This is a genomic window from Kitasatospora sp. NPDC001132 (genome assembly GCF_053598415.1).
In genome coordinates this window covers 1-41693 of record NZ_JBSFKF010000052.1, presented here as the reverse complement: position 1 = coordinate 41693, position 41693 = coordinate 1, and the positions used below count along the sequence as shown (strand labels likewise).

The 41693-nt window shown below is 74.9% G+C and carries 8 protein-coding genes; 5 read left to right on the top strand and 3 right to left on the bottom strand.

Going from position 1 to position 41693, the window contains the following annotated elements:
- The first annotated feature begins 199 nt into the window (after window positions 1-199).
- Entirely contained in the window at window positions 200-1102 is a 903-nt protein-coding gene (locus ACWDBE_RS37220) for a UbiA prenyltransferase family protein (RefSeq protein ID WP_449810188.1), read from the top strand.
- Between the two features lie 14 nt (window positions 1103-1116).
- Here the strand turns inward: ACWDBE_RS37220 and ACWDBE_RS37215 are convergent, their stop codons facing one another.
- From ACWDBE_RS37215 to ACWDBE_RS37205, 3 genes are all read right to left on the bottom strand, one after another.
- The gene (locus ACWDBE_RS37215; RefSeq protein WP_449793512.1) at window positions 1117-1761 is read right to left on the bottom strand and encodes a response regulator; all 645 of its coding nucleotides are present in this window, start codon (window positions 1759-1761) and stop codon (window positions 1117-1119) included.
- The gene (locus tag ACWDBE_RS37210; RefSeq protein ID WP_449793511.1) at window positions 1758-2852 is read right to left on the bottom strand and encodes a sensor histidine kinase; all 1095 of its coding nucleotides are present in this window, start codon (window positions 2850-2852) and stop codon (window positions 1758-1760) included. The genes ACWDBE_RS37215 and ACWDBE_RS37210 overlap by 4 nt, the downstream gene beginning before the upstream one ends.
- Before the next feature lie 233 nt (window positions 2853-3085).
- A complete protein-coding gene (locus ACWDBE_RS37205; protein ID WP_449793510.1) occupies window positions 3086-4009 on the bottom strand; it encodes an MBL fold metallo-hydrolase in 924 nt (307 codons plus the stop codon).
- 811 nt (window positions 4010-4820) lie between these two features.
- Between ACWDBE_RS37205 and ACWDBE_RS37200 the strand changes: the two genes are divergently transcribed.
- The 4 genes from ACWDBE_RS37200 to ACWDBE_RS37185 all read left to right on the top strand — a co-directional run.
- Window positions 4821-13289, top strand: coding sequence for an SDR family NAD(P)-dependent oxidoreductase (locus ACWDBE_RS37200; protein ID WP_449810187.1), 8469 nt, complete (start codon window positions 4821-4823; stop codon window positions 13287-13289).
- Between the two features lie 47 nt (window positions 13290-13336).
- Complete coding sequence (locus ACWDBE_RS37195; protein WP_449810186.1) at window positions 13337-22876, top strand: type I polyketide synthase; 9540 nt, start codon at window positions 13337-13339, stop codon at window positions 22874-22876.
- 48 nt (window positions 22877-22924) lie between these two features.
- The gene (locus ACWDBE_RS37190; RefSeq protein WP_449810185.1) at window positions 22925-27829 is read left to right on the top strand and encodes a type I polyketide synthase; all 4905 of its coding nucleotides are present in this window, start codon (window positions 22925-22927) and stop codon (window positions 27827-27829) included.
- On the top strand, window positions 27826-41693 hold a 13868-nt coding region (locus ACWDBE_RS37185), incomplete at its 3' end, for a type I polyketide synthase (RefSeq protein ID WP_449810184.1). The genes ACWDBE_RS37190 and ACWDBE_RS37185, both read left to right, overlap by 4 nt.

The following is a 41693-nucleotide window of genomic DNA, read 5'->3' as shown; positions in this document are numbered from 1 at the left end:
ACGAGTTGATGGCCGAGCAGCTGGCCACCGCCACCGCCCGGGGCGGCCCCGGCGACCTGGCCACACTCCTCACCGGCAACGACACCTGGACGGTGCAGGCTTCCTGATGAGACAAGCGACCAGGACGTACGAGCCGGTGACCGGCGCGGGTGAGGGCTCGGCCCCGAGCCCTCACCCCCACGACGCCGGGGTCGGTGTCATGACCGCGGGACCGCTCACGGCGGCTCCCCCCACCCGGTCCCCCCTGTCGGCGGCCCGGCACTGCCTGGTCGAGTCCCGACCGGTGGTGCAGATCGTCTTCCTGATGCGGTTCCTGGTGGGCGCCGTCTGCGGGGCGGTCGGCGGCGACGGCTGGTCGGCCGGCGGGGTGCTGCTCGGCGGGCTGGCCATGACCTGCGCGGTCATGGCGGCCTACCTGCTGAACGGCGTGATGGACATCGCCGAGGACCGGGCGAACGGCTCGCGGCGCCCGATCGCCCGCGGCGCCCTGCGCCTGCGGACGGCGGCCGCCGGGGTGCGGTTCCTGTCCGGTGCCGCCCTGGTGCTGTCGGTGTTCGTGCCGGGAGAGTTCTGGTTCATCGTGCTCTCCCTCTTCCTGGGCTACGCCTACTCGGTGCCGCCGCTGGCCGCCAAGCGGCGCACCGCGACCAGTGCCGCCGCGGTGATCGCGATGGGGGCCTCCAGCTACCTGGCCGGCGCGGTCTCCGCCGGCGGCGGCGGGATCTCGGAGGGGCCCCTGCTGTTCTGCGGGCTGCTGGCCCTGTGGATGGGCTTCGTGGGCGCCGTCACCAAGGACCTCGGCGACATCGCCGGCGACCGGGAGGCGGGCCGCCGCACCCTCGCGGTGGTGTACGGCGAGCGGACGGCCAGGCTGTTCGCCGCGGTCTCGGCCATCGCCCTGGGGGCGGCCGGGCTGCTGCTCGGACTCCGCACCGAACTGCTGCTGGCGGGCGCGGTGCCGCTGGCCTCCGGGGCCGGCTGGGTCGCGGTGCGCTGCCTGTGGCCGGACAAGGAGCGGGCCCGCGGCCCGTACCGGGCGTTCATGGTCACCCAGTACGCGGCGAACGCGGGCCTGGCCCTCGGTCTGCTCGTCGGGAAGTGATCGCGATCCGCTGCTCACCGACCGATCAGTCGCGCGGACTGGGCCTTGTTGACGGCGTCGAGCCGGGTGGTCGCTTCCAGCTTGGTGAAGATGTTCCGCAGGTGCCGCTTGACCGTGCCCTCGGTGATGCCGAGCCGGCGCCCGATCTGCCGGTTGCTCATGGCCTCGGCCACGCAGGTGAGCACCTCCAGCTCGCGCGAGGTGAGGACGTTCTGCGGCTCGGGCCGCTCCGCCGGGCGCGGTGGTCGGGCGGTGGGCCGCTGCGGGGTGAACAGGATGGTGCCCCCGGCGACGGCGCTGCGCACCGCGGCGAGCAGCACCTCCCGGGTGGCCGACTTGTGGAGGTAGCCGAAGGCTCCCTCGGAGAGCAGGGAGTGGACGAGCTCGTCGTCGTCGTGCATGGTCAGGACGACGATGCGGGAGTCCGGGACGGCGGTCTTGAGCTGCCGTACGGTCTCGATCGGGCCCGGCCCGGGCATCTCCAGGTCGAGCAGGATGACGTCCGGCTGCAGTTGGACCGCCTGGTGGACGGCCATCGGGCCGTCGCCCGCCTCGCCGACCACGGTGATGTCGGGCTCCCTGGTCAGCAGGTTGCACAGGGCGGTGCGGAGCAGGACGTGGTCGTCGGCCGCGAGGACGCGGACCTGGGAATCGCTCATGAGACGTATTCACCGGAGCAGTCGACCGCCGGCAACGGTATTCGGAACTGGATCCGGGTGCCCTTTCCGTTGATGTTGGCGACCGACAGGGTGCCGCCCATGGCGGTGGTCCGCTCGCGCATGGAGACCATGCCGTTGCCGCTCTGGAACTTGGACGCGGACAGGTCGATGCCCTTGCCGTTGTCGGTGACCCGGGTCTCGAGCACGCCGTCGCCGAGGTTCACCTCGACCTGGATGCTGGTGGCCCCCGAGTGCTGGTAGGCGTTGCGCAGGCACTCCCGGATGATCAGGAAGACCTCGTCGTGTTGGAGCGCGGTCATCTCCGTGGTGCCGCCCTCGACGTGGATGTCCACCACGGTGTCGGCCGGGCAGGACAGTTCGACGTAGTCGAGCAGCCGCTTGTGGAAGCTGGTGCGGCTGCGCGGTGCGCGCAGGCCGTTCACCAGCTCCCGGACGAACCCGAAGGTGTCCTGGAGCGCGGTCTTGGCCTCCTCGATCCGGGCGGAACCCGGTCCGGGACCGCCGGCCTCGGCCTCGGCCTCATGGAGTTCGAGCAGGCGCATGGCCAGGCCGAGGCTGCTGCCGATCCGGTCGTGGATCTCCCGGGCGAGCCGGGCCCGTTCGGCGGAGTTGATCCGGTTGACCCCGCGCATAAGGAAGGCGTCGTAGCCGATCAGCGCCGCCTGCACCCGGCTGTGGACGCTCTGGTGCAGGGCTCTCACCGCACGCCGCATCCGGACGAGTGCCACGTCGTCCGGCAGGCAGGCCATCATGTCCGGTAGCGCGTCGAGGACGATGTCGGTGAGGATCTGGGCGGCCCGGAGTGACTCCATGGCGGGGATGTGCTGGAGCGCCCGACGGGCGCCGAGCTCCAACGAGGAGAACTCCGCGTCGAATTGCTCGGGGAGTTCGGCACGGGGGCCGTGGATGGCTCTGATGCAGTCGGCCATGATCTCGCGGGCCTGCTGCTCGCACTCCGGCCACACCGTCTCCTCGAGGACCAGGAGACTGCCCGCGGAGCGCAGCGCCTCCGCGTAGGCCGCGATGGCCGAATCGACGACCTTCTCCAGCCCGCAGGGATCGGGTGTCAATACTTTGGCAACCACTCTGTTTCCCCCCATTCATCCATGGCCGACGTTCCCAGTGGCCCGGTCACGACCGTCCATGCAGCGTCGATCATATGCACAATGACGTCGCTGTCTGTCAACTGGATGTTACGGATAAGGGCAACGGCGAACCGGGGGCGTCCGGCTGGATCGTAGACGAACCACATCTGAGAACGGGCGCTTCCAGAGAGTGGTGTCATGGTGGCATTCCGTAGCCGTCACCCCTCGAGGTCGAGTGCCTCCCAGTGCCGGCGCGAACCGTCCGTGACCACCCGGCCGAACAGGACGTCGGCGAAGTGACCGCCGAAGCCCAGCGTGTCCGGGGTGGACAGCTCCCGGAGGATCCGCAGCCGGGAGTCCACCGAGACGTCCCGTGCGGAGTCCACCAGCACCCGCCACTCCGGCCGCTCCACCTGCACGGCACTGTGCAGGGCGTCACCGATGACGACGAGCCGCCGCCCGCCGGACGAGATGATGTACGAGGTGTGGCCGAGCGTGTGGCCGGGGGTGTTCCAGGCCGTGACGCCCGGGAAGATCTCCTGGCCGTCCGTCGCGCCGACCGCGTTCTCCTGGAGGTGCCGCGCGGCGGCGGCCGACGGCGCGCCGTGCCAGCCGCGCCACTCCGTCAACGAGGTGACGAACCGGGCGGAGCCGAAGAGCAGCCCCGAACCGTTGGCGTTCGGGGCGAAGGCCCAGCCCACGTGGTCCTCGTGGAGATGGGTGAAGGCCACGGTGTCGACGGCCTCGGGCGCCAGACCGTGCGCGGCCAGGCCCGCCGGCAGCCGCCCGCCCTCCTCCGCGCCGAGGAAGGGGTAGCTGTCGGCCGGTGACGTGCGGCGCGGCCCGTAGCCGGTGTCGATCAGCAGCGCCCGGCCCCGGTGCTCGACCAGCAGGCTGCCGACGGATGCGACCAGGTAGCCGCCCTCGTCGAGGTGGTCGGAGTGTCGCTGCCAGTCGCCGCCGCCGGTCTCGGGGAACCAGGCGCGCGGAATCAACTGGACGAATCCGTCCGGAAGGTAGGTCAGCCGGTGATCACCGAATTCCAGCGTACGGGTGGGGGAGATTCGGCGGAGCCGCTCGCCCCTCTCCGCTGCCGTCGGGGATTGGGCTGGCTGCTGCGGGTACGGCACGTCTTCGACCACGTGGATCACGGTAGACGGGTTGCTCCCCATCTTTCAACGTTCGCCGACTGCGGCGACGGTCACATGCCGATGGTGAACTGTCGACCGTCCGACGGCTTTTGGCCATTCGGTGGGGGAAATGGGCGGCTACGGTCGGTTCGTGCGGCTGATTCGACGGGTGTTCAATCCCGGTTGAGGACGGTGCGGATGACGTCGAGGCGGCTCCTGGATTTCCACAAAAAGCGTTCAACTGACATTAGTTGATGGACGGTCGGATCGAGAAGGATTGCCCGGTGGCACGCGTCGGCAGGGCCGGCGACGGGCTTGACCAGCGATTGACCCGAAGCCGTGGAGCGTCAGGAGGCGATGCCCGGACTTTACCGGGGCCCCGCCGGACCTTACCGGGGACGGCGCGGCGCCGCAGGCCGGTCCGAGGGGCGGGCGGGGCGAGCAGGGGGCGAACAGGGGTCGATGGCGGGCCGCACCGGTCACCGCCGGGGTCGCGGAGCGGCCCGCGCCGCGCCGGGCGAGGGACCCCGGGGTCGGGGCCGCGGCTGGGGACGCGGCCGGTCGGGGTCGCGGTCGGGGTGGGGGACGTAGGGGGACTGCTAGGGGTTGGTGCGGATTCGGGGCGGCCGTAGCGTGCCGGTGATCGCGTGTGCCGGGGCTCGGGGCCGGCCGGCGGTCGAACCGGTGGCCCGCGGGCGCCGCAATCCTTCACCGAACCAGGAGGTCCGGCGCGATGACAACCGCAGCAGGTGTGAGTCGCGTGGTACCCGGCCGCGGGGCTCGCCCGGCCGGCGGTCCGGCGACCGGTGAAACGGGTGCGCCGGTGGAGGATGCCGTCGCCGTCGTCGGGGTGGCCTGCCGGCTCCCCGGGGCGGACGGACCCGACGCGTTCTGGGCGATGCTGAGGGAGGGCCGCAGCGCCGTCGCCGAGGCGACGGTCGAGCGCTGGGGCCGCGACCTCGGCGAGCACGCCGCCCGGCACGGAGCGTTCCTGGACCGGGTCGACCTCTTCGACGCCGGCCTGTTCGGCGTCTCGCCGCGCGAGGCCGCCGCCATGGACCCGCAGCAGCGGCTCGCCCTGGAACTCGGCTGGGAGGCCCTGGAGGACGCCGGCACCGCCCCCGACCGGCTGTCCGGCACGGCCACCGGCGTCTTCCTCGGCACCATGAACGCCGACTACGCGCTGCTCGCCGACCGCCTCGGCCCGGACGCCATCGGCCGGCACACCCTGACCGGCTCGCAGCGCTCCATCATGGCCAACCGGCTGTCCTACACCCTCGGCCTGCGGGGCCCCAGCCTGTGCGTGGACACCGGCCAGTCCTCCTCACTGGTGGCCGTGCACCTGGCCGCGGAGAGCCTGCGCCGGGGCGAGAGCGAGCTCGCGCTGGCCGGCGGCGTACAGCTCAACCTGGTGCCCGAGACGGCCCTGGTGGCCGAGGGCTTCGGCGGGCTCTCCCCGGACGGCCGCTGCTTCACCCTCGACGCCCGCGCCAACGGCTACGTCCGCGGCGAGGGCGGCGCCCTGGTCGTGCTCAAGCCGCTCGACCGCGCGCTGGCCGACGGCGACCGCGTCTACGCCGTCATCCGCGGCGGCGCCGTCAACAACGACGGCGCCACGCCCGGGCTGACCACGCCCGACCCGGCCTCGCAGCGCGAGGTCGTCGAACTGGCCTGGCGGCGGGCGGGGATCCCCACCGACGGCGTCCAGTACGTCGAACTCCACGGCACCGGCACCAGCGTCGGCGACCCCGTCGAGGCCGCCGCGCTCGGCGCGGCACTGGCCGCCGGGCGCGTCGACCGGCCGCTGCAGGTCGGCTCGGCCAAGACCAACGTCGGACACCTGGAGGGCGCCGCCGGAGCCGTCGGCCTGCTCAAGGCCGTCCTCAGCATCCACCACCGGGAACTGGTCGCCGGCCTCAACCACGAAACCCCCAACCCGGCCCTCGACCTGGCCGCCCTCGGCCTGAGCGTGCGGCGGCACACAGGCCCGTGGCCCGAGGCCGACCGCCCGCTGCTGGCCGGCGTGAGCTCCTTCGGCGTGGGCGGCACCAACTGCCACCTGGCGCTGTCCGAGACGCCCCGGCCGACCACCCCGGGCGGCGAGCACCCCGCGCCGGCCGGGCGGCAGTTCGCCTGGCCGGTGCACGGCCACGGCGAACCGGGCCTTCGGGCCCAGGCGCGGCGCCTGCACACCCACCTGACGGAGCACCCGGACCTCGACCCGGCCGACGTCGCGCACACCCTCGCGGTCGGGCGGGCGGCGCTGCGCCACCGCGCCGTCGTGGTGGGCGCCGACCGGACCGGGCTGCTGGCCGGGCTGGCGGCGGTGGCCGCCGGCGAGGAGGCCGGCGGGGTCGTCCGGGGTGCGGCCGAGGCCGGGAAGCTGGCGTTCCTGTTCACCGGACAGGGAGACCAGCGGCTCGGCATGGGCCGGGAGCTGTACGAGGCCTTCCCGGTGTTCGCGGACGCCTTCGACGCGGTCTGCGCGCGGGTCGAACTGCCGCTGCGCGAAGCGGTGTTCGGGTCGGACGCGGAGCTGCTGGGGCGGACCGAGTACGGGCAGCCCGCGCTGTTCGCGCTCCAGGTGGCGCTGTTCCGGCTGTACGAGAGCTGGGGCGTGCGGCCGGACTTCCTGGCCGGGCACTCGCTCGGCGAGCTGGCGGCCGCGCACGTCGCGGGCGTGCTGTCGCTGGACGCCGCCACCACCCTGGCGGCGGCGCGCGGACGGCTGACCCAGGAGCTGGCGGCGGGCGGTGCGATGGTGGCGGTCAAGGCCGCCGAGGCGGACGTCCTGCCATTGCTGACCGACAACGTCAGCGTCGCCGTGATCAACGGCCCGACGTCGGTGGTGATCTCCGGCGACGAGTCCGAAGCCCTGGCCCTCGCCGGGAAGTTCGAGAAGTGGAAGCGGCTCAACATCCCGTTCTCGTCCCACTCGCCGCTGGTGGAAGGGATGTTGGAGGAATACCGCCGAGTCGCCCAGGGGCTGACGTACACCGCGCCGCGGATCCCGGTGGTGTCCACCGTGACGGGAACGGTCGTGACGGCCGAGGAACTGTGCTCTCCCGAGTACTGGGTGCGGAACGTCCGCCAGTCCGTGCGCTTCCTCGACGCGATGCGCACCCTGGAGGCCCAGGGTGCCACCGCCTACCTGGAGTTGGGACCCGACGGCGTGCTGTCCGCCGCCGGCCCCGACTGCCTGACCGGCGCGGGCGGCGTGTTCGCGCCCTCTCTGCGGGAGGGGCGGGACGAGCTCCGCACGGCGATGGGCGCCGCGGCGACCGCGTACGTCAACGGGGCTCCGGTGGACTGGGCGGCCCTCGGCGGCGGCCGCCGGGTGCCGCTGCCGACGTACGCCTTCCAGCGGGAGAGCTACTGGCTGTCCGGGGCGCAGGCCGCTCCGGGCGCGCTCGGCCAGGCCGTTCCGGGGGCGCCCGGCCAGACCGGCCCGGCGGAGGCCCGGCAGGAGACGGCGGGCACGGAGGGCCGCCTGAGAATCTGGCGGGACCGCGTCGCGGGCACCTCCGAGTCCGAACGCGAGCGGCTGCTGGCCGAGTTGGTGCAGTACCAGGTGGCCGTGGTGCTCGACTACCCGGGCGCCGGGGCGGTCGACGTCACCGCGTCCTTCAAGCAGCTCGGCTTCGACTCGCTGACCGCCGTGGAGCTGCGCACCCGACTGGCCGCCGCCACCGGGCTCGACCTGCCCGCCAGCCTGCTCTTCGACTACCCGCGGCCCGCCGTCCTGGCGCGTGAGCTGGTGGACCGGCTCCTCGGCACCACGGAGGGGACGGCGGCCGACGAGACCCCGGCCGGCGGACCGGAGCCGATCGCGATCGTCGGCATGGCCTGCCGCTACCCGGGCGGGGTCGCCTCGCCCGAGGACCTGTGGCGCCTGGTGACGGACGGCGCGGACGCCGTCGGCGGCTTCCCGGCCGACCGCGGCTGGGACCTCGCCTCGCTCTACGACCCCGATCCGGCCAACCCCGGCACCTCCTACACCCGCCAGGGCGGATTCCTGGACGGCGTCGGCGAGTTCGACGCCGGGTTCTTCGGGATCTCGCCGCGTGAGGCCCTCGCGATGGACCCCCAGCAGCGGCTGCTGCTGGAGACCTCCTGGGAGGCCTGCGAGCGCGCGGGCATCGACCCGTCGACGCTCCGGGGCAGCCGGACCGGCGTCTACGTCGGCGCGATGTCGCACGACTACGGGCCGCGGCTGCACGAGGGCGCCGACGGCCTCGACGGATACCTGCTGACCGGCACCACGGCGAGCGTGATGTCGGGCCGCGTCTCCTACACCCTCGGGCTTGAGGGCCCCGCGGTCACCGTGGACACCGCGTGCTCCTCCTCGCTCGTCGCCCTCCACCTGGCCGTCCGGGCGCTGCAGCGCGGCGAGTGCGGCACGGCGCTGGCCGGCGGCGTGGCGGTGATGTCCACCCCGGGCATGTTCGTGGAGTTCAGCCGCCAGCGCGGGCTCTCGGCGGACGGCCGCTGCAAGCCGTTCGCGGCCGCGGCGGACGGCACGGGTTGGGGCGAGGGCGCGGGCATGCTCGTCCTGGAGCGCCTGTCGGACGCCGAGCGCCTCGGGCACCCGGTGCTCGCGGTGGTGCGCGGCAGTGCGATCAACCAGGACGGTGCCAGCAACGGCCTGACCGCCCCCAACGGGCCGTCGCAGCAGCGGGTGATCCGCGCGGCGCTGGCCGACGCCCGACTGTCGGCCGGTGAGGTCGACGTCGTGGAGGCGCACGGGACGGGTACCCGGTTGGGTGACCCGATCGAGGCGCAGGCGCTGCTGGCGACGTACGGGCAGGAGCGCGGCGGGGACCCGCTGTGGCTCGGGTCGCTGAAGTCGAACATCGGTCACACTCAGGCGGCGGCCGGTGTCGGTGGCGTGATCAAGATGGTCATGGCGATGCGGGCGGGCGTGCTGCCCAAGACCCTGCACGTGGACGAGCCCTCGCCGTTCGTGGACTGGTCGGCGGGGGCGGTCGAGCTGCTGACCGAGGCGCGGGGCTGGCCGGCGGGCGGACGGCCCCGTCGGGCCGCCGTGTCCTCCTTCGGGGTCAGCGGGACCAACGCCCATGTGGTGCTGGAGCAGGCGCCGGAGTCCGAGGCTTCCGCGGCGCCGACGGCCGGTGGTGTGGTGCCGTGGGTGCTGTCGGCCCGGAGTGAGGCCGCGCTGCGGGAGCAGGCGCGGCGGCTCCGCGGGTGGATGTCCACGACGGAGGCCGACCCGGCCGACATCGGGTACTCCCTCGCCGCCACCCGGACCGCGTTCGAGCACCGGGCCGTGGTGATCGGCGACGGGCGGGATGAGCTGCTGACGGCGCTCGACGCCGTCGCCCGGGGCGAGGCCGCCGCCGGTGCGGTGTCCGGGCGGGTGCGTTCGGGGCGTCCGGTGTTCGTGTTCCCGGGTCAGGGTTCGCAGTGGCTGGGCATGGCGCAGGGGTTGCTGGCGGATGAGCCGGTGTTCCGTTCCCGGATGGAGGAGTGCGCCAAGGCGCTTGTTCCGTATGTGGATTGGGATCTGCTGGAGGTCGTCTCGGGTGGGGACGGCGGGTGGATGGAGCGGGTGGACGTGGTCCAGCCGGTGCTGTTCGCCGTGATGGTCTCGCTGGCTGCCCTCTGGCGTGCGAACGGTGTGGAGCCGTCGGCGGTGGTGGGGCACTCGCAGGGCGAGATCGCCGCCGCTGCCGTCTCCGGCGCGCTCTCCCTGGAGGACGCGGCGCTGGTGGTGGCGCTGCGCAGCCAGGCGATCATCGAGCTCTCCGGGCTGGGCGGCATGGTGTCCGTTCCGCTGCCCGTGGAGAGTGTCCGCGAGCTGCTGTCCGGCCGGGATGGAATCTCGATCGCGGCGGTCAACGGCCCCGGCTCGGTGGTGGTTTCGGGCGATGCCGGTGCCCTGGACGAGCTGATGGAGCACTGCGCCGGGCAGGAGATCCGGGCGCGTCGGATCGCGGTGGACTACGCGTCGCACTCGGCGCATGTCGAGCGCATCGAGGCCCGTCTCGCGGAGCTGCTGGCCCCGGTCACGCCCCGGGTTCCGGAGGTGCCGTTCCACTCCACCGTCACCGGTGAACTGATCGACTCGGCGGCGCTGGACGCCGGGTACTGGTACCGCAACCTCCGCCAGACGGTGGAGTTCGCGTCGACCGTCGACGCCCTGCTGGCCTCGGGCCACTCGCAGTTCATCGAGGTGAGCGCCCACCCGGTGCTGACCGTCGGTATCCAGGAGGCCATCGACGCCGCCCTCGCCGAGGCCACGGTCCAGGGCACCCTGCGCCGTGACCAGGGCGGCCGGGAGCGTTTCCTGACCGCCCTCGCCGAGGCCTGGTCCAACGGCGCCACCGTCGACTGGGCCGCCCAGTTCGAGGACACCGCAAGCCGCGTCGACCTGCCGACCTACGCCTTCCAGCGCGACCGCTACTGGCTCGCCCCCGCCAAGCCGGGCGCCGGAGCCGTGAGCGAAGCGGGCCTGGGCGCGGCCGACCACCCGCTGCTGGGTGCTGTGGTGGCGCTGGCCGACCGCGACGGGCACGTCTTCACGGGCCGCCTGTCGGTGCAGACCCAGCCGTGGCTGGCGGACCACGCGGTGGCCGGCACGGTGATCCTGCCGGGTACGGCGTTCGTCGAGCTGGCCGTCCGCGCGGGTGACCAGGCGGGCTGTGACGTGCTGGAGGAGCTGACCCTGGAGGCGCCGCTGGTGCTGCCCGTCCAGGGTGGCGTGGCGGTGCAGGTGGTGGTCGGTTCGCCCGACGCCGACGGCCGCCGCGAGGTGGAGGTCTACTCCCGCGCCGAGGACGCGGCGCCTGACGAGCCGTGGACCCGCCACGCCACCGGCACCCTCGGTCGGGCCCGCGACGCCGCGGCCGGATTCGCGGAGGCCGAGTGGCCGCCCCGCGACGGCGTCGCGATCGACGTGGACGCCCTCTACGAGCGGCTGGACGCCGCCGGGTTCACCTACGGTCCGGCGTTCCGGGGCCTGCGGGCCGCCTGGCAGCGCGGGGACGAGATCTTCGCCGAGGTCGCCCTCGCATCGGAACAGCAGTCCGAGGCGGGCAGGTTCGGGCTGCACCCCGCGCTGCTCGACGCGGCCCTGCACGCCGCCGGGTTCGCGGTGCTGATCCAGGACGACGGCCCGGGCCGGCTGCCGTTCTCCTGGCGCGGTGTCCGGCTGCACTCGGTCGGCGCGTCCGTGCTGCGGGTGCGGCTGACCCTGACCGGGCCCGAGGAACTGTCGCTGGCCGTCGCCGACGCGGCCGGGGCCCCGGTGCTCGACGCCCGGTCGCTGATGCTCCGTCAGATGCGCCCTGTGACAGGGGAGAGCGAGGCCGGAAGCCTGTATCGGGTGGAGTGGTCGGCCCTCCCGTCCGGCTCCCCGGCCGAGCCCGCCTCCGCCGGCTGTGCCGTGCTCGGCGCCGACGGGCTCGGCGTCCGCAGCGCGCTGGAAGCCGCGGGCCTGTCCGTGGCGCACTACCCGGAGCTTTCGGCGCTCACCGCCGAGGCGGGGGCCGGCCGCGCCGTGCCCGCCACGCTGTACGTGCCGATGACGGCCGGCAGCGAGGGCGGGGACGACCTGGCCGACGAGACCCACCGTGCCACGCTGCGGGCACTGGACGTCCTCCAACACGTACTGGCGAACGGGGAGTTCGAGCGGACCACCATCGTCGTGGTGACCCGCGGCGCGATCGCGGCGGGTGCCGGCGAGACGGTGTCGGACCTCTCGCACGCGCCGGTCTGGGGCCTGCTGCGCACCGCGCAGTCGGAGAGCCCCGGCCGCTTCGTCCTGGTGGACCTCGACGACGCCGACCGCTCGCGGCTGCTGCTGGCCGCCGCGGTGGCCACCGGTGAGGCCCAACTCGCCCTGCGGTCCGGGGAGATCCGCGTGCCCCGGCTCGCCCGCGCGCTGCCCGCCGGCGAGGCCGAGGCGTACGCCGCAGCAGTCCCGCGCCTCGACCCGAACGGCACCGTCCTGATCACCGGCGCGACCGGCGCCCTCGGCGGGCTGCTCGCCCGCCACCTGGTCACCGCGCACGGCGCCCGCCACCTGCTGCTGCTCAGCCGCAGCGGCCGGGCGGCGGCGGGCGCGGCCGAGCTGGAGGCCGGGCTCCGGGAGCTGGGCGCCGAGGTGGAGCTGGTGGCCTGCGACGCGGCCGACCGCGCCGCGCTCGCCGCCCTGCTGGACACCGTCCCTGCCGACCACCCGCTCACCGCCGTCGTCCACACCGCCGGTGTGCTCGACGACGGCGTGATCCCCGCGCTCACGCCGCAGCGGGTCGCGGCCGTCCTGCGGCCCAAGGTCGACGCGGCGCTGGCCCTGCACGAGCTGACCGCCCACCTCGACCTGGACGCCTTCGTCCTCTTCTCCTCCGTCGCCGCCACCCTCGGCAACGGCGGCCAGGGCAGCTACGCCGCGGCCAACGCCCTGCTGGACGCCCTGGCCCACCGGCGGCAGGCGGACGGTCTGGCCGCCACCTCGCTGGCCTGGGGATTCTGGGCGCTCCGCAGCGGCATGACCGGCCACCTCGAAGGCGTCGACGTGGCCCGGATGGAGCGGTTCGGCCTGGGGGCCCTGCCCTCGGAGGCCGGGCTCGCCCTGTTCGACGCCGCGCTCGCCAGCGGGGCGGCGGCGTACGTCCCGGCCCGGCTGGAACTCGCCCCGATCCGCGGCAGGGCCCGCGCGCTCGGTGAGGTGCCGACGATGTTCCGCGGCCTGGTCCGGGTGCCGGAGCGCCGTGCCGCGGCCGCCGCCGACGGCGCGTCCGACGTCCGGTCCTTCGCCGACCGCCTGGCGGCGGCCCCGGCCGATGAGCGGGCCGGGCTGGTGCTGGACCTGGTCCGGGCGCAGACCGCCGCCGTCCTCGGCCACGCCTCCCGCGAGGCCGTCGACGGGGGCAACGCGTTCAAGGAGCTCGGCTTCGACTCGCTGACCGCGGTCGAGCTGCGCAACCGGCTCAACGCCGCGACCGGGCTGCGGATGCCGGCCACCCTGATCTTCGACTACCCGACACCCACGGCCCTGGCCGGCTTCGTCCGGCGCGAACTCGCCCCCCGGGACGAGCCGGAGGAGGACCGCTCACTGCTCGCAGAGCTCGACCGGCTGCGGTTCGCGATGTCCACGGCCGAACCGGACGAGCTCGAACGGGACCGGGTGACCGCGCGGTTGGAGTCGCTGCTGGCCGAGTGGACCGGCGGCGGGCGAGACGAGCGCGGCGGTTCCGACGAGGTCGACCTCGGGGCGGCCAGCGACGACGAGATGTTCGCCCTCCTCGACAACGAGCTCGGGCTTTCCTGAAGTGATCACGACCAGTTCCCGGCCTGATACGGCGGAGGTGATGGGCCATGTCCACTGAGGATCGGCTTCGCGACTATCTCAAGCGCGCCACGAACGACCTGATGAAGGCCAAGCAGCGGCTGCGCGAGGTGGAGGAGCGGGACAACGAGCCCGTGGCGATCGTCGGCATGGCCTGCCGCTACCCGGGTGGGGTCGCCTCGCCCGAGGACCTGTGGCGCCTGGTGGTCGACGGCGCGGACGCCGTCGGCGCCTTCCCCACCGACCGCGGCTGGGACCTCGACGCGCTCTACCACCCGGACCCGGACCACCCCGGCACCTTCTACGCGCGGGAAGCCGGATTCCTGCGCGACGCCACCGAGTTCGACGCGGGCTTCTTCGGTATCTCCCCGCGGGAGGCGTCGGCGACGGACCCGCAGCAGCGGCTGCTGCTGGAGACCTCCTGGGAGGCCTTCGAGCGGGCGGGCATCGACCCGGCGACGGTGCGCGGTACCAAGGTGGGCGTGTTCACCGGCGTCATGTACCACGACTACGGCTCGCGCCTGTCACAGGTGCCCGCCGACGTCGAGGGCTACCTGGGCAACGGCAGCGCCGGCAGCGTGGCGTCCGGCCGCGTCGCCTTCTCCCTCGGGCTGGAGGGCCCGGCCGTCTCCGTCGACACCGCCTGCTCGTCCTCCCTGGTCGCCCTGCACCTCGCGGTGCAGTCGCTGCGGCAGGGCGAGTGCTCGCTGGCCCTCGCCGGCGGTGTGGCCGTCATGTCGACCCCGGCGACGTTCATCGAGTTCAGCCGCCAGCGCGGGCTCTCAGCGGACGGCCGCTGCAAGTCCTTCGCGGCCGCCGCCGACGGCACCGGGTGGGCCGAGGGCGCGGGCGTGCTGCTGGTGGAGAAGCTGTCGGACGCCCGGCGCCTCGGGCACCCGGTGCTCGCGGTGGTGCGCGGCAGCGCGATCAACCAGGACGGTGCCAGCAACGGCCTGACCGCCCCCAACGGCCCCGCGCAGCAGCGCGTCATCCGCCAGGCCCTGGAGAACGCCCGACTGTCGGCCGGTGAGGTCGACGTCGTGGAGGCGCACGGGACGGGTACCCGGTTGGGTGACCCGATCGAGGCGCAGGCGCTGCTGGCGACGTACGGGCAGGAGCGCGGCGGGGACCCGCTGTGGCTCGGGTCGCTGAAGTCGAACATCGGTCACACCCAGGCGGCGGCCGGTGTCGGTGGCGTGATCAAGATGGTCATGGCGATGCGGGCGGGCGTGCTGCCCAAGACCCTGCACGTGGACGAGCCCTCGCCGTTCGTGGACTGGTCGGCGGGGGCGGTCGAGCTGCTGACCGAGGCGCGGGGCTGGCCGGCGGGCGAGCGCCCGCGCCGGGCCGCCGTGTCCTCCTTCGGGGTCAGCGGGACCAACGCCCATGTGGTGCTGGAGCAGGCGCCGGAGTCCGAGGCTTCCGCGGCGCCGACGGCCGGTGGTGTGGTGCCGTGGGTGCTGTCGGCCCGGAGTGAGGCGGCGCTGCGGGAGCAGGCGCGGCGGCTGCTGGCGGCGGTCGCGGAGGAGCGGCCGGCGGATGTCGGTTTCTCGCTGGTGTCCTCGCGGGCGGTGTTCGAGCACCGGGCCGTGGTGGTCGGCGAGGGCCGGGAGGCGCTGCTGGTGGGCCTGGGCGCGCTGGCGGACGGCCTGCCGGGCGCGGGCGTGGTGTCCGGGCGGGTGCGTGCGGGGCGTCCGGTGTTCGTGTTCCCGGGTCAGGGTTCGCAGTGGCTGGGCATGGCGCAGGGGCTGCTGGCGGATGAGCCGGTGTTCCGTTCCCGGATGGAGGAGTGCGCCAAGGCGCTGTCCCTGTATGTGGATTGGGATCTGCTGGAGGTCGTCTCGGGTGGGGACGGCGGGTGGATGGAGCGGGTGGACGTGGTCCAGCCGGTGCTGTTCGCCGTGATGGTCTCGCTGGCTGCCCTGTGGCGTTCGTGCGGTGTGGAGCCGTCGGCGGTGGTGGGGCACTCGCAGGGCGAGATCGCCGCCGCTGCGGTGTCGGGCGCTCTGTCGCTGGAGGACGCGGCGCTGGTGGTGGCGCTGCGAAGCCAGGCGATCACCGAGCTCTCCGGGCTGGGCGGCATGGTGTCCGTCCCGCTGCCCGCCGAGCAGGTGCGTGAACTCCTTTCGGGCCGTGAGGGCTTGTCCGTCGCGGCCGTCAACGGCCCCAGCTCGGTGGTCGTTTCCGGCGATGCCGGTGCCCTGGACGAGCTGATGGAGCACTGCGCCGCGCAGGAGGTCCGGGCGCGTCGGATCGCGGTGGACTACGCCTCGCACTCGGCGCACGTCGAGCGCATCGAGACCCGCCTGGCCGAGCTGCTGGCCCCGGTCACGCCCCGGGTTCCGGAGATCCCGTTCCATTCGACGGTCACCGGCGAGGTCATCGACTCGGCCGCGCTGGACGCCGGCTACTGGTACCGAAACCTGCGTCAGACGGTGGAGTTCGCGTCGACCATCGACGCCCTGCTGGCCTCGGGCCACTCGCAGTTCATCGAGGTCAGTGCCCACCCGGTGCTGACCGTCGGTATCCAGGAGGCCATCGACGCCGCCAACGCCGAGGCGAGCGTCCAGGGCACCCTGCGCCGTGACCAGGGCGGCCGGGAGCGCTTCCTGACCGCCCTCGCCGAGGCCTGGTCCAACGGCGCCACCGTCGACTGGGCCGCCCAGTTCGAGGACACCGCAAGCCGCGTCGACCTGCCGACCTACGCCTTCCAGCGCGACCGCTACTGGCTGGAGCCCGAGGCTGCCGCCGACGCGCCGGCCGCCGTGGTCGACGCCGTCGAGGCCGGCTTCTGGGAGACCGTCGAGCGCGAGAGCCTCGACGAGCTGACCGCCACCCTTGCCCTGGACGCGCACGCCCCGCTGAGCACCGTGCTGCCCGCACTGGCCTCGTGGCGGCGCCGTCAGCGCGAGCGTTCGGCGCTGGATGCCTGGCGCTACCGGATCACCTGGCGCCCGGTCGGCCACTCCCCGGCCGGTCCCGCCGCCGCGACGCTCGCGGGCACCTGGCTGGTCGCCGTCCCGGAGACGGCCGACGAGGTTCTGGTCCGGGCTGTCGAGGAGGCGCTCACCGCGTGCGGCGCCGAGGTGGTCGCCCTGCCGTGGCGGGCGGCCGAGGACCGGGGTTCGCTGGCGTCGCGGCTGCGGGTCGTCGCCCACGAACACGCTGATGTGGCGGGCGTGTTGGCGCTGCCCTTCGCCTCCGCTGCGGCAGCGGACGCGGAGGACGTTCCGGCGGCCGTGGTCGCGGCCACCGTCCTGGTCCAGGCGCTGGGCGACGCCGAGCTGGCCGCCCCGCTGTGGCTGGCCACCCGGGGCGCCGTCACCGTCGGCCGGGCGGATGCCGTCGAGGCTCCCGAGCAGGCGCTGCTCTGGGGTCTGGGACGGGTGGTCGCCCTGGAGCACCCGGACCGCTGGGGCGGCTTGGTGGACCTGCCCGCCGCGCCGGACGGGCGGGCGCTGGCCCGACTGGCCGGCGTGCTGGCCGGTGCGCCCGGGGAGGACCAGGTGGCGCTGCGTCCGGAGGGCGTGTTCGCCCGCCGGCTGGTGCGTCCGCGCTCCGACGCGGCCTCCGCCGAGCCCTGGCAGCCGCGCGGAACGGTTCTGGTCACCGGCGGTACCGGGGCCCTCGGCGGGCACGTCGCCCGCTGGCTGGCCGCGAACGGCGCCGAGCGTCTGGTGCTGGCCGGCCGTCGGGGCCTGGAGGCGCCCGGTGCGGCCGAACTGGCCGCCGAACTGGCCGAGTCGGGCGTGGCGGTCGACCTCGCGGCCTGCGACGTGGCCGACGCCGAGGCGCTCGCCGCCCTGCTGGACACCGTCCCCGCCGACCAGCCGCTCACCGCCGTCGTGCACACCGCCGGCGTGCTGGAGGACGGGGTGGCGGACGCGCTGACGCCCGAGCGGTTCGCGGCCGTGCTGCGGCCCAAGCTCACCGCCGCGCGCCGGCTGCACGAGCTGACCGCCCACCTCGACCTGGACGCCTTCGTCCTCTTCTCCTCCTTCGCCGGCACCGTCGGCAACCCCGGTCAGGCCAACTACGCCGCCGCCAACGCCTACCTGGACGCGCTCGCCGAGCAGCGCCGGGCCGCCGGCCTGCCGGCCACCGCCGTCGCCTGGGGCCACTGGGCCGGCGGCGGGCTGGCCGACTCGGCCGCCCGGGACGCCCGGCTGCGCCGGGACGGGCTGGTCGCGATGGCGCCGGAGGCCGCCGTCGCCGCGATGGCCGCCGCGGTGGGACGGCCGGACGCGCTCACCGTGATCGCCGACGTGGAGTGGGAGCGCTTCGCCCGCAACTTCTGCGCCACCCGCCCGAGTCCGCTGCTGGCCGAACTGCCCGAGGCCCAGCGGGCGGTGGCCCCCGCCGACCGGCCGGCGGACGGCGGAGAACGGACGGGCCTGGCCGAGCGGTTGGCCGCCCTGCCGGCCGCCGACCGGGAGCGCCACCTGCTGACGCTGGTGCGCGGCCAGGTCGCCGGGGTGCTCGGCCACGCCTCGCCGGAGGCCGTCGACCCGGTGCGCGCCTTCCGCGAGCTGGGCTTCGACTCGCTGACCGCCGTCGAGCTGCGCAACCGGCTCGCCGCCGTCACCGGCCTCACGCTGCCCGCCACCCTGGTGTTCGACCACCCGACGCCGTCCGCGCTGACCTCCCTGCTGCTCGGCCTGCTGGTCGGCGACCGGGAGGCCGGCGCGGCCCCGGTGGCCGTACGGGCGGGTGCGACCACCCGGGCCGCCGACGAGGAGCCGATCGCGATCGTCGCGATGAGCTGCCGCTTCCCCGGCGGGGTCAGCAGCCCCGAGGAGCTGTGGGAGCTGCTCGCCGGCGGACGGGACGCGATGACGGGCTTCCCGGCCAACCGCGGCTGGGACCTCGACGCGCTCTACCACCCGGACCCGGACCACAAGGGCACCTGCTACGCCCGTGAGGGCGGATTCCTGCACGAGGCGGGCGAGTTCGATGCCGGCTTCTTCGGGATCTCCCCGCGTGAGGCGCTGGCGATGGACCCGCAGCAGCGCCTGCTGCTGGAGACCTCCTGGGAGTTGTTCGAGCGCGCCGGCATCGACCCGGCCGCACTCAGGGGCAGCCAGGCGGGCGTGTTCGTCGGCACCAACGGCCAGGACTACGTGCCGCGCCTGCACGAGGGCCCGCAGGGCGTCGAGGGCTACCTGCTGACCGGCAGCGCCGCCGCCGTGGTCTGCGGGCGGATCGCCTACACCTTCGGCCTTGAGGGCCCGGCCGTCACCGTCGACACGGCCTGCTCGGCCTCCCTGGTCGCCCTGCACCTGGCCGCCCAGGCGCTGCGCAACGGCGAGTGCACGATGGCGCTGGCCGGCGGTGCCACCGTGATGTCCCAGCCGGGTTCCTTCATCGAGTTCAGCCGCCAGCGCGGCCTGGCCGCCGACGGCCGCTGCAAGGCGTTCGCCGCCGCGGCCGACGGGACGGGCTGGGGCGAGGGCGTCGGCCTGGTGCTGCTGGAGCGCCTCTCCGACGCCGAGCGCAACGGACACCGGGTCCTGGCCGTGGTGCGCGGCAGCGCCGTCAACCAGGACGGTGCCAGCAACGGCCTGACCGCCCCCAACGGTCCTTCCCAGCAGCGCGTCATCCGCCAGGCCCTGGCGGCCGCCCGACTGTCGGCCGACGAGGTCGACGCCGTCGAGGCGCACGGCACCGGCACCACCCTCGGCGACCCGATCGAGGCCCAGGCCCTGCTCGCCACCTATGGCCAGGAGCGCACCGGCGAGCCGCTGTGGCTCGGCTCGGTGAAGTCCAATCTCGGCCACACCCAGGCCGCCGCCGGCATCGCGGGCGTCATCAAGATGGTCATGGCGATGCGGGAGGGCGTCCTGCCCAAGACCCTGCACGTGGACGAGCCGACCCCGCACGTCGACTGGACCTCCGGCGCCGTCGAACTGGTCACCGAGACCCGCGCCTGGCCCGAGACCGGGCGCCCGCGCCGCTCGGGCGTCTCCTCCTTCGGCATCGGCGGCACCAACGCCCACGTCATCCTGGAGGCCGCGCCGCCCGTCGAGGAACAGCCGGTCGCACCGGTGACCGGACCGGTGCCGCTGGTGCTGTCCGGCCACTCGGGACCGGCCCTGCGCGACCAGGCCCGCCGCCTGCGGACCTGGCTCTCCCGCGAGTCCGACCCGGACCTCACCGCGCTGGCCACCGCGCTGGCCGGCGAGCGCGCGGCCCTGGGCCACCGCGCCGTGCTGACGGCCTCGGACGCGACGGAGCTGGCGGCCGGGCTGGAGGCCCTCGCCGACCGGGAGGGCGCGGCCGGCCTGGCCATCGGCGCCGTGCGCGAACCCGGCCGCACCGCCTTCCTGTTCACCGGACAGGGCAGCCAACGGCCGGGCATGGGCCGCGGGTTGTACGAGGCCCACCCGGTCTTCGCGGACGCCTTCGACGCGGTCTGCGCACGGGTCGAACTGCCGCTGCGCGACGCCGTGTTCGGCGATGGCGCGGAGCTGCTGGACCGCACCGAGTACGCCCAGCCGGCGCTGTTCGCCGTCGAGGTGGCGCTGTTCCGCCTGTTCGAGAGCTGGGGGCTGCGCCCGGACGTCCTGGTCGGCCACTCGATCGGCGAGATCGCCGCCGCCCACGTCGCGGGCGTCCTGTCGCTGGACGACGCCGTCACCCTGGTCGCGGCCCGCGGCCGGCTGATGCAGGCGCTGCCCGAGGGCGGCGCGATGGTCGCGGTGGAGGCCACCGAGGAGGAGGTCCTGCCGCTGCTCACCGAGAACGTGAGCATCGCGGCGATCAACGGCCCGACCTCCGTGGTGGTCTCCGGCGATGAGTCCGGCGTCCTCGCGGTGGCCGGCCGGTTCGCCGGGCAGGGCCGCCGGACCAAGCGGCTGAACGTCAGCCACGCGTTCCACTCCCCGCTGATGGACGGCATGCTGGACGACTTCCGCCGGGTGGCGGAGGGCCTGACGTACGCGGCGCCGCGGATCACCGTGGTCTCCGACGTCACCGGTGCGGTCGCCACCGCCGAGGAGCTGTGCTCGCCCGACTACTGGGTGCGCCACGTCCGCGAGGCCGTCCGCTTCCTCGACGGCATGCGCACCCTGGAAGCCGACGGCGTCACCACCTTCGTCGAACTCGGCCCCGACGCCGTGCTCACCGCCCTGGGCCGCGACTGCCTCGACGAGCGGACCGACGCCCTGCTGGTGCCGGCGCTGCGCCGGGACCGCGACGAGGCCGGCGCGGTGCTGTCCGCCCTCGCCGAACTCCACGTGCACGGGCACACGCCGCACTGGCAGGCCGTGCTCGGCGCCCCGCCCGTCCGCCGCCTCGACCTGCCCACCTACGCCTTCCAGCACGACTGGTACTGGCTCGACACCGACCCGGCGACCGCCCCCGCCGCCCCGGCCGCCGACGACCGGCGCCCGGCCGGGACCGCCCGGGAGGCCGGCTTCTGGGCCGCCGTCGAGGACCAGGACCTGACCGCCCTCGCGGAGACCCTGCGGCTGCCCGACCCGGCGCCGCTCGGCGCGATCCTCCCGGAGCTCTCCTCCTGGCGGCGCCGCACCCGGGAGCTGTCCGCCGTCGACGCCTGGTGCCACCGCTTCACCTGGCAGCAGCTGCCCGAGCCCGCCCCGGCCGGTGCCGTCGGCGGCTGGCTGCTCGCCGTCCCCGAGCCGCAGGCCGACCACGCGCTCGTCACCGGGGCCGTCGACGCCCTCACCGAGGCCGGCGCCGACGTGCTCACCCTCGAACTCGACACGGGCGACGCGGACCGCACCGTCCTGGCCAAGCGCCTGGCCGAACTCCTCGCCGACGGGACCGAGGTGACCGGCGTGCTGTCGCTCGCCGCCCTCGACGAGCGGCCCCACCCGGACCAGGAGGAACTCTCCACCGGCCTGGCCCTCACCCTGGCCCTGACCCAGGCCCTCGGCGATGCACAGCTCCACGCACCGCTGTGGGCGGTCACCAGCGGTGCCGTCACCGTCGCCGCGACCGACCGACCGGACCACCCCGGGCAGGCCCAGGTCTGGGGCTTCGGACGGGTCGCCGCCCTGGAGCACCCGCTGCGCTGGGGCGGACTGGTCGATCTGCCCGCCACCCTGGCGGACCGCCGCACCCGCTCCCGCCTGCTCGGCGTCCTCACCGGCGGCTCGGGCGAGGACCAGGTGGCGGTGCGCCCCGGCGGGCTCTACGGACGCCGCCTGACCCCGGCCGAGCCCACCGGCCAGGCCGAACCCACCGGTTCGCGCGGCGCCGGCTGGGTCGCCGGCGCCACCGTACTGATCACCGGCGGCACCGGCGCCGTCGGCGCCGAGGTGGCCCGCCACCTGGCGCGCGGCGGCGCCGCCCACCTCGTGCTGGCCGGCCGCCGGGGCGCCGACGCCCCGGGCGCCCCGCAGCTGCGGGACGAACTGGTCGCCCTCGGCGCCCGGGTCACCCTCGCCGCCAGTGACCTCGCCGACCGCACGGCCGTGGCCGACCTGCTGGACCGGCACCCCGTCACCGCGGTCGTGCACGCCGCCGGCGTCGTCGACGACGGCACCGTCGAGCTGCAGACCCCGGAGCGCTTCGCCACCGTGCTGCGCCCCAAGGCGGTCGCCGCCCGGCACCTCGACGAGCTCACCCGCTCGCGCGACCTCGACGCCTTCGTCCTGTTCTCCGCCTTCGCCGGCGCCGTCGGCAACCCCGGGCAGAGCAACTACGCGGCCGCCAACGCCTACCTGGACGCGCTCGCCGAACAGCGCCGCGCCGACGGCCTGCCCGCCACCTCGCTGGTGTGGGGCGTCTGGGGCTGCGGCATGGCCGCCGAGGGCGACGTCACGGAGCAGCTGGAGCGGGCCGGGCTGCGGGTGATGGCCCCCGAGTCCGCGGCCGGCGCCGTCGACCGGGCCCTCCCGCCCGGCCAGGCGGTGCTCGCCGTCGCCGACGTCGACTGGCCGCGGTTCGTCGGCCGGCGCACCGCGCAGCGGCCGAGCCGGCTCTTCGACGAGCTGCCGGCCGTCCGGGGCGAGCGCGCCGGGCACACCGGGGCCCCGGCCGCCGGGGCCGAGCCCACCGCCGGCCTGGCCGAACGGATCGCCGCCGCGCCCGCGGCCGAGCGGGAACGCCTGCTGCTGGCCCTGGCCCGCGAGTCGGTGGCCGAGGTCCTGGGCCACCGCGGCACCGCCGCCGTCCACCCCGACCGGGCCTTCAAGGAGCTGGGCTTCACCTCGCTCGCCGCCGTCGAGCTGCGCAACCGGCTGGACGTCGCGACCGGGCTGCGGCTGCCCGCATCCCTGGTCTTCGACCACCCCACTCCCGCCGCCCTGGCGGAGTACCTGCGCGTCCGGCTGGTCCCGGACGCGGCCCCGCAAGCCCCGGCCGTCCTCGCCGAACTCGACCGGCTGGAAGCCGCGTTGGCGGAGGCGACGGAGGGCGGGCTGCTCGCCGTCCTGCCCGACGAAGCCGACCGGGACGCCGTCGGGAACCGGCTCAGGACACTGCTCTCCACCTGGACCGGGGCCCTGGGGGCCGCCGAGCCGGAGACGGTCGCCGACCAACTCGACGCCGCCTCCGACGACGAGATCTTCGACTTCATCGACCGGAAGTTCGGGGCCTCATGACCAGCAACGCACGCGCACTCCAGACGACTCCGGCAGGTGGACTTCCCGATGGCGAATGAAGACAAGCTCCGCGAGTACCTCAAGCGGGTCACGGTCGAGCTGAGCGAGGCCCACGAGCGCCTGCGCGAGGCGGACGAGCGGGAGTCCGAGCCCATCGCGATCGTCGCCATGAGCTGCCGCTACGCGGGCGGGATCGACACCCCGGAGCAGCTGTGGGACCTGGTCGCGGACGAACGGGACGCCATCGCCGGCTTCCCGGCCGACCGCGGCTGGGACCTCGACGCGCTCTACCACCCGGACCCGGACCACCCCGGCACCAGCCACGTCCGCGAGGGCGCGTTCCTGGACGCCGCGGGCGGCTTCGACGCGGGCTTCTTCGGCATCTCGCCGCGCGAGGCCCTCGCCATGGACCCGCAGCAGCGGCTGCTGCTGGAGACCTCCTGGGAGGCCTTCGAGCGCGCGGGCATCGCCCCGTCCTCGGTGCGCGGCACCCGGGTCGGCGTCTACGTCGGCACCAACGGCCAGGAGTACGCCAAGGGCGCGCGCAAGCTGCCCGAGGACGTCGAGGGCTACCTCGCCACCGGCAACGCCGCCAGCGTCGTCTCCGGCCGCATCTCCTACACCCTCGGTCTCGAGGGCCCGGCCGTCTCCGTCGACACCGCCTGCTCCGCCTCCCTGGTCGCCCTGCACCTCGCCGTGCGCGCCCTGCGGGCCGGCGAGTGCACCATGGCGCTCGCGGGCGGCGTCACCGTGATGGCCACCCCGCTGCCCTTCGTCGAGTTCAGCCGCCAGCGGGCGCTGGCCGAGAACGGCCGCTGCAAGCCGTTCGCCGCCGCCGCCGACGGCACCGGCTGGGGCGAGGGCGCGGGCGTGCTGCTGCTGGAGAAGCTGTCGGACGCCCGCCGCAACGGGCACCAGGTGCTGGCGATGGTGCGCGGCAGCGCGATCAACCAGGACGGTGCCAGCAACGGCCTGACCGCCCCCAACGGCCCCGCCCAGCAGCGCGTCATCCGCGCCGCGCTGGCCGCTGCCCGCCTGACGGCGGACCAGGTGGACGTGGTCGAGGCGCACGGCACCGGCACCGTGCTCGGCGACCCGATCGAGGCCCAGGCCCTGCTCGCCACCTACGGCCAGGAGCGCACCGGGGACCCGCTCTGGCTGGGCTCGGTGAAGTCCAACATCGGGCACACCCAGGCCGCCGCCGGTGTGGCGGGCGTCATCAAGATGGTGATGGCGATGCGGCACGGCGTGCTGCCGCGCACCCTCCACGTCGACGAGCCGTCGCCGCACGTGGACTGGGCCTCCGGCGCGGTCGAGCTGCTGACGGAGGCGCGGGACTGGCCGGCGGGCGGACGGCCCCGCCGGGCCGCCGTCTCGTCCTTCGGGGTCAGCGGCACCAACGCCCACGTGGTGCTGGAGGAGGAGCCCGCGGCGGAACCGGCGGAGGCCGACGAGGTGCCGGTGGCCGGCGGCGTGGTGCCGTGGCCGCTCTCGGCCCGCAGCGGGGCGGCGCTGCGTGAGCAGGCCCGACTGCTGCTGGCGACGGCCGGGGGCGAGCGGCCGGCGGATGTCGGCCACACCCTGGCGACGGCCCGGTCGGTGTTCGAGCACCGTGCGGTGGTCGTCGGCGCGGGGAAGGCGGACCTGTTCGCCGGTCTCGCCGCGCTCGCCGACGGTGAGCAGGTGGCTCAGCTGGTCCAGGGCACGGCTGGGACGACCGGTGGGCCGGTGTTCGTGTTCCCGGGTCAGGGTTCGCAGTGGCTGGGCATGGCGCAGGGGCTGCTGGCGGATGAGCCGGTGTTCCGTTCCCGGATGGAGGAGTGCGCCAAGGCGCTGTCCCTGTATGTGGATTGGGATCTGCTGGAGGTCGTCTCGGGTGGGGACGGCGGGTGGATGGAGCGGGTGGACGTGGTCCAGCCGGTGCTGTTCGCCGTGATGGTCTCGCTCGCCGAGCTGTGGCGTTCGTACGGCGTGGAGCCGTCGGCGGTGGTGGGGCACTCGCAGGGCGAGATCGCCGCCGCTGCGGTGTCGGGCGCTCTGTCGCTGGAGGACGCGGCGCTGGTGGTGGCGCTGCGAAGCCAGGCGATCATCGAACTGTCCGGGCTGGGCGGCATGGTGTCCGTCCCGCTGCCCGCCGAGCAGGTGCGTGAACTCCTTTCGGGCCGTGAGGGCTTGTCCGTCGCGGCCGTCAACGGCCCCAACTCGGTGGTCGTTTCCGGCGATGTCGGCGCCCTGGATGAGCTGATGGAGCACTGCGTCGGGCAGGAGATCCGGGCGCGTCGGATCGCGGTGGACTACGCCTCGCACTCGACGCACGTGGAGCGCATCGAGGCCCGTCTCGCGGAGCTGCTGGCGCCGGTCACGCCCCGGGTTCCGGAGGTGCCGTTCCACTCCACCGTGACCGGTGAACTGGTCGACAGCGCTTCGCTGGACGGTGCGTACTGGTACCGAAACCTGCGCCAGACGGTCGAGTTCGGCAAGATCATCGACGCCCTGCTGGCGTCCGGCCACTCGCAGTTCGTCGAGGTGAGCGCCCACCCGGTGCTGACCGTCGGCATCCAGGAGGCCATCGACGCCGCCCATGCCGAGGCGAGCGTCCAGGGAACCCTGCGCCGTGACCACGGCGGCCGGGAGCGCTTCCTGACCGCCCTCGCCGAGGCCTGGTCCAACGGCGCGTCCGTCGACTGGGCCGCCCAGTTCCCCACGGCCCGCCGCGTCGACCTGCCCACCTACCCCTTCCAGCGCGACCGCTACTGGCTCGTCCCGGACCAGGAGGACGAGCCGTTCCGCGCGGGCACCCCCGGCGAACAGCGCTTCTGGACCGCCGTCGACGACGCGGACGCCGCCGGGCTGGCCGGCGCCCTGGGGATCACCGGGGACGAGGCCGAGGAGTCACTCCGGACGCTGCTGCCGCTGCTGACCTCCTGGCACCGCGCCGAGCAGGAGCGGTCGGTGGTCGACTCCTGGCGCTACCGGGCCGCCTGGCGGCAGCTGGACGGCGTTCCCGACGGGCGCCTGTCCGGCACCTGGCTGGTGGCCGTCCCCGAGCCGGCCGGTCCGCGGGCCGAGTCGGTGCTCGCCGCGCTGGCCGGATCGGACGCCGCCCTGCTCCGCTGCGCCCTGCCGGCCGGTGCGGACCGGGCGGCCGTCGCGGAGCGGCTGCGCGCGGCGCTCGCCGGTGCGCCGGAGGTCTCCGGCGTACTGTCGCTGCTCGCCCTGGACGAGCGGCCGCTGCCGGACCACCCGGTGGTCCCGGCGGGCCTGGCGGGCAACCTCGCCCTGGTCCAGGCGCTCGGTGACGCGGACGTGGACGCGCCGCTGCGGCTGCTCACCGCGGGCGCCGTCGCCACCGGCCCGCAGGAGCGGCTGGCGAACCCCGCGCAGGCCCTGGTCTGGGGCTTCGGCCGGGTGGTGGCCCAGGAGCACCCGCAGCGCTGGGGCGGTCTGGTCGACGTCCCGGCCGACCCCGAGGGCGACGCCGCCTTGGCGGCCCGGCTGGCAGGGGCGCTCACCGGCGCCGGCACCGAGGACCAGCTGGCGGTCCGTCCTGAGGGCGTCTTCGGCCGCCGCCTGCTGCCCGCGCCGTTCGACCCGTCGGCGGTCACCGAGGCCTGGCGCCCCGAGGGCACCGTGCTGGTCACCGGCGGCACCGGCGCGCTCGGCGGGCACGTCGCCCGCTGGCTGGCCGCCAACGGCGCCCGGGACCTGCTGCTGGTCAGCCGCCGGGGCGCAGACGCCCCGGGAGCGGCCGAGCTGGTCGAGGAGCTCGCCGCCCTCGGCACCCGCGCCGAGGCGGTGGCCTGCGACGTCGCGGACCGCGACGACCTGGCCCGGCTGCTCGCCGGGATCCCGGAGCACGCCCCGCTCACGGCGGTGGTCCACACGGCCGCGATCGTCGACGACAACCTGCTCGACGCGCTCACCGTCGACCAGGTCGCCCGCGCGCTCGCCGTCAAGGTCACCGCCGCCCGCAACCTGGACGAGCTGACCCGCGGGCTGGACCTCTCGGCCTTCGTCCTGTTCTCCTCGTTCGCCGGCACCTTCGGCCTCGCCGGCCAGGGCAACTACGCCCCCGGCAACGCCTTCCTGGACGCGCTCGCCGAGCAGCGCCGGGCCGACGGACTGCCCGCCACCTCGCTGGCCTGGGGCCACTGGGCCGGCGGCGGCATGGCCGAGGGCGCGGTCGAGTCCTCGCTGCGCCGGCGCGGCAGCGGCGAGCTGGTGCCCGAACTGGCGGTCACCGTGCTCCAGCAGGCGCTGGACGCCCGGGAGGTGTTCCTCGCCGTCGCCGACATCGCCTGGGACCGCTTCGTCCCGGCGTTCGGAGCCGGCCACGTCCGGCCGCTGATCAGCGAGGTGCCCGAGGTCGCCCGGATGCTCGACCGGCGTCCGGCCGGGTCGGCGCACACCGACGGCGCCGACCCGGCCTCCTTCGCCGCGCGGCTGGCGGCGCTGCCCGCCGCCGACCGGTCCGGGGCGCTGCTCGACCTGGTCCGCACCCGCACCGCCGGCGTCCTGGGGCACGCCTCCGCCGAGGACGTCGACCCGACCCGGGCCTTCCGGGACCTCGGCTTCGACTCCCTCACCGCCGTCGAGATGCGCAACCGTCTGACCGCCGCGATCGGCGTCAAGCTCCCCGCCACCCTGGTCTTCGACCACCCGACGCCGGCCGCGCTGGCCGACCACCTGCTGACCGAACTGCTCGGCGCCCAGCCGGACCGGGAGACCGCGGCGCTCGCCGACCTCGAACGCCTGGACGCCGAACTCGGCGACCTCGCCGCCGATCGGGAGACCGCCGACGCGGTGACCGCCCGACTCCAGCGGATGCTCTCCCGCTGGACCGCCCGCTTCGCCGAGACCGACGCGGACGCCGAAACGAACGTGCTGGACACGGCCACGGCCACGGCCGACGAGCTCTTCGCCCTCCTCGACAACGAGCTGGGGATGTCGTGACGACCGAAGACGCCGTGAACCGCGCCGCAGGACCGCACAACCCGGAGGGTACGCCCACGATGGACGCTCAGGACAAGCTGCTCGGCTACCTCAGGAAGGCGACCGCCGACCTCCAGTCGACGCGCCGCCGCCTGCACGAGCTGGAGTCCGCGGCCGACGAGCCGATCGCGATCGTCGCCCTGGGCTGCCGCTACCCCGGCGACGTCCGCGGCCCCGAGGACCTGTGGGAGCTGGTCCGCGACGGGCGGGACGCCGTCGCCCGGATCCCCGCCGACCGCGGCTGGGACCTCGACGCCCTCCACCACCCCGACCCGGACCACCCCGGCACCAGCTACGTGGTGGACGGCGGATTCCTCGACGGCGCGGGCGAGTTCGACCCGGCGTTCTTCGGGATCTCCCCGCGTGAGGCGCTGGCGATGGACCCGCAGCAGCGCCTGCTGCTGGAGACCTCCTGGGAGGCCTTCGAGCGGGCCGGCATCGACCCGCGGTCGCTGCGCGGCAGCCGGACCGGCGTCTTCGTCGGCATGACCTTCCACGACTACGCCACCGTCCTGCAGGAGTCCGGCGAGGACGTCGAGGGCTACGTCGGCACCGGCAACACCGCGAGCGTCGCCTCCGGCCGGCTCTCGTACGCCTTCGGCCTCGAGGGCCCGGCGGTCACCGTCGACACCGCCTGCTCCTCCTCGCTGGTCGCCCTGCACCTCGCCGCCCAGGCGCTGCGCAGCGGCGAGTGCACCATGGCCCTGGCCGGCGGCGTCGCGGTGATGTCCACCGCGCAGATGCTGGTCGAGTTCAGCCGCCAGCGCGGGCTGGCGGCGGACGGCCGCTGCAAGGCCTTCGCGGCCGCCGCCGACGGCTTCGGCGCCGGCGAGGGAGTCGGCGTGCTGCTGCTGGAGAAGCTGTCGGACGCCCGCCGCAACGGACATCCGGTGCTCGCGGTCGTCCGCGGCTCCGCCGTCAACCAGGACGGCGCCAGCAACGGCCTGACCGCTCCGAACGGCCCGTCCCAGCGACGGGTGATCCGTCAGGCCCTGGCCGCGGCCAACCTCGCGGCCCACCAGATCGACGCGGTCGACGCCCACGGCACCGGCACGGCGCTGGGCGACCCGATCGAGGCCCAGGCGCTGCTCGCCACCTACGGCCAGGAACGCGGCGAGGGCGGCGAGCCGCTCTGGCTCGGCTCGGTGAAGTCCAACATCGGCCACACCCAGGCCGCCGCCGGCGCCGCGAGCATCATCAAGATGGTCCACGCGATCCGGGCCGGCGTCCTGCCGAAGACCCTGCACGTGGACGAGCCGTCGCCGCACGTCGACTGGGCCTCCGGCGCCGTCGAGCTGCTGACCGAGAGCCGGCCGTGGCCGCAGACCGGTCGCCCGCGCCGGGCGGCGGTGTCGTCCTTCGGCATCAGCGGGACCAACGCGCACGTCATCATCGAGCAGGCCCCGGCCGAGGACGCCGCGGACTCCGAGGAGACCGGGCAGGAGCCCCGGACGGACGGCGGGGCGCGGCCGTTCGTGCTCACCGCGAAGGACGCCCGCGGCCTGCGCGAGCAGGCGGGCCGGCTCCGGACCTTCCTCGCCCGCGGCCTGGAGGTCGAACTCCCGGACGTGGCAAGCTCTTTGGCCGGTCGAACGGCCTTCGAGCAGCGCGCGGTGGTGCTGGCGGACGACCGGGCCGCCCTGGACGCGGGGCTGGAGGCGCTGGCCCGCGGGGGGTCCGCGCCGAACCTCGTCCAGGGCGCGGTGCGCGGCGGGAAGCTGGCGTTCCTGCTCACGGGGCAGGGGAGCCAGCGTCCGGGGATGGGCCGGGAGCTGTACGAGGCCTTCCCGGTGTTCGCGGCGGCCTTCGACGCGGTCTGCGCGCGGGTCGAACTGCCCCTGAAAGAGGCGGTGTTCGGGGAGGACGCTGACGTTCTCGCCCGTACCGAGTTCACCCAGGTCGCGCTGTTCGCGGTGGAGACCGCGCTGTTCCGTCTGTTCGAGAGCTGGGGGGTCCGTCCGGACTTCCTGGTCGGGCACTCGATCGGTGAGATCGCGGCCGCGCATGTCGCGGGTGTGCTGTCGCTGGACGACGCGGTGGCGCTGGTCGCGGCCCGTGGTCGGCTGATGCAGGCGCTGCCGGAGGGCGGCGCGATGGTGGCGGTCAAGGCCGCCGAGGCCGAGGTGTTGCCGCTGATGACCGCCCAGGTGAGCATCGCGGCGATCAACGGGCCCTCCTCCGTGGTGATTTCCGGGGACGAGTCCGAAGTGCTGGCGATCGCCGGGCAGTTCGAGAAGACCAAGCGGCTGAACGTCAGCCATGCGTTCCACTCCCCGCTGATGGACGGCATGCTGGCGGAGTTCCGGGCCGTCGCCGAGGGCCTGAGCTACGCCGAGCCGACGATTCCGGTGGTCTCCAACGTCACCGGCTCCGTCGCGACGGCCGAGGAGCTGTGCTCGCCCGAGTACTGGGTGCGGCACGTCCGCGAGGCCGTCCGCTTCCTCGACGGCGTGCGGGCCCTCGAAGCCGAGGGCGTCACCACCTTCGTCGAGCTGGGCCCCGACGGCGTGCTGTCGGCCATGGGCCAGGAGTGCGTCGAGGAGGGCGTGTTCGCGCCCGCTCTGCGCGCCGAGCGCCCGGAGACCGCGACCGCCCTCGCCGCGCCGGCCACCGCGTTCGTCGCCGGCCACGGCCTCGACTGGACGGCGCTGACCGGCGGCCGGACCATCGAGCTGCCGACCTACCCGTTCGACCGGCAGCGCTTCTGGCCGCGCCGCCGCACCGTCGCCCCCGCCGCGCCGGCGGCGGACCCGGCGGACACCGACTTCTGGCAGAGCGTCGAGGCCGGGGACGTGGCAGCGGTCGCGCGGACGCTCGCCGTCGACGCCGGCGCTTCTCTGGACTCCGTCCTGCCCGCGCTGTCGAACTGGCGCGCGGAGCGCCGGAAGCAGTCCCTGCTCGACGGCTGGTTCTACCGCGCCACCTGGCGCCCGCTCGACCAGCTCGCCCCGGCCGCCCCGGTGGCCGGCTGCCTGGCCGTCGTTCCGGCCGGGCACGAGCAGGACCCGGTCGTCACCGGGGCGCTCCGGGCGCTCGCCCACCACGGCACGGACGTCCGCACCCTGGTGGCCGATCCGGCCGCGAGCCGCGCCGACCTGGCCGAACTGCTGCGCGCCGCCTCGGCGGACGCTCCGGCGGCGGAGCTGGTCCTGTCGCTGCTCGCCCTCGCCGAGGGCACCCACCCCGAGCAGACGGTGGTGCCGCTGGGGACCGCCGCGACCGCGACGCTGCTGCAGGCGATGGCCGACGCCGAGCTGACCGCCGCCCGGCTCTGGACGGTTACCCGGGGTGCCGTCTGCGCCGGCCACGGCGACCGGCCGGCCGACCCGGCCCAGGCGATGGTCTGGGGTCTGGGTCGGAGTGCGGGTCTGGAGCTGCCGGGTCGTTGGGGTGGTCTGGTGGATCTGCCCGAGGTGGTGGATCGGCGTGCCGGTGAGCGTCTGGTGTCGGTGCTGGCGGGTGTCGGTGGCGAGGACCAGGTCGCGGTGCGGGCGAGTGGTGTGTTCGTGCGTCGTCTGGTGCGGGTGTCGGCTGCGGGTGTGGCGGGTGGGGTGTGGCGTCCGTCGGGTGCCGTGCTGGTCACTGGTGGTACCGGTGCGCTGGGTGGGCAGGTGGCTCGTTGGCTGGCGGTGAACGGTGCCGGTCATGTGGTGCTGACGAGCCGGCGCGGGCTGGAGGCGCCGGGCGCGGTCGAGCTGCGGGACGAGCTGGCCGGGTTGGGCACGCGGGTGAGTGTGGTGGCCTGTGACGTGAGCGACCGTGCGGCGGTGTCGGAGCTGCTGGCGGAGTTCCCGGTGTCGGCCGTGGTGCACACGGCGGGCGTGCTGGACGACGGTGTGGTGGAGTCGCTGACGCCGGAGCGGTTCGCGTCGGTGCTGCGGGCCAAGGCCGAGTCGGCGCGCGTTCTGCACGAGTTGACGGCCGGGCTGGACCTGGACGCCTTCGTCCTCTTCTCCTCCACCGCCGGGACCTTCGGCGCCCCCGGCCAGGGCAACTACGCGGCGGCCAACGCCTACCTGGACGCGCTCGCCGAGCAGCGCCGGGCCGCCGGCCTGCCCGCCACCTCCATCGCCTGGGGCGCCTGGGACGGCGGCGGCATGGCCACCGACGACGCGGCGGTGCGGGCCCGGCTGGCCCGCACCGGAGTCCCGGCGATGCCGCCGGCGCAGGCGCTCGCCGCGCTGGAGCGCTGCCTGGCGCAGGGCCACGGCGCGGTCTCGGTGGTCGACGTCGACTGGGAGCGCTTCGTCCCCGGCTTCACCGCGACCCGGCCCAGCCCGCTGCTCGCGGACCTTCCGGAGGCCGCCCCGGCCACCCCGGCCCGGGGCACCGCGACCGCCGCCGGGGGCGAGGACGCCTCGGCCCTGCACCGGCTGCGCGGGCTCTCCCGGCCCGAGGCCCGGACGGCGACCCTGGAACTGGTCCGGGAACACGTCGCGGCCGTGCTCGGCCACGCGGGCGCCGACGCCGTCGGCGAGACCAGGGCCTTCAAGGAACTGGGCTTCGACTCGCTGACTGCCGTCGAACTGCGCAACCGCCTGAGCGCCGCCACCGGCCTCAAGCTGCCCGCCAGCCTGGTCTACGACCACCCGACCCCGGCGGCGCTCGCCGACCGGCTCACCGACGAACTCCTCCCCGACACCGCCGAGTCCGGCACGGCCGGGCAGCTCCCCGCGACGGCGGCGGACGAGGACCCCGTCGCGATCGTGGCCATGTCCTGCCGCTTCCCCGGCGGCGTGGACAGCCCCGAGGCCCTGTGGCGGCTGATCGCCGCCGAGGGCGACGTCGTCACCGGCCTGCCCACCGGCCGTGGCTGGGACCTCGACGCGCTCTACCACCCGGACCCGGACCGCAAGGGCACCTTCTACGCCCGCGAGGGCGGATTCCTGCACGAGGCGGGCGAGTTCGACGCCGCGTTCTTCGGCATCCCGCCGCGTGAGGCGCTCGCGATGGACCCGCAGCAGCGCCTGCTGCTGGAGACCTCCTGGGAGGCCTTCGAGCGGGCCGGCCTCGACCCGCAGTCCCTGCGCGGCAGCCGGACCGGCGTCTTCGTCGGTACCAACAGCAACGACTACGTGACCCTCCTCCAGCAGTCCGACGAGGACCTGGAGGGCTACCTGATGACCGGCAACGCCGGAAGCGTGCTGTCCGGCCGCCTCTCCTACTCCTTCGGCCTTGAGGGCCCGGCGGTGACGGTGGACACCGCCTGCTCCTCCTCGCTGGTCGCGCTCCACCTGGCCGCGCAGGCGCTGCGCAACGGCGAGTGCTCGCTCGCCCTGGCCGGCGGTGTGGCCGTCATGTCGACGCCGGCCGCCTTCGTGGAGTTCAGCCGCCAGCGCGGCCTCGCCGAGGACGGCCGCTGCAAGGCCTTCGCCGCCTCGGCCGACGGGACGGGCTGGGGCGAGGGCGTCGGCATGCTGGTGCTGGAGCGCCTCTCCGACGCCGAGCGCAACGGGCACCGGGTGCTCGCGGTGGTGCGGGGCTCGGCCGTCAACCAGGACGGTGCCAGCAACGGCCTGACCGCCCCCAACGGGCCGTCGCAGCAGCGGGTGATCCGCGCGGCGCTGGCCGGCGCCGGGCTGTCGGCCGCCGAGGTCGACGCCGTCGAGGCGCACGGCACCGGCACGGTGCTGGGCGACCCGATCGAGGCCCAGGCGCTGCTGGCGACGTACGGGCAGGAACGCACCGGGGAACCGCTGTGGCTCGGTTCGGTGAAGTCCAACCTGGGCCACACCCAGGCCGCCGCCGGTGTCGCGGGCCTCATCAAGATGGTCATGGCGATGCGGGAGGGCGTGCTGCCGCGCACCCTGCACGTCGACGAACCGACCCCCGAGGTCGACTGGACCTCCGGTGCCGTCGAGCTGCTGACCGAGGCCCGGCCCTGGCCGGAGCCCGGCCGACCCCGACGGTTCGGCGTGTCCGCCTTCGGCGTCAGCGGGACCAACGCGCACGTGATCGTCGAACAGGCCCCGGCCACCCTGCCGGACGCCGGACAGGCGGTGCACGAGGACTCCGGCGAGGACGGCCGGGCGGTGCCCGTCGTGCTGTCCGCCCGGACCGGCGCCGCGCTGCGCGCCCAGGCCCGCCGACTGCTCGACCACCTGGACGCCGACCCCGGGCTGAGCCTGACCGACACCGCGCGGGCGCTGTCCACCGGGCGGACCGCCTTCGAGCACCGCGCCGCCGTGGTGGCGGACAGCCGCGACGCGCTCGGATCCGCCCTGCGGGCGCTGGCCGAGGGCGGTACGGCCGCCGGGCTGGTGACGGGTGCCGCCTCGGGCGGCAAGCTGGCGTTCCTGTTCACGGGGCAGGGCAGCCAGCGTCCCGGCATGGGGCGTGAGTTGTACGAGGCGTACCCGGTGTTCGCGGAGGCCTTCGACGCCGTCTGCGCTCGGGTCGAACTGCCGCTGCAGGAGGCCGTGTTCGGGGAGAATGCGGACGTTCTCGCCCGCACCGAGTACACGCAGGTCGCGCTGTTCGCGGTGGAGACCGCGCTGTTCCGGCTGGTGGAGAGTTGGGGGGTCCGTCCGGACTTCCTGGTGGGCCACTCGATCGGTGAGATCGCGGCCGCGCACGTGGCCGGGGTGCTGTCGCTGGACGACGCCGTCACCCTGGTTGCGGCGCGTGGCCGGCTGATGCAGGCGCTGCCGGAGGGCGGCGCGATGGTGGCGGTCAAGGCCGCCGAGACCGAGGTGCTGCCGCTGCTCACGGACAGCGTCAGCATCGCCGCGATCAACGGGCCCTCCTCCGTGGTGATTTCCGGCGACGAGGCCGAAGTGCTGGCGATCGCCGCGCAGTTCGAGAAGACCAAGCGGCTGAGCGTTTCGCACGCCTTCCACTCGCCGCTGATGGACGGCATGCTGGCGGACTTCCGCCGGATCGCGGAGGGCCTGACGTACAGCGCCCCGCGCATTCCGGTCGTCTCCAACGTCACGGGTGCCCTGGCCACCGTCGAGGAGCTGTGCTCGCCCGAGTACTGGGTGCGCCACGTCCGCGAGGCCGTCCGCTTCGCCGACGGCATGCGCGCCCTGGAGGCCCAGGGCGTCAGCGTCTTCGTCGAGCTGGGCCCCGACGGCGTGCTCTCGGCCATGGGCCAGGAGTGCGTCGAGCAGGGCGTGTTCACCCCGGCGCTGCGCGCCGAACGCCCGGAGACCGCGACCGCCCTCGCCGTGCTCGCCGAGCTGTACGTCGCCGGCCGGACGCCCGACTGGACGGCGCTGTTCGCAGCGGCGCCGTCGGTGGCGGCCGCGCTCCCGACCTACGCCTTCCAGCGCGAGCTGTACTGGCCCCGGCTGCCCGAGCCCCTGGTCGACGACCGGCTGAGCTACGGCATCGGCTGGGAGCGCACCGCCGACCGGTCCGCCCGTGCGGTGTCCGGCCGCTGGCTCGTCGTCTCCCCGGCCGACTGCGTGAACGGGAGCCTGGTCGCGGACTCGGTCGCGGCGCTCACGGAGCACGGTCTCGACGTGCGGCACGTCACGCTGTCCGGTGAGGACACCGACCGGCAGGCGCTGGCGGAGTTGCTGCGCGCCGAGGCCGACGGAGGTCTCGACGGTGTGCTCTCGCTGCTGGCGCTCGCCGACGAGGACGAGGCCGTTGCCGGGGCGACCCGTGGCCTCGGCGGCACCCTCGGCCTGCTCCAGGCCCTGGGCGACGCCGACCTCGAAGCGCCGCTGTGGGCGGCGACCTCCGGGGCGGTCACGGTCGACGGGACGGGTGACCGGCTGCGTTCGGCCGCCCAGGCGATGGTCTGGGGTCTGGGTCGGAGTGCGGGTCTGGAGCTGCCGGGTCGTTGGGGTGGTCTGGTGGATCTGCCCGAGGTGGTGGATCGGCGTGCCGGTGAGCGTCTGGTGTCGGTGCTGGCGGGTGTCGGGGGCGAGGACCAGGTCGCGGTGCGGGCGAGTGGTGTGTTCGTGCGTCGTCTGGTGCGGGTGTCGGCTGCGGGTGTGGCGGGTGAGGTGTGGCGTCCGTCGGGTGCCGTGCTGGTCACCGGTGGTACCGGTGCGCTGGGTGGGCAGGTGGCTCGTTGGCTGGCGGTGAACGGTGCCGGTCATGTGGTGCTGACGAGCCGGCGCGGGCTGGAGGCGCCGGGCGCGGTCGAGCTGCGGGACGAGCTGGCCGGGTTGGGCGCGCGGGTGAGTGTGGTGGCCTGCGACGTGAGCGACCGTGCGGCGGTGTCGGAGCTGCTGGCGGAGTTCCCGGTGTCGGCCGTGGTGCACACGGCGGGCGTGCTGGACGACGGTGTGGTGGAGTCGCTGACGCCGGAGCGGTTCGCGTCGGTGCTGCGGGCCAAGGCCGAGTCGGCGCGCGTTCTGCACGAGTTGACGGCCGGGCTGGACCTGGACGCCTTCGTCCTCTTCTCCTCCACCGCCGGCGCCCTCGGGTCCGCCGGTCAGGGGAACTACGCGGCGGCCAACGCCTTCCTGGACGCGCTCGCCGAGCAGCGCCGGGCCGCCGGCCTGCCCGCCACCTCCATCGCCTGGGGCCCCTGGGCGGGCTCCGGCATGGCCGCCGACGGCGGTGCCGTCGAGCAGCGCCTGCGCACCGCCGGTATCGCGCCGCTGGCCCCCGAGCGCGCCGTCGAGGCGCTGGCCCGGGCCGTCGCCCGGCCGGCCGCCGTCCGGGTCGTGCTCGACGTCGACTGGGAGCGCTACGTCGCGGCCGCCCCGACCGGCGCCCTGCTGTCCGGCCTGCCCGAGGTGCGCCGGGCGCTGTCCTCGGCGACCGCCCCGGCGGACGACTCCTCCTTCGCCGCCCGCCTGGCGGGCCTCGGCGAGGCGGAGCGGGCCCGGGTGCTGATCGACCTGGTCCGCGCCGAGGCGGCCACCGTCCTCGGCCACGACGGCTCGGACGCGGTCGGTGCGGACCGCGCCTTCCGCGATCTCGGCTTCGGCTCGCTCACCTCGGTGGAACTGCGCAACCGGCTCGCCGCGGCGACCGGCCTGAAGCTGCCCGCGACCCTGGTCTTCGACCACCCGACCCCGCAGGCCCTCGCCCGTCACCTCGGCGACGAACTGCTCGGCACCGGCGCCGCGGCGCCGCTGCCGGCGGTCCGTACCGGCGCCGCGGACGAGCCCATCGCGATCGTCGCCATGGCCTGCCGCTTCCCTGGCGGGGTCGAATCCCCGGAGGACCTCTGGCAGTTGGTGACGGACGGCCGGGACGGCATGACCGCCTTCCCGACAGACCGGGGCTGGGACCTCGACGCGCTCTACGACCCGGACCCCGAGCAGCCCGGCACCCACTACGCCCTGCGGGCCGGATTCCTCTCCGGCGCCACCGAGTTCGACGCCGACTTCTTCGGCATCAGCCCGCGCGAGGCGCTGGCGATGGACCCGCAGCAGCGCGTCCTGCTGGAGACCTCCTGGGAGGCCTTCGAGCGGGCCGGCCTCGACCCGGCCTCGGTGCGCGGCAGCCGGACCGGCGTCTTCATCGGCTCCAACGGCCAGGACTACGCGGCGCTGCTGCTCCAGGACCCGCAGAGCGTCGAGGGGTACATCGGCATCGGCAACGCCGGCAGCGTCGTGTCGGGCCGCATCGCCTACACCTTCGGTCTTGAGGGCCCGGCGGTGACGGTGGACACGGCCTGCTCGGCCTCGCTGGTCGCCCTGCACCTGGCCGCGCAGTCGCTGCGCAGCGGCGAGTGCTCGCTCGCCCTGGCCGGTGGCGCCACCGTGATGGCCACCCCGACCGCCTTCATCGAGTTCAGCCGCCAGCGCGGCCTGGCCGCCGACGGCCTGTGCAAGGCCTTCGCGGCCTCGGCCGACGGCACGGGCTGGGGCGAGGGCGTCGGTATGCTGGTGCTGGAGCGGTTGTCCGACGCGCAGCGCAACGGCCACCAGGTGCTGGCCGTCGTGCGCGGCAGCGCCGTCAACCAGGACGGTGCCAGCAACGGGCTCACCGCCCCGAACGGGCCGTCGCAGCAGCGCGTCATCCGCGAGGCGCTGGCCGATGCCCGACTGTCGGCCGCCGAGGTCGACGCCGTCGAGGCGCACGGCACCGGCACGGTGCTGGGCGACCCGATCGAGGCCCAGGCGCTGCTGGCGACGTACGGGCAGGAACGCACCGGGGAGCCGCTGTGGCTGGGCTCGGTGAAGTCCAACCTGGGCCACACCCAGGCCGCCGCCGGTGTGGCAGGCCTCATCAAGATGGTCATGGCGATGCGGGAGGGTGTGCTGCCGCAGACCCTGCACGTGAACGAGCCTTCGCCGCACATCGACTGGGCCTCCGGTGAGGTCCGGCTGCTGACCGAGGCCCGGCCCTGGCCGGAGACCGGACGCCCGCGCCGCGCGGCCGTCTCCTCCTTCGGCATCAGCGGGACCAACGCCCACACGGTCATCGAGCAGGCCCCGACGGTCGAGCCGGCCGAGGCCGGGACCGAGGCCGAGCGGCCGGCCGGACCGGCCGTGCGACCGCTGCTGCTGTCCGGTGCCACGGAGCGGGCACTGCGCGACCAGGCGTCCCGGCTGCTGGAGCACGCCGACGCCCACCTGGACCAGGAGTCGGACCTCGGCGACCTCGCCCATGCGCTCGGTACGACGCGGGCCGGCCTGGCCCACCGGGCCGCGGTGGTCGCGGAGGACCTCGCCTCGTTCCGGGGTGGTCTGGCGGCGCTGGCCGAGGGCGGTACCGCCGCCGGACTGGTGCAGGGTGTCGCGGGTGCCGGGCGGACGGCGTTCCTGTTCACGGGGCAGGGCAGCCAGCGTCCGGGCATGGGCCGGGAGCTGTACGAGGCCTACCCGGTGTTCGCGGACGCCTTCGACGCCGTCTGCGCGCGGGTCGAACTCCCGCTGCGAGAGGCGGTGTTCGGGGAGGAAGCGGACGTTCTCGCCCGTACGGAGTTCACCCAGCCGGCGCTGTTCGCCGTCGAGGTGGCGCTGTTCCGCCTCTTCGAGAGCTGGGGTGTGCGGCCGGACGTCCTGGTCGGGCACTCGGTGGGCGAGCTGGCGGCCGCGCACGTCGCGGGCGTCCTTTCGCTGGACGACGCCGTTGCGCTGGTGGCGGCGCGTGGCCGGCTGATGCAGGCGCTGCCCGAGGGCGGTGCGATGGTGGCGGTCAAGGCCACCGAGGCCGAGATCCTGCCGCTGCTCACGGACAACGTCAGCATTGCCGCCATCAACGGGCGCTCCTCGGTGGTGATTTCCGGTGACGAGGCCGAAGTGCTGGCGATCGCCGCGCAGTTCGAGAAGACCAAGCGGCTGAGCGTTTCGCACGCCTTCCACTCGCCGCTGATGGACGGCATGTTGGCGGACTTCCGCCGGGTGGCGGAGGGTCTGACCTATTCGGCGCCGCAGATCGCCGTGGTCTCCAACGTCACGGGTGCCCTGGCCACCGCCGAGGAGCTGTGCTCGCCCGAGTACTGGGTGCGCCACGTCCGCGAGGCCGTCCGCTTCGCCGACGGCATGAGCGCCCTCGAAGCCCAGGGCGTCAGCGTCTTCGTCGAGCTGGGCCCCGACGGCGTGCTCTCGGCCATGGGCCAGGAGTGCGTCGAGCAGGGCGTGTTCACCCCGGCGCTGCGCGCCGAACGCCCGGAGGCGCAGACCGCGCTGACGGCCCTCGCGACCGTTCACGTCCATGGGGTCGCCGTGGACTGGCACGGTGTGTTCGCCGGTGCGGGTGCGCGCCGGGTCGAGCTGCCGACGTATGCCTTCCAGCGGCAGCGCTACTGGCCGCAGGCGCCGACCGGTGCTCGGGCGGACGTCACCTCGGCCGGGCTGGTCTCGGCCGGGCACCCGCTGCTCGGTGCCGCCGTCGCCCTGGCCGACACCGACGGCTACCTGTTCACCAGCCGTCTCTCGCTGGCGACCCACCCGTGGCTGGCCGATCACGCCATCATGGGCACGGTCCTGCTGCCGGGCACGGCGTTCGTCGAGCTCGCCCTGCACGCCGGTGACCAGCTCGGCTGCGGCCGGCTGGACGAGCTGACGTTGGAGGCGCCGCTGGTGCTTCCCGCCCGGGGCGGTGTCGTCCTCCAGCTCACGGTGGAGGCCCAGGATGAATCCGGGCGGCGGCAGTTGGCCGTGCACTCGCGTGCCGGGGACGCCTCCGACGAGCAGCCGTGGACCAGGAACGCGACCGGCGCGCTGTCGGCGCAGGAGCCGACCGCCGGTGTCGAGCTGACGGAGTGGCCGCCGCAGGGTGCCGAGCGGGCTGAACTGGGCGACCTCTACGAGCGGTTCGCCGCGCGCGGCTTCGCCTACGGTGCGGTCTTCCAGGGCCTGCGGTCCGCCTGGGTGCGCGGCGAGGAGGTGTTCGCTGAGGTGTCGCTGCCCGGCGAGCCGGCCGGGGACGGGGCGGCCTTCGGTCTGCACCCGGCGGTGCTGGACGCCGCGCTGCACGGAGCCTTCCTGCGGCACGCGGACGACACCGAGGGGCGGCTGCCGTTCTCGTGGACCGGAGTCTCGCTCCACGCGACCGGTGCGTCGAGCGTCCGGGTGCACCTGGCCCCGGCCGGTGCTGACGGTACGGCCATCATGGTGGCGGACGCCGCCGGGCGGCCGGTCGCCACGGTGGAGTCGCTGGTGGCGCGCCCGGTCTCGGCCGACGCCATCGCCGAGGCGAACGACGCGTTCCGGGACTCGCTGTTCCGCCTGGAGTGGACCCCGGTCACCGTCACCGGTACGCCGGAGACGAGTGGTTGGGCCGTGCTCGGCGCGACCGATCTGCCGGTGCTGGGCGGTCTGCGGCAGGTGGCGGATGTGGCCGCGCTGGCGGCGGTGGTGGACCAGGGCGCCGTGGTGCCCGAGGTCGTGGTCGCGGTCGTGGACGGCGACGGCGACGGCGATGCAGGCGTTGACGGCGGGGTCGCGGTGGTGGCCCGGTCGGTGGTGGCGCGGGTGCTGGAGCTGGTGCGCGGCTGGCTGGCGGAGGAGCGGTTCGCCGCTTCGCGGCTGGTCGTGGTGACGCGTGGTGCGGTGGCCGTGGGTGCGGGGGAGAGCCCGGAGCTGGCGGTGGCGGCGGTGTGGGGTCTGGTGCGTTCGGCTCAGACGGAGAACCCGGGTCGGCTGGTGCTGGTGGACGTGGACGGTGCGGCGGAGTCGCTCGCGGCTCTGGGCGCCGCCCTGGCCACCGGCGAGCCCCAACTCGCCCTGCGTGAAGGCGCGGTGCTCGCTCCGAGGCTCGCTCGCGGCGCCACCGGTGGCGCGCTGGCGGTGCCCGCGGGTGCCCCGGCCTGGCGGCTGGACGCGATCGAGCGCGGCACCCTGGAACACCTGGTGCTCCGGCCGGCCGACGACGCCGCGGCGCCGCTGGCCGCCCACGAGGTCCGGGTCGCGGTCCGCGCGGCGGGCCTCAACTTCCGTGACGTCCTGATCCCGCTGGGCATGTACCCCGACAGCGCGGCCCGGATGGGCAGCGAGGGTGCGGGTGTCGTCCTGGAGGTCGGTGCCGACGTGACCGGCCTGGCCCCGGGTGACCGGGTGATGGGCCTGCTGACCGGCTGCTTCGGACCGGTGGCCGTGACGGACCACCGCATGCTCACCCGGATCCCCGAGGGCTGGTCGTACATCCAGGCCGCCTCCGTTCCGATGGTGTTCCTGACGGCGTACTACGCGTTGGTGGATCTGGGTGGTCTGCGGGCGGGTGAGCGGGTGCTGGTGCATGCCGCCGCCGGTGGTGTCGGGATGGCGGCGGTGCAGTTGGCGCGGCATCTGGGTGCCGAGGTGTTCGGTACGGCGAGCCCGGGCAAGTGGGAGGCCCTGCGGGCCTCGGGTCTGGATGACGCGCACATCGCGAGCTCGCGGACGCTGGAGTTCGAGGGTGCGTTCCTGGCGGCCACGGGTGGTGCCGGGGTGGATGTGGTGCTGGACGCGCTGGCGGGTGAGTT

What these genes read in the sequence shown, in the direction of transcription:
- ACWDBE_RS37220 (WP_449810188.1), top strand. Translation starts at nt 200, where the DNA reads ATGACCGCGGGACCGCTCACGGCGGCTCCCCCCACCCGGTCCCCCCTG.
- ACWDBE_RS37195 (WP_449810186.1), top strand. Translation starts at nt 13,337, where the DNA reads ATGTCCACTGAGGATCGGCTTCGCGACTATCTCAAGCGCGCCACGAAC.
- ACWDBE_RS37215 (WP_449793512.1), bottom strand. Translation starts at nt 1,761, where the DNA reads ATGAGCGATTCCCAGGTCCGCGTCCTCGCGGCCGACGACCACGTCCTG.
- ACWDBE_RS37190 (WP_449810185.1), top strand. Translation starts at nt 22,925, where the DNA reads ATGGCGAATGAAGACAAGCTCCGCGAGTACCTCAAGCGGGTCACGGTC.